Origin of the sequence: Streptomyces sp. NPDC046805, from assembly GCF_040645355.1 — a bacterium.
GTDB lineage: Bacteria > Actinomycetota > Actinomycetes > Streptomycetales > Streptomycetaceae > Streptomyces.
The window spans coordinates 55125-98847 of the sequence record NZ_JBEYYC010000033.1 but is presented as its reverse complement, the minus strand read 5'-3'; the positions used below and the strand labels follow the sequence as shown (position 1 = coordinate 98847).

The following is a 43723-nucleotide window of genomic DNA, read 5'->3' as shown; positions in this document are numbered from 1 at the left end:
GCGGGGGCGCCCAGCTGAGCCCACCGAAGTCGCAGAACACCAGGTCGAAGCTGTCGGCGGCGAAGGGGAGTTGTTCGGCGGCGCCTTGCACCAGCGGGTAGCGGGCCGCTCCCATCGCGCGGGCCGCTGCGGCGAGTTGGGCTTCGGACAGGTCGAGCCCGACCACGGTGGCGCCCTCGGCGGCGAGCGCCCTGGACCACTGGCCGGCGCCGCAGCCGAGTTCGAGGACGCGCTTGCCGGTGACGTCGCCCAGGGCGTGCAGGTGCGCGTCGGGGATGGAGTACATACCCCACAGCCGGGGTGTGGCGCCGATCTGCGGGTCGTGCTTGTGCTGGTAGGCGCTGCTGATCTGGTTCCAGAGCCGCCGGTTGGCGGGGATGCTGTCCACGTGCCGACTCCAGCACTGCCTGCCGGGGACGGTCAACACGATTAGGGCCCTGGCCGGCCCTCGCCTCGGCCCTGGCCCGGCCCATCATCCGCCGGACGAGCCCTCGGCCTGGCCTAGTCGCGCACCGGCCTGCGCGCGGTGCGGGGGCGGTACTCGACGATGGTCAGCGCCAACGACACATACCGTTCGACCAGTTCATCGAGGGAGACCTCACCCTCGGGCCGGTACCACTGGGCGATGGCGTTGCACATGGCGATGACCGCGCGCCGGGCGTCGTCCGGGTACGGGGTCAGGAACACCCCTTCGGCCACACCCCGCTCGATGATCTCACGGAACTGCTGTGTGCCCCGCTCCTCGTTCTTGCGGTAGCGCGCGAGGTGCTCGGGCTCCAGACTGCGCCCCTCGGTCAGCACGATGTTGCTCTTCACCGGATGCTCGGTGCGGAACCTGACCGTGGCGGCGACCAGCGCCTCCAACTGCTCGCCGGGATCGCCGCCCGCCTCGGTGAGCGCGGCGTCACAGGCGCCGAAGTAGGCGTCGAGCCCGTCCTCGAGGATCGCGACGAGGAGATCCTGCTTGCCCTTGTAGTAGTAGTACAGGGCGGACAGGCTGACCCCGGCGCGCTTGGCGATTTCACGGATGGACGTCCCGCTGTAGCCCTGCTCGGAGAACTCCTGCCGGGCAGCCTCGATGATGGCCTTGTAGCCCGCTGGTCGAGTGGTCACGACCCTCCGATCTCCTGCTCCCGCCCGGTTCGCACGACACTGAACATCCGTACAGCCGGCCGCGACCTCGTCATGCTACCGCCGCACTCGATCACCGCCGGCATCCGCGCCGCCTTCCAGGTTCTTCGAGCCGGCGCGCCACGCGTCACATCGCGGACCTGTAGCGGGGCCGGATCCACCCCTGCTAACTTAACGATCGTTCGATCGTACTACGCCCGGAACCGCGCGGATAGAGAAACGGGAGCCGTGTATGGCGTTCTTCACCGAGGAGCTGGCCGAGTGGGCCGCGCGCCTGGAACCGTCCTCGCAGGATCTGCGGCTGGCCGGCCACGCGCTCGAGGACACGCTCGCCGTGTCGCTGGCCGCCCGCGGCCATCGCATGGCACGGCTGGCCGGCGGGCTTCCCGAGGCGGCGCGCTGGGCCGCCGTCGGGCATGTGCTGGACTTCGACGATCTGCATCTGCCGTCGACGGCACACATCTCCGTGGTGTGCGTACCCGCTGTCCTCGCGGCCGGCGGCGGTGCCCGTGAGTACCTGGCGGCCGCGGGGGTGATGGCCAGGCTCGGCACCGCGCTGGGCTGGCGGCACTACCGGGCGGGCTGGCACGCGACCTGCGCGGCGGGGGCGCCCGCGGCCGCCGTCGGCGCCGGGCTCGCGCTCGGCCTGGACTCCGGGGGGCTGGCCCGCGCCATCTGCCTGGCGCTGCCCGCGGCGGGCGGGGTGCAGCGCGCGTTCGGCACGGACACCAAGTCGCTCCAGGTCGGCTTCGCCGCCGAGGCCGGCGTACGGGCGGCCCGGCTTGCCGCCGCCGGGGCGGGCTCGGACCTGTCGGCGCTGGACGCCTGGCTGCCGCTGGTCGGCGGGGACCGCGCCAACCTGGACGAGGACACCTTCGGTCCCGATGCCCCGGCCGTGCCCGGGGGCCTCGCCACGAAGATCTTCCCCTGCTGCTACGCCATGCAGCGGCCCATCGGGGCGGTGCGGGCCCTGACGGCAAAGCGGGCGATCGCGGCGGCGGACATCGCGCGGATCACCGTGCGCACCCCCGCGGCGGCCGTCCACCCCCTGATCCACTCCCGGCCGCGCACCGGCCTGGAGGGCAAGTTCAGCCTGGAGTACGCGGTGGCGGCGGCCCTGCTGGACCGGCACCCGGGCTTCGCCTCGTTCACCGACGAGCAGGTGACACGCGCCGAAGCGGAACGCCTGGTCGGACTGGTCGAGGTGGTCAGGACACAGGACGGGGAGGGCCTGCTCACGGGCGAGACGGTCATCGAGGTGACCACGGCCGACGGCACCGTACACGGGTCGACCCTCGCCCTGCCGCCGGGGTCTCCCGAACTGCCCGCCACCGAGGCGGAGTTCGCGGCGAAGCTCGCCGACTGCGGCACCGACGTACCCGGTCTGGTCGCCGGCATCGACTGGAAGAGCGCCGCCGAACTGATGCGGGCCTCCTTCCCGGCCACCGACGCGCCTACCCAGGGGATCCATCATGAGTGAAGTTCCGTACGAGCAGATCACGTACACGGTCGCCGACCGCATCGCCACCGTCGAGCTGAACCGGCCCGACGCCCGCAACGGCTACACCCGGCAGATGGCCTACGAGATCGCCGACGCCCTGCGCGGCGCCGACACCGATCACGCGGTGCGGGCGGTCGTCCTGACCGGCGCGGGACGGGACTTCTGCGTCGGCGCCGACCTCGCGGCGGGCGGCGGAAAGGAACAGGGTTTCGCGACGAAGGCGGACGAGGAGACCGTCGCCCAGGTCGAGGCGGGCACGTACCAGGAGCCTGCGGGCGTGGTCACCCGTGTCCTGTACGCGATGAACAAGCCGGTGATCGCGGCCGTACGCGGGGCCGCCGTCGGGGTCGGCTCGACGATGCTGCTGCCGGCCGACTACCGGCTCGCCGCGCGGGACGCCCGGTTCGGCTTTCCGTTCACCCGCCGCGGCATCGTGCCGGAGGGCGCGTCGGCGTGGTTCCTGCCTCGGCTGGTGGGCCTGGGCCGGGCGATGGACTGGCTGATCTCCGGCCGTATCGTGCGGGCGGAGGAGGCGTTGGCCGCCGGCCTGGTGACCAGTCTGCACGAGGCGGACGAGGTGCTGAACGCCGCCTACGCGCTGGCCCGGGAGCTCGCCGCGAAGACGGCCCCGGTGTCGGTGGCCGTGACCCGTCAGCTCGTGTACCGCATGGCCTGGGCAGACACCCCCGAGGAGGTGCACCGCCTCGATTCGCGGCTGGTGTTCGACACCGTACGCGGCGCGGACGCGAAGGAAGGCGTCGCCTCGTTCTTCGAACGCCGTGACCCGGACTTCCCCGGCCGGGTGCCCGAGGGACTGCCGGGCTATCTGCCGTGGCGGGCCGACTCCGCGTAGCCCGCGACGACTGGCGGACAGAACGGACGGGCGGTGCGTGGGTTACACGCACCGGCCGTCCGTTCTGTGGCTCGCGCCCGTCAGGCCCCTGGCTCCGGGCGGCCGAGTTCCTGGCGCAGGACGCGCTTGAGGATCTTCCCGCTGGAATTGCGCGGCAGCTCGTCGACGAAGTGCACGATGCGTGGCTTCTTGTACGAGGCGATGCGTTCGCGGGTGAAGGCGACGAGCTCGTCGACGGTGACCGGACCGGCCTCCGGGCGCAGCACGACGGCCGCGGTGACGGCCTCGCCCCATCTCTCGTCAGGGGTGCCGAAGACGGCGACGTCGAGGACGGCGGGGTGGTCGGCCAGCACGGATTCCACCTCGACGGGGTACACGTTCTCGCCGCCGGTGATCACCATGTCCTTCATCCGGTCGGTGATGAACAGGTAGCCGTCCTCGTCGAGGTAGCCGGCGTCACCGGTGCGGAGCCAGCCGTCGGCGGTGAACAGGGCCTCGGTCTCCTGCGGGCGCTTCCAGTAGCCGGGAGTGAGATGGTGGGAGCGCGTGAAGATCTCCCCCACCACGCCCGGCGCGACCGGCTTGCCGGTGACGGGGTCCGCGACGGCGACCTCGACGTCGGGGCACGGGGACCCCGCGGAGCGCAGCAGCCTGGAACGCGGCCCGTCCGCGACATGGTCCCCGGGCAGCAGCCGGGTGCCGGAACCGACCGTCTCGGTCTGGCCGTACTTCTGGTAGAAGCCGCAGCCGAAGATCTCCATGGAGCGGCGCAGAAGGGCCGGAGTGACGGGCGACGCGCCGTAGACGATCAGCCGCAGAGCGGAGAAGTCGTGGTCCCGGATTCCGGGCATCGCGGTCAGCACATGCAGTACGGCGGGCACGAAGAAGGCATGCGTGACCTGGTGACGAGCCATCAGTTCGACGGCGCGCTGCGGCACCAGGTCGGGCAGCATCACCGACTCCGCTCCGGCAGTCAGAGCGGTGATCAGCCAGCCGGTGCCGCCGATGTGGAAGATCGGCATGGCGTTCAGGGCCACCGAGGTCTCGGCCCAGCCCATTTCGGTCAGTTGGTAATCGCCGGGGCTGACATTGCGCAGGGTGAGCTGGACGCCCTTGGGCAGGCCTGTCGTGCCCGAGGTGTAGAGCTGGAGGAAGACCCGGTTTTCGGTGCCACCGCCGGGGTCGGCGGCACTCGCGACGTTCAGCCAGGTCTCGTAGGCGAACTCGGCCTGGCCCGCCTCGTTCTCGGTCTCGACCTCGATGTCCGCGACCAGCGCGATACCGGTCAGCGCGGCGCGGACCGCGCGGGCACCGGGCAGGAACTCCGTTTGTGTCAGGACGATTCCGAGCTCGGCGTCCTGGGCGACCGCGACCAACTCGGGCTGGGCGAGGCGCCAGTTGAGCGGGGTGGCGACGAGCCCCGCCTTGGCGCAGGCGAGAAGGATCTCCGCCGCCATGAGGCCGGGCCGGACGAGGTAGCCGACATGGCTGCCCGTGGGAAGGCCGGCGTCGAGCAGAGCCCGGGCGATCCGGTTGCTGCGTCGGTCGAGTTCCCGGTAGGTGAGTGTGCGTGGTCCTTCCGTGACGGCCGCGGCGTCGGGCCGACACGCGGCGTGGTGTCGTACGGCATCGGGCAGAAACGGACCCATGCGGATGTCTCCTCGATCGGCGTCGGCATCGGCGGCGAGGCCGGGGGCGGGTTTGCGGTGCGGGTGCTCTCGGTATGCGTGTTCTCAGTGTGGGAGGGGCTCCGAATGCAAGGGCGTGGCTCAGGTCCTCGGGCCGCCCGCCACGTACAGGACCTGGCCGGAGACGAATCCGGCGGCCTCGCTCGCGAAGAAGGAGACGGCGTTGGCGATGTCGTCGGGCGCGCCGACCCGTGCCACGGGGATCTTGGCGGCGGCACTGGCCTTGAAGTCGTCGAAGGACATGCCGAGGCGTTCGGCGGTCTTGGCGGTCATCTCGGTCGCGATGAAACCGGGGGCGATCGCGTTGGCGGTCACGCCGAACTTGCCCAGTTCGATCGCGAGTGTCTTGGTGAAGCCCTGCAGACCGGCCTTGGCGGCCGAGTAGTTGACCTGCCCGCGGTTGCCGAGGGCGGCCGTGGACGACAGGTTGACGATACGGCCCCAGCCGGCGGCGGTCATATGGCTCTGGCAGGCCTTCGACATCAGGAACGCACCGCGCAGGTGCACTCCCATCACGGCGTCCCAGTCCTGTTCGCTCATCTTGAACAGCAGGTTGTCGCGGGTGATACCGGCGTTGTTGACGAGCACCGACGGCGCACCGAGCTCGGTGGCCACGCGCTCGACGGCGGTCTGCACCTGCTCGGCGTCCGAGACGTCCGCGCCGACGGCGAGGGCACGGCCGCCCACCTCGGTGATGGTGGCCACGGTGTCGACGCAGGAGGCCTCGCGGAGGTCGAGGGCCGCGACGGCGTAGCCGTCCTGGGCCAGGCGCAGCGCGGTGGCGCCGCCGATGCCACGGGCGGCGCCGGTGACGATCGCGACCTTCTGAGTGGTCTGGGACACGTTGAGCTCCTGGTGAGTCGAGTAGGGGCAACGGATGGTGACGGGGCGTCAGGAGTAGACGCGTACGACCGTCTCGGCGACCGCGGCGGGTTTCTCGGCGCCCTCGATCTCGATGGTGACCTTGTTGACGACCTGGCGACCGCCACCGGGGACCTCGTCGGCGGAGAGCACGTCCACGGAGGCGCGCGTCTCGCGCGCGAGGCGCCCGCTCATTCCAGCGTCCGCGCCGTGCCGAGGAGGGCGGTCACCTGGCTGGAGAGCACTCCGCCGTTGCCGTTGACGAGGGCGATGTTCGTGTTCGGCTGCTGGCGTGCACCGCACTCCCCGCGCAGCTGCCGTACGGCCTCGATGATCAGGAAGATGCCGTACATGCCCGGGTGGCAGTACGACAGCCCGCCGCCGTTGGTGTTCACGGGCAGCTCGCCACCAGGGGCGATGCGGCCGCCGGAGACGAAGGCGCCGCCCTCGCCCTTGCCGCAGAAGCCCAGGTCCTCGAGGAAGAGGAGGGTGTTGATGGTGAACGCGTCGTACAGCTGCACGACATCCACGTCGGACGGCTTCAGGCCGGCCATGGCGAACGCGCGCCGGCCGGAGTCGACGGCCGCGGTCGTCGTCAGGTCGGGCATCTGGGACATCGAGCGGTGCCAGGTGGCCTCGCCGCCGCCGAGGAAGTAGGCGGGGACGACGTCCAGGTCGCGGGCCCGTTCGGCGCTGGTGACGATGACCGCGCCACCGCCGTCCGTGACCAGGCAGCAGTCCTTCGAGGTCAGCGGGTGGCTGATCATCTGCGAGGACAGCACGTCCTGGACGGTGAGCGGCCCACGCCCGTAGGTGAACGCCTTCGGGTTGAGCTGGGCCCAGTCCCGCGCGGCGACGGCGACCTCGGCGAGTTGCTCGCGTGTGGTGCCGTACTCGTACATGTGCCGTGAGGCGGCGAGGGCGTACATCGACACGGGGTAGCGCGGTTTGTACACCTCTTCCCATGGGAGCAGCTTGGTCGGGGAGACCAGGCGGCCGCCGTCGGAGCGCTGGGTGGAGCCGTAGGCGATGAGCGCCGTGGTGCACAGGCCGGCCTCGATGGCGGCCGCCGCGTGCAGCAGGTGGGCGACGAAAGAGCTGCCGCCGATGTTGGTGGAGTCCGCGTACACGGGCCGGATGCCCAGGTACTCGGCGACGTCCAGGGTCGGGAACGGCAGGTAGGAGGAGGCGCAGAAGAACCCGTCGATGTCGGACTTCCGCAGCCCCGCGTCCTTCAGGGCGCGGGCCGTAGCCTGCCCCATCAGGTCGAAGTGGGTGAGACCGGGGGCGACCTGGCCCAGGTCGGACTCGGCGACGCCGACGACGGCGACCCTGCCTCGCAGATCGGTGCTCATGCCTGTGCTTCCTCCAGCGGCCGGAAGACGGCCAGCGGCGCGTCCTGCCCGGCCTCCTCGGACTCCTCCGTGACGACTGCGACGCGGACGCGGGTGCCGACGGCGACGTCCTCCTCGGGGGAGAGGCCCTCGACCCGGCTCATCATGCGGAACCCGTCGTCGAGGTCGACGAGCACCACGTTGTACGGGGCGGCACCGCGCTTGTGCACCACGGTGGCCGCGTAGACGGTGCCCACTCCGGCGCTGACCTGCCAGTCGAGCGACTCGCCGCCGCAGTGCGGACAGAGCAGGCGCGGGTAGAACACTGCCTGCTCGCAGTCGGCACAGCGCTGGAAGCACAGTTCGCCCGCGGCGAGACCGTCGGCGTACCCCTGGGCGGGCGCAGTGTCGGCGGGGGTCACTTCACACCGTCCTGGGAGGCGTTCTTCACCAGCGCGCGGCCGATGATCAGCTTCTGGATCTCGCTGGTGCCCTCGTAGATCCGGAACAGCCGGGCGTCCCGGAAGCAGCGCTCGACGACGGTTCCGCGCATGTAGCCCATGCCGCCGTGGATCTGCACGGCCAGGTCGGCCGCCTTCGACACCATCTCGGAGCAGTACAGCTTGGCGGCCGACGGGCGGATCTTCCGGTCCTCGCCGGAGTCGTACTTCTCCGCCGCGTCGAGCACCATCGCGCGCCCGGCGAGCACCCCGGTCTGGATCTCGGCGAGCATGGCCTGCACGAGCTGGAACTCGCCGATGGGCCGGCCGCCCTGCTTGCTGGAGGCGGCGTAGGCGACGGACTCCTCGAGGATGCGCTCGGCCATGCCGACGCACAGCGCCGCGATGTGGACGCGGCCACGGACCAGGGACTTCATGGCCGCGCCGAAGCCCGCGCCCTCCTGGCCGCCGATCAGGGCCGAGGCATCGACGCGCACATCGTCGAAGAAGACCTCTGCCGTCCACGCACCGGACTGGCCGGTCTTGTGGTCCTTGGGCCCGACGGTGACACCGGGCAGCCCTGACTCGACGAGGAAGACCGAGATGCCCTTGGTGCCATAAGTCTCTTCACCAGTGCGGGCGAACACGATGAACAAGTCGGCGAGGGGGGCGTTGGTGATGAACCGCTTGGACCCGTTGATCACATACCCGTCGGCGTCCTTGACGGCGCGGGTGGTCAGCCCCGAGGGGTCGGATCCGGCCTCGGCCTCGGTCAGCGCGAACGACGCGACCGCGCCCTCGGCGAGCCGGGGCAGCCAGTGCCGCTGCTGCTCCTCGGTGCCGGCGTTGACGAGCACCTTGCCCGCGATGCCGTTGTTCGTGCCGAACATGGACCGGAAGGCGGGGGTGGTGTAGCCGAACTCGAAGGCCATCTGGACGTCTTCGTGGAGCGAGGCGCCGAGGCCGCCGTGCTCCTCGGGCAGGGTGTAGCCGAAGAGGCCCATGCCGACGGCCTTGCGCCGGATGTCCTCCGGGATGGCGTCGGTCTCCTCTATCTCCTCCTCGCGCGGGACGACGTCCTCACGCACGAGACGGCGGACCGCGTCCCGTACCGCTTTGAACTCGGCGGCGTCCATGTTCTGGGCTCCCTTCTCTCCGTGTCGGTGGGCTGATCAGAGCAGTTCGAGGACGGTGGCGTTGGCCATGCCGCCGCCCTCGCACATGGACTGCAGGCCGTAGCGGATGCCGTTGTCCTTCATGTGGTGCACGAGCGTGGTCATCAGCCGGGCGCCGGAGCCGCCCAGCGGGTGGCCGAGGGCGATGGCGCCGCCGTTGGGGTTCATGCGCGCGTAGTCGGCGCCGGTCTGCCGCTGCCAGCCGAGGGAGACCGAGGCGAACGCCTCGTTGATCTCGTAGGCGCCGATCTCGTCGAGGGACAGCCCCGCGCGCTGGAGCACCTTGGCCGTGGCCGGGATCGGGCCCTTGAGCATGGTGATCGGGTCGACGCCGATGACGACGCCGGTGTGGAAGCGGGCGAGGGGCGTCCAGCCGTTGCGCTCGGCGATCTCCGAGGTCGTGATCAGCAGCGCGGCGGCGCCGTCGGAGATCTGCGAGGCGTTGCCCGCGGAGATGACGCCGTCCTCCTTGAACGGGGTCTTCAGCTCGGCCAGCTTCCCGGCCGTGCTGCCACGGCGGACCCCTTCGTCGGTGTCGAAGAGGCAGGTGCCGCCCTCGTCGTCCGTGACGGTGACCGGCGTGATCTGGCTCTTGAAGCGGCCTTCGTCGATGGCGCGTGCGGCCCGCTCGTGCGAGTCCACGGCGTGCTGGTCGAGTTCCCCGCGGCTGAGCCCGAACTCCTCGGCGATCATCTCGGCGCCGATGCCCTGGTTGAAGCGGTGGCCGTCGTAGCGCTCACCGACCAGAGGGCCGTACGGCGCTCCGACCCGGCCGTCCGCGCGGGTCGACCCCATCGGGACCCGGGACATGGACTCGACGCCACCGGCGACGGCGATGTCGTACTGTCCGGCGATGACGCCGGCGGCGGCCTGGTGCACGGCCTGCTGCGAGGAGCCGCACTGACGGTCGACCGTCAGACCGGGCACGGACTCCGGCCAACCCGCGGCGAGCACCGAGTACCGGCCCACACCGCCGGCCTGCTCGCCGACCTGGGAGACACAACCCCAGATCACGTCGTCGACGGTGACCGGGTCCAGCCCGGTGCGCTCGGCGAGAGCCTTCAGGACGTGCGCGGACAGGTCCACGGGGTGGATGCCGGAGAGGGCCCCGCCCGGCTTGCCCTTGCCTATGGGGGTGCGTACGGCGTCGACGATGACTGCGTCACGCATGGAAGCTCCTTGACGTGCGGGTGAGGATGAGGGGCGGGCGCGGCTGCGGTGCCGGTCTAGCGGGGGGCCATGCGGATCGCGCCGTCGAGGCGGATCGTCTCCCCGTTGAGCATCGGGTTGGTGATGATCGCCTCCGCCAACTGGGCGTACTCGGCGGGCTGTCCGAGGCGGCCGGGGTGCGGCACCTGGGCGCCGAGCGAGTCCCGGGCCTCCTGCGGGAGGCGGCCGAGCAGCGGGGTCTCGAAGAGGCCGGGCGCGATGGTCATGACCCGGATGCCGGTCTTGGCGAGGTCACGGGCGATCGGCAGCGTCATACCGACGATGCCGCCCTTGGACGCGGAGTACGCGCACTGGCCGATCTGGCCGTCGAAGGCGGCGACGGACGCCGTGTTGACGACGACGCCGCGGTCGCCGTCGAGCGGCTCGTTGCCGCCCATGGCCTGAGCGGCCAGGCGGATGACGTTGAACGTGCCGATGAGGTTGACCTCGACGACCTGGCGGAACCTGGCCAGGTCGTACGGGCCGTCCTTGCCGACCGTGCGTCCCGCACCGCCGATGCCCGCGCAGTTCACGGTGATGCGCAGCGGCGCGAGAGCCGTGGCGGCTGCGATCGCGGCGGTCACGTCGGCCTCGCTGGTGACATCGCCGGCGACGAAGGTGGCGCCGATCTCCTTGGCCACCGCCTCTCCGTCGGATGTGGGCAGGTCGAACACGACGACATGTGCACCCAGCTCGGCCAGGCGCTGGGCGGTGGCCCGGCCGAGGCCGGAGGCGCCCCCGGTGACGAGGGCGGACGAGGAGGAGTCGATCTGCATGCGGGGTCCTCTCCTGGTGTGCCGGCTCAGAGACCGAGCGACTTGGCGATGATGGTCTTCATGACTTCGCTGGTGCCGCCGTAGATACGGGAGACGCGGGTGTCCGCGTACAGACGGGCGATGGGGTACTCGGTGACGTAGCCGTAACCACCGTGCAGCTGAAGGCACTTGTCGATGACACGGCCCGCGGCCTCGGTGCAGAACAGCTTGGCCTTCGCGGCGTCGGCGACCGTCAGCTCCCCCTCGTCGTGGAGTTCGAGCGCCCGGTCGGCCATGAGCTGCGCGGCCTCGACGTCGGTGGCGCACTCGGCGAGCACGAACTTGGTGTTCTGGAAGTGTGCGACGGGCTTGCCGAAGACCGTGCGGTCCTTGACGTAGTCCGTGGCGAAACGCAGGGCCGCCGTGGCCGTGGCGGCGGCGCCGATTGCGATCGTGAGGCGTTCCTGCGCGAGGTTGTGGGAGAGGTAGGCGAAGCCCTGGCCCTCCTCACCGAGGATGTTCGCGACCGGGACCCGCACGTCCGTGAAGGACAGCTCGGCGGTGTCGGACGCCTTGAGGCCGATCTTCTGGAGCTTGCGGCCGACGGCGAAGCCCTCGCTCGCCGACTCCACGCACAGGATGGACAGTCCGGCCCTGCGGTTCTCCGGGTCGTACGGCGTGGTCCGCGCGACGACCAGCACCAGGTCGGCGAGGGCGCCGCCGGTGATGAACGTCTTGGCGCCGTTGAGGATGTAGTGCGTGCCGTCCGCGGAGAGCTCGGCCTTCGTCTGGATGTTGGCGAGGTCGGAGCCCGTGCCCGGCTCGGTCATCGCGATGGCTGTCATGAGGTCGCCACTGGCGAAGCCCGGCAGCCAGCGCTCCTTCTGCTCCGGCGTCGCGTACGTCAGGAGGTAGGGCAGGATCAGGTTCGCGTGCACCGAGGAGTTCCCGAACGAGACGCCCGCGCGGGACGTCTCCTCCGCCACGACCGCCGCGTACCCGAAACTTCTCTCGCCCGCGCCGCCGAACTCCTCCGGCACCTGGATGCCCAGGACACCCAGCTCACCAAGCCTGCGGTAGAAGTCGCGCGGCGGATGGCCGGCCTCCTCCCACTCGTGGTGGACGGGCACGACCTCCTTCTCGATGAAGTCCCGCAGCGTCCGGCGGAACGCTTCGTGATCCTCGTTGAACACCGTACGGCGCACGGCAGCCTCTTCTCACGCTGGGTGTGTCCGCGGTTCGGTCGATGTGGCCTGTATCGCAGACTCCTAGTCGAACGATCGTTAAGTTATGCCTCTAGGGTGACGCCTGTCCAGGTGCCCTGCTTCACGATCGCCCGCAGACCCATGGAGAGGACCCCCTATGAACCCGCTCATGACCTCGGCCACGCCCCCGCCCACCGCTGAACGCCCGCCTCTGGCCGGACGCACGCTGCTGATGTCCGGCGGCAGCCGCGGCATCGGTCTGGCCATCGCGCTGCGGGCGGCCCGCGACGGCGCCAACATCGTCCTGCTGGCCAAGACCGACAGCCCGGACCCGCGGCTACCCGGAACCGTCCACACCGCGGCCGCCGCCATCGAGGAGGCGGGCGGCACAGCTCTCCCGGTAGTCGGGGACGTACGGCAGGAGGAGGACGTACGGCGTACGGTCGAGGCCGCCGTGAACAAGTTCGCCGGTATCGACATCGTGGTGAACAACGCCTCGGCGATCAGTCTGCACAACCCCGGCGAGCTACCGCTCAAGCGGTACGACCTGATGGTGACTCCTCCCCCTCATGAATGAGGGGGCTTCTCGCTATACCGGTGCGGCTTCGCGACGGACCAGCCCGGCCCGTAGGACGTTGACAGCGCCCACCGTGTCCGCGTGCGCGTTGTGGCCGCAGGCGACGCAGTGGAACTTCTCCTGTGCGGGCCGGTTCTCCCTGGCAGTGTGCCCGCATTGCGGGCACCGCTGGGAGGTGTTGCGGGGGTCCACGGCCATCACTTCCCGTCCGGCGCACTCTGCCTTGGCGGTGAGGATCTGGAGGAACACCCCCCACCCGGCATCGTTGATCGATCGGTTCAACCCGGCCTTCGCAGCGGCCCCGTTGGGCAGGAAGCTGCCAGCCCGGTCGGGGTCCGGCTTCGGAGCCTGGGCCCTGCTCATGTTGCGGATCTTGAGGTCTTCGTGCGCGATGAAGTCGTATTCGCGTACGAGGTCAAGCGCCAGCTTGTGCGCGTGGTCCAGGCGCTGTCGGTGAACCTTGCGGTGAAGCCGGGCCACCTTCTCCATGGCCTTGTGACGGCGCTTCGAGCCGCGCTTGCACCGGCTGAGCGCTTACTGTGCGGCTTTGAGCTGTGCGGCGGCCCTTCGACCGGGCCGGGGGTTGTGAGCTGCTACTGCATAACAGCGCTCAAGTGTGTTGTCGCGAGCATGAGTGAGTGCTCACGACTCGGGTGGACGCTTCTGGTTGGAGAGGGAACTGGAATTCGTCCGTCGAGTGAGTGACCTTTTCGGGTGGTGGTCGTTGGGTGTGGTGGCGGGTTTCTTCGGGCCGGGAGGGTGATCGGGGTGGGCGGGCTGCGGGAGATGTCGGCGCCGTTCGTGGTGCCCGGCCCCGCCGGTGTCGCGGTCCGTGACCGGCTCAAATGCCTGAGCCCGGGGGACGAGATGGTGCTGCGGCTGGTCGGTGACCATCTCGGTTCGCTTGCCTCCCGTGATCTGAAGACGCGCTGTGCGGCCGGGCTGGACCACGACGGCGACGCGTGGGCGGAGCGCAAGTGCCTGCTCACCGCCCGGTCGTCGTCCCGCTGGGCCGGGTCGATCACGAAGGCCACGCACGATCAGTGGGCTCTGGCCCGGCGCGCTCAACTCGCGCACATCCAGGGCCAAAACCGTTCGGGGCACACGACCGAGCACGAGTCCTGGCAGCAGGACTCACTCCCGCTCAGTCTCTAGGACCGGTTCCCTCCTGGTCCGACGACGGTGGTCAGAGGCGGCTCGTGGCGGACGCGTCACGGCGACGCAGCTCGGTCTTGAGGACCTTGCCGGCCGCTGAGACGGGCAGTTCCGCCAGGAACTCCACCCGCCGCACCCGCTGGTAGGGGGCGACCCGACCGGCCACGAACTCCATCAGTTCCGCGGCCAGTTCGGGCCCCTCGACCTGTCCCGCACGCAGCACGACGTACGCCACCGGGATCTCGCCCGCATCGGGGTGCGGCGCGCCCACGACACTGGCCTGCGCGACGGCGGGGTGCCGGTGGAGGATCTCCTCCAGCGGCGTGGGATACACGTTGTAGCCCTTGTATATGAGCATGTCCTTGGTCCGCCCCACGAGGAACAGCCAGCCGCCCTCGTCGAACCTGCCCAGATCGCCGGTGTGCAGCCAGCCGTCGCGGAACTGCTCGGCGGTCAGCTCCGGCCGGCCGTGGTAGCCCTCGGCGATCTGCGGGCCGCGCGCCCATACCTCGCCGGTCTCCCCCACGGGCAGGGCGGAGCCGCCGCCGACGGCGCGGATCTCGATCTCGGTGTCGAAAACGGGCGCTCCGACGCTCCCCCGCGGTACAGGGTTGTCGCGTCGCACGGGGTGAGTGGTGAGCGCCATGGTCGCCTCGGTGAGGCCGTAGCCCTCGACCACGGCGGCCTGCGGGAAGAGATCGTGCAGCCGGCGCAGGGTGTGCGAATCGATCGGCGCGGCACCGGAGTTGACGACCCGCACCGACGACAGGTCGGCCCGCTCGATGCCGGGTACGCCGAGCAGCGCATGGAAGAGCGTGGGGGAACCCGGCACGGAGGTGACCTGGTGCTCCTCGATCGTGCGCACGTACCGCCGGGCGTCGAACCGCCCGAACACGATGACGCTGGTGCCCATCAGCGTGTTGACGTTCTGGCTGACCAGTCCCATGGCGTGGAACATCGGCGCGACGGCGATGGACGTGGACTCGCCGAGCACGAAGGTGTGCGGTGTGGCGGCGGCGGGACACGGCTCCAGGGTCAGACCGCCCGCGCCGTCGAGAGCGGGCAGGGCCGCACCGCGCCAGCACGCCACCTGGAGGGCGTTGACGACGACGTTGCGGTGCAGCACGCGCACGGCCTTGGAGCGGCCCGTGGTGCCTCCGGTGAAGGACAGGTGCGCGAGGTCGTCGCCGGTGACGGCGGTCGCCGGTTCGGGCCGTGCCGTGAGCAGGTCCTCCAGCCTCAGGTCGCCGCGCGGGACGGTGTCCGGGGCGGGTGCCGCCGTCGTGGGCGGCGTCTCGACCACGAGCCGCAGTCCGGGAACGCGGGCGTGTTCCAGCGCCGGGCGGGTCGACGGATGAGTGAACGCGGCGACGGCGCCCACTTCCCGCAGCTGCTCGCGCACCGCGGCCGACGGCAACGACGGGTTGACCGGTGTCACGACGGCGCCGGCGAGCAGCACGCCGTAGTACGTCACCGTGAACCAGGCGGAGTTGGGCTGGTGGAGCGCCACCGGGTCGCCTTCGCGTACGCCGCGCTCGCGCAGCCCCTGGGCGACCCGTAGGGCGAGGTCGTAGGTCTCGGCGAAGGTGAGGGTGAGCTCGCCGTCCCGCAGGGCGACGCGGCCTGGGTGGCGGCGGGCCGCGCCGGCGAGGATGTCGCCGACGGAGCGGTCGGGGTAGTGGAGACGGGCCGGCATTCCGGTCGGCAGGTAGTGCTTCACCCGATGACCCCCTTCTCGCGCAGTGTGGTGATGTGCTGGTCGTCGAATCCGGCGCGACGCAGTACTTCGTCGGTGTGTGCGCCGACCAGGGGGGCCGGTGCCGGATCGCCCGTCGGTGTGGTGGTGAAGCGGGGTGCCGCCGCGGGCTCGTGGCCGCCGTGCGGGCCTCGGCGGTAGGTGGCGCGGGCGGTGTTGTGCGGGTGTTCGGCGGCTTCCGTGAGCGAGAGGACGGGGGTGACGCACGCGCTCCGCCCCTCGAAGACCGCCGCCCACTCGTCCCGGGTCCTGGTCGCGAAGACCTCGGTGAGGCGGGTTCTCATCGAGGGCCAGGCGGCACGGTCGCGCTGGCGGGCGAAGTGGGGGTCGTCGCGCAGTTCGAGTATCGCCAGCAGCGTGGAGTAGAAGTCCGGTTCCAGGGCGCCGACGGCGACATGGCCGCCGTCGGCGCACCGGTAGACGCCGTAGAAGGGCGCCCCGCCGTCGAGCGTGTTCACGCCCCGCTCGTCCTTCCATGTGCCCTGGGCGAGGAAGCCGTACGTCATGGCCAGCAGCAGCGCGCTGCCGTCCGTCATCGCGGCGTCCACGAACTGGCCTTGTCCGGTGGTCCGGGCGTGCAGCAGCGCGCTCACCAGGCCGAGGGCCAGCAGCATGCCTCCGCCGCCGAAGTCGCCGACCAGGTTCACGGGGATCACCGGATCCCCGCCTGCGGGCCCGATCGCGTGCAGCGCGCCGGACAGGGCGATGTAATTGATGTCGTGGCCCGGTTCCTGGGCGAGCGGCCCGTCCTGGCCCCATCCCGTCATCCGGCCGTAGACGAGTGCGGGCCGGGCGGCCAGGCATACGTCGGGTCCCAGACCGAGACGCTCCATGACCCCGGGCCGGAAGCCTTCGATGACGGCGTCCGCGTCGCCGATCAGCGTCCGTATCGCGAGGGCACCCTCCGGATGCTTGAGGTCGAGGGCGATGGAGCGCCTGCCGCGGTGCAGGACCGGGAACCTGGGGGGGTTTCCGCGCTCCGCGGGCCGGTCGACGCGGATGACGTCGGCGCCGAGGTCGGCGAGCAGCATGCCGCAGAACGGGCCGGGCCCGAGCCCGCCCAGTTCCACGACGCGGACCCCGGCGAGCGGCCCGGCGCTCACCGTCCGGTCCAGCGGGGAGTGCGCTTCTCCGCGAAGGCCCGGGCACCTTCCCGCGCGTCGTCGGACGCGAAGACCGGGGCGGTGATCTCGCGCATCCGCGCCCATTCCTCGTCGGCGGCCCAGCTCGCCGACCGGGTGATGATCTCCTTGGTGGCCCGCACCGCGAGCGGTCCGCCCGCGGCGACCGACCCGGCCAGCAGCAGCGCTTCCGCCAGCGCCCCACCAGGTGGGGTGAGTCGGTTGACCAGGCCGTAGGCGTGAGCGCGGTCGGCGGTCAGGAAGTCGCCGGTGAGGGCGACCTCCATCGCCACGTGGTGGGGGATGCGCCGGGGCAACCGCAGCAGTCCGCCGGCCGCGGCGATCAGTCCCCTCTTCACCTCGGGGATACCGAAGCGGGCGTCGTCGGCGGCCACGACCAGGTCACAGGCCAGGACGATCTCGCAGCCGCCGGCCAGGGCGTATCCCTCCACGGCGGCGATCATCGGCTTGCGCGGGGGCGCTTCGGTGATTCCGGCGAGGCCGCGTCCCTCGACCACGGGCCGCTCCCCGGCCAGGAACGCCTTGAGGTCCATTCCGGAACAGAACGTGCCCCCCGCGCCGGTGATGACGCCGACGGCCTGGTCGTCCCGGCGGTCCAGTTCGTCGAGTGCCGCGGCGATCTTCTCGGCCACCTCCCGGTTGACCGCGTTGCGGGCCTCCGGGCGGTTGAGAGTGATGACCGTGATGCCGTCGTCACGGAATTCGGCGAGTACTGCGTCGGACATACGCGACTCCCAGCTGTGGATCCGGGTGGATCCAGAAAGTTGATCCGGACCGAAGAAGTGGACTGAGGAAGGGCCCGAAGGCTCACCACCCACGCTATCGGTCGAACATTCGTTAAGCTAGGCCGGAGAGGCGCAGAGCGACAAGTGTGAAGAGCAGCCGCTCCGTACGCGGGTCCCAGCCCGAGGCCTCGTGCCAGCGCTCAAGTCGATAGGCCACCGAGTTGGGGTGCAGGCCGAGGGCCCGGCCGGCGGCGACCGCATCGCCGCCGGCTCCAGAGCGGCGAGTCGGCCGCTGAACTCCTCGGCAAGGATGCCGGCCTCGGCAAGGGCTTCGTCGACCATGGCCTCGAGCGAGGAGAGCGAGCCGCGGCCGAGGAGGCAACTCCCGTACCACGGCGGGATATCAGTGAGGCCGGAAGGCCCGGGAGGACTGGCAAGGCCGGCAGGGCCAGAAGGAACGGACAACGTAATCCGGGCGTCGCGTGCAGCACTGTCGCCGGACAAAACCGCTCGTACTGGCCCCGCTGGGAACCAAGATCGGGAAGGACACCGGTGGTCCAGGCGTCGTCGAGGGCGCGGTGGTCGTGTCGCGCTTCGCGGTGACGGGGGTGGCGATGAAGTCGACGAGGGCGTCCAGGCGGCGGGCCACGGCGTCGCTGCCCTTGAGCCCTTGGGCGCCGTACTTTCTGCGACGGCCCGCTTCTGGGCCGTGCTCTGGACGGATATACCGCCGCGCCTTACGACGGTGCGGAACTCGTCTCCCGTCAAGCAACCTTGGCCCTGCCTGTACGGTCAGGGCATGGATGCCAGCGGCCAGTCGGCTCTTGAGGAGATCGAAGATCGCTTCGTTGGGCTTGTCGCGGGTCGGCTGCCCCGGGATGAGGCCGACCGCTGGGCAGCGAAGTGGATGATGGAGGAGGGGATCGTCTGGGACGACCTCTCCTGGTGGGGCGCTGAACCGCCTCTACGGAATCGATCTCCCCGCGGGCGAGAGCGGCGGCTACCTGCACGACGATGAACAGGTACGGGCATGGCTCGCCGAGCTGAGGAAACGCCGCGCGATGTAAAGCAGCCGCGGCGCCGGCCACAAGAACGCCAGCGTGCAGGAGATCGCCGCCCAGCTCCGCGGCTGGACCATCACCAGCTGATCGGACGGCGTGCCTGTCGCCATCGACAGCCTCACTGATGTAGAGCAGGTCGGCGATCTACCTGGTTGCTGCACAGCGGGTCCGTGCACCCGGCGGCTCCACATCGCCGGTGCTTGTGGCGGCCCTGACGACGGCGCGGGGTTGATGTTCGGACCCTGGAGCCCCGGCGGTTCACGGCCGGGGGCTCGGCTGTCCTACGGAGCCGGGCTGATGTCGCCGTTGGTGTCCATGTCGAAGATGCCCTGGGTCTTGCCGTCGACCTTCAGGTGCTTGAGCCAGTGCTTCGAGAGGTTGTGCAGGTTCTTGTGCTGCATCTCCCACACCACCGAATGCCCGGCGCAGTCCAGCTTGACCATCAGCTTGTGGTCGCCCGCGATGGCGTTGTAGAGCGTGGGGACCGAGAAGTTGAGTTCCGGATCTTCGCTGGACGTGTTTGCCTGCTTGTCGTGCTCCCCGTACGCGATGAGGACCGGCACGCTGCCGCCAAGGATGCCGCCCTGCGCCGCGGTGGTCTTGTTCCAGCCCCACCGGACGAAGTTTCTGATGCGGTTGAGCCCTTCACCTTCCTTCCCCCACGTGCTGCCAACCGGGTCGCTTTGCATGATCGCGTCCCACACCTCGTGCTCCATCGCGGGTTCGCGCTGGCCCTCGCAGAGCACCTCATTGCCCCACCCGTTCCAGGTTCCCGATTTCGTGCTCACGAACATCGGGAAGCCGGGCCGCGGCAGCGGGTGGGGGGCGTTCGACGTGCCGTCGGGCGGGAAGATCGGCGCCAGCAGGAACAGGCTCGACACCTTGCCGGGGTTCTTGACGGCGTACGGCCCCATCGTGAACGCGGCCGCAGACCAGCCGATGAAGGCGACCTTCTTCACCTTGCGCTCGCGGATGATCCACTCCACGACGGTGTTCAGCTCGTCCCGGTCGCTGTTCGAGTTGGTCAGCTGGAACGGATAGTTCGGCGGGCCGGGCGTGAAACCTGGAGGTCTCGGCTTCAGAAGGTTCTGCTGGGCGGGGTTGACGTTGCGAGGGTCGTCCATCTTCGGCCGCGGCGACAGCCCCGAGCCCTGGAGGTCCATCATGAAGACGTCGTAGCCGGCCTTCGCCAGCGCCTTGGCCCAGCTGTACGACTTGTAGTCGAGATCAAAGCCCGGGAGCACCGGAATGCTCCGGCCGTGGAGCATCAGGACGGCCGTGCGCTCGTCGAGGTGGCCGAGGGACGTGCCGTCGTGCTCCCGCACGAAGAGCTTGACCTGATCCCCCTCGTTCGCGGGGACGGTGGACTTGTGGGGTATTGCGTGGTCGTGCGATTCGACGGGCATGAGGATCCGTTCTGTGAGTTCGGCCGGGGCGTCGTTGCCCTGCCCAGACCACCCTGGAGGCGCGGGACCGTACGCGCCACAACAGGGGGGCCAGCCGTGTGACGTGCACTTTCTCCGTGCCGGCGGCGGCCTGCTCCTGTAGTCGTCGTCCTCGAACGGCGACAGCGACAGCGCCACCCCGTCGGCGGTCGGCTCGCCCGCCAGCTCCGCCAGCCCGGCGTGCAGCGTGGCCACCTCCCGCACCATCCGCCTCGGCGTGTTCTCCGCGCCACCCGACGAACGCAGGAGCCGTCTCAGTGGCACGGGGGAATCCACCTGTGCCGCCCCTGCCTCTGACCCCAGGTGCAAAGGAGCGGTCAAGGCTGCGTGATCTTGGTGCTCCTCGGTTGGCAGGCACAGTCTTGGCCTTGGTCGAGGTACCCGAACAGACTCACGGCCACCTGCCCGACATCGCCCCGGCGTACTCGGTCAGGAACGACAGCGCTTCGGCGGACAGGCATGTAATTGCCCCGAGCGACCGGCGGATCGCCGCGAGGCGCCTGACTCGGTGAGGCCAAGGCCGAGGCCGGACGCAACGCGGACTAGACCGTGGGCGCGGGCCGCCTCGGCGGTCCGGCGAAGGCAGCCCACGCACCTGATCCCCCGGCTTGCGGCCCGCCCAGCGGGAGACGCCGCGGCGCTTCCATCATCGGGTTCCGACGGGCATGCGTCAGGCGGGTGAATTCCGCTTCGCTCTGCCGTCGCCGCGCCCGCTCAGCGGAATCAGGGTCTCCAGATGGGCGCCCTTGCCCCAGGAACCCAGCAGATCCCGGTGCAGAGCCACGATGTCCTGCCGCAGTGCCAGACCCTGCGCGGCCTTCGTGAACGTACGGCAGGTGGTGACGAACAGCGCGACGTCCGCGCCGTGCTCGAGGCGGGCGGTGCCAACGAACTTCTGCATGTCCTGCGAGGACACGCTGCGCTCGGGCGCATACTTCTTGCACTGGACGACCAGTTTGCGGCCGTCCGGGAGGAAGCCGACGACGTCGGCGCCCAGGTCGCCGCTCCTGCCGCTGACGACAACCTTCGTGCAGCCGTCCCTGCGGCACAAGTCAGCGACGTAGTGCTCGAAGTCCTGCCAGGACAGTCCGTCGACCTCCGTCATCGACAGCTCTCGTGCTTTCGCTTCCTCCTGCGCCCGCCACTTTCGGTCCTGGCCTACCGCGTCGCGGTGCGCGCGCCACAGCCCCCAGCCAGCCCCGGCCACCACGATCGCGATGAGCGCGGCCACAAGGGTCGGCCACACCGTCGCCCAGTTCCCCGCCAGCCACACCACGACGACTACCGCCGTGACAACTCCCCAGCCCTGCAGTTGTCGGCGTGTACGCTTCCTCAACCGCCGGCGCCGTCGTCGTGTTGCCATCGCTCCCCCACTCCCCCGCCCGTGATCCGCAGTGTGAAAGCCCCGCCCCGCCGCGGCAAGAGGGCCCGGCCCTCGCTGACGGATGCTGCCGTGTCCGTCAGCGGCCGAACCGAATCGGGTACGACACCGTCGACCGCGGGGCGGGCTTCGGGTTCTCCCAACCCTCGAAGTGCACCGGATACACGGCCGTAGATGCCGGCCGCGGCTGCGGCCCCGTTCCATCACGGCTGCCAGGCTTCCCGCCATAGCCCACGACCGCGATGCCCAGTACCGCCAGGACCGCCACGTCCCGTCGCGCTCCCGGCGCCCACCGGAAGTACCGGCGCACCTTTGTGCCGCCGCGTTCGTGCTCCTCCACCCAGGGCATGACCTGCTCCTCTCGGCGCTCAACTCGGCTGCACGGATGGACCGTTGAGGCGATCACACCACCCGGCACTGACAGTCAGTCACCTCGGACCTCTCGATACCGCCGAAAACAAGACGCACGAGCGGCAGCTACGCTCTCGCCGGGAGCCGGCGAGCAGGCGGTTCGGATGCCGGAGCGAGCGGAACCAGCCGACTTCCGCAGACCGACCGACCTCGGGCGGGCCCGCAGCGTGCCGCTTCGAGCTGCCGAGGATCCCCGCAGATGTTGTTGAGGCCGTGTTGCCGCCGTACCAACGCGCGGGCAGCCTGGAGGACACCGGGAACAGGCAGTGGAGGCGCAGCGGTGGACTTCCTGTTCACATGCGGATGGTGCGGCGAGGAGAACGTGCTCTACGGCGAGCGGACGGGCTTCTGGAACAACCGCTTCTGGCTACCGGACACGTTCGACTGCTGGAACTGTGGCGGCAACAGCACCGTGCCGGCCCCGCCCTGGACGACGGCCGACTGACCGTGCTGCGAGCGCGGAGATCACCTGGACCGTTGGCTACCCCAGCCGTCACTCCCCGTCACGGCGGCCACTCGGGCCGCTTGTAGGGGGACGGGCCTGCGGACGCGGCCGCACCAGATGGAAGGCCTCGCCGGCGCGGCAGTTCGTCGAACCCAGTGGGCTGCCCCAACCGGGGCAGGAAGGTTTGGGTGCACCGGCCGGGGAGCTTCCAGGTTCCGTCGAGGCGGTCGAGGGCGTGGAGCGCCGTGGCACAGACGAGGCTGTGTCCGACCACGGCGGTGCGGCCGTTGGGCTCGCCAGGTACCTTCGCCGCCGCCGTGATCCAAACCTCGGGCTCGGGAGCAGTCGAGTTCGGCAGCGCCGAGATCTCGACCTCGACGCCCTCGCGGGTCAGTTCGTCATGGAGCCACTCGAACCGGTGGCTGGTCGGGGATGCCATGTAGCCATGCAGGATGATGACGCGCTCAACGCTCGCGACGCATGCCATCGCCTCGTCGAGCAGTCGACATTCCTGCCATCGCTGTGATGCCCGATTCGTTGCTTCGTCCCGGGCGAGCGGGCAGGTCGCGGCGGCGTGCTCTGGCCGCAGCTGCCGGTCACACCACGGCGCCGGCCCTCCGGTGCTGGGCGGTCCGAACCCGGCCGGCGGTTCCAATCCTCCCTCCAGCAGGTGAGGTCGGGCACGCTTCAGTCACGGAAGTGGGTGGGCTTGGTGCCAGGGGGCGGGCTGCCGGGTTCGAGTCGGACCACGATCCCTTTGGAGGTGGGTTGGTTGCTGATCTCGGCAACGCTGTTGAGCGGTACCAGCGGTTGCACTTCCGGGTAGTAGGCGGCCGCGCACCCTCGGGTGGTGGGGTAGGGGATGACCTCGAAGCCGTTCACCCGGCGCTCCACGTCATCGTCCCAGACGCCGACGATGTCGACGAACTGCCCCCTGGCCAGATCGAGGTCGGCCATGTCCTCGGGGTTGATCATGATGATGTTGCGGCGCCCGTGAATGCCGCGGTAGCGGTCGTTGTCCGTGTACGGGATGGTGTTCCACTGGTCGTGCGAGCGCATGCTCTGCAGCACTAGGTGGCCGGGGGGTGCCGCGGACATGTCCCACTCGTTGCGGGTGAACATGGCCTTGCCGGTGGCCGTGGCGTAGACGCCCTCGTTGACGGGGTTCGGGAGCTTGATGCCGCCCGGCCGGGCGACTCGCCGGTTGAAGTCGAAGAACCCCGGAATGATGCGGGACACCCGGTCGCGGATGTTGCTGTAGTCGGCCTCGAAGTCCCGCCAGGGGATGTTCACCTTGCCGTCGAGCGTGCGCTGGGCGAGCCGGCACAGGATGGCGACCTCGCTGAGCAGCAGCCGGGACGCGGGGCGGAGCTTACCGAAGGAGGTGTGCACCTCGCTGGAGGTGTTCTCCACGGTGACGAACTGCACGCCGCCCGCCTGGATGTCGATCTCGGTACGGCCCAGGCAGGGCAGGATGAGCGCAGTCTCGCCGGTGACGGTGTGTGCCTTGCTGAGCTTGGTGGAGATCTGCGCGGTGAGGCGGCAGCGGCGCATGGCCTCGTCGGTGATGCGGGTGTCGGGGGCGGCGCGTACGAAGTTCCCCGCGAGGGACAGGAACACCTTGACCTTGCCCTCGCCCATGGCCTTGATGGCCTTCACGGAGTCCAGGCCGTGGTGGCGGGGCGGGTCGAAGCCGAACTCGGTCTGGAGGGCGTCCAGGAAGTCGTCGGGCATCTGTTCCCACACGCCCATGGTGCGGTCGCCCTGGACGTTGCTGTGCCCGCGCACCGGGCTGGCACCGCAGCCGACGCGGCCGAGATTGCCGCGCAGCATCAGGAAGTTGACGATCTCCCGGACGGTCGGCACTCCATGGCGCTGCTGGGTGACGCCCATGGCCCAGCAGACGATGACGCGCTTGGCGCGCAGGACGTAGTCGCGGACCTCCTCGATCTGCTCCCTGGTGAGCTGAGTGGCTGTGAGGATGTCGTCCCAGGACACGGTGCGGGCGTGCTGGGCGAACTCCTCAAAACCGGAGCTGTGCTCGGCGATGAAGTCGTGGTCGAGCACCGTGCCTGGCGCCGCGTCCTCGGCCTCCAGCAGAAGCCGATTCACCCCCTGGAACAGGGCGAGATCGCCACCGCTGCGGATGTGCAGGAACAGGTCGGAGATCTTGACGCCGTTGCCGATGATCCCCCGGATCTGCTGCGGGTTCTTGAACCGGAACAGTCCCGCTTCCGGCAGTGTGTTCACCGAGATGATCTTGCCGCCGTTGTCCTTGCACTTCTCCAGCGCGGACAGCTGGCGCGGGTGGTTGGTCGCCGGGTTTTGGCCCACCAGGAAGACCAGGTCGGCCTGGTAGAAGTCGTCCAGAGCGACGGTGCCCTTGCCGGTGCCCAGCGTCTCGTGCAGGGCGAAGCCGCTGGTCTCGTGGCACATGTTGCTGCAGTCGGGCAGGTTGTTCGTGCCGAAGGCGCGGGCGAAGAGCTGGAGCACGAACGCCGACTCGTTGCTGGCCCGTCCGGAGGTGTAGAAAACGGCCTCGTCCGGGGTGTCCAGCGTCTTCAGCTCGTCGGCGACCAGGCCCAGGGCGTCGTGCCAGCTGATCGGCTCGTAGTAGTCGGAGCCGGGCCGTTTGATCATGGGCTCGGTGAGGCGGCCCTGCTGGTTCAGCCACAGGTCCGTCTGCTCGTTCAGCCAGGAGACGGGGTGCACGCGGAAGAAGTCGCTGGTGATGCGGCGCCCGGTGGCCTCGTCGTTGATGTGCTTGGCGCCGTTCTCGCAGTACTCGTTCATGTGGCGATGGCCCGGTGCCGGGTCGGCCCAGGCACAGCCCGGACAGTCGATGCCGCCGACCTGGTTCATGGTCAGCAGCGTCGTCGCGGTAGTGCGCAGCGTCGCCTCGTCGAGGGAGTACTCCAGCGCATGCGTGACCGCGGGTATGCCCGCCGCCCACTTCTTGGGCGGGGTCACGGTCAGCGGCTCGTCGGGTTCGTGCTTCGGCGCCTTCTTCATGGGAAATGCCTCTCGCTCTGTCCTGCGGATCGTCGGCGGTTCCTCCGGTCTCATGCGTCGCCGTGCGAGGTCAGCCGACGGGCCACTTGGGGACCCGGCTCCTGGGCGGGTTCGGCTCCGAGGGCGTCACGCGGCCGTTGTGGATGGAGCCGCGCCAGGCGCCGCTCGCGTCTCCCAGCCCCTCGATGAACTCTTTGAAGTCGTCGAGCCCTTCGCGGACGGCGCGGCGCACCGTGTTCGCCGGGTCCGGCAGTCGTCCGATCAACCCCCGCGGCTCGACGTGCATGTTCACCTTGATGACCGTCCGGTCGGGGCCGGCCGGGCGGAAGGACACCTCGCCCCACTGCCAGGGGTTGCGCTCGGCGCTGCGCCAGGCGATCAGAGAGTCCGGTTGCTGTTCCACGATCTCGGCCATGTACTCCTTGCGGAACAGCCCCACCCGCACTTTCCACCGGGTCATCGCCGGCCCTACCTGGTCGACTCGCTGCACCGGATTCATGATCCGGGGAAAGCTCTTGAACTGCGTCCACTGGTCGTATGCCGTACGCACCGGCACCTTGACCTCGACCGACTCTTCGATGGCACTCATGATCCACCCGCTTCCAGGCACGGTTGATCCCAGTTTCCTCGGGCCTCCCAGACGTTGCCACAGGGGCAGCTGAGACAAGTCAAGACGCATCTGCAAGCTTTACGGCGATGAGCTGAGGTCGTCCCATGAACGAACGAAACCTTGTCGCGAAGGGATGTCTGGGGTGGTGGCAGGCATTGGCCGACGTCTGACTCTGCTGACCGACGCGAGGCAGGGGGCTCGCAAAAGCGAGGCGATGAAGCTGGGGTGCACTTCCAAGAAACTGGCACGCGATAGTGGCCACACGGATCTCGTGCAACGAGCACGCTGTAGACGAGTGTCACGGCTCCAGCGCGGTGCTCGCAGAATTCATCCAGCGGTGCTCAGGAAGGCCGCGCAGGGTCGACAGCAGCCTGGCAGGACAGGGAGGCCAGCGGCCGCAAGTCCTGATCCGAGAACGCGGTGCCGAGCGGCTCGTCGCTCACGCCCTCAGCTTGCTCCCTGCCAAGCGCCCGGGCCATTCGGAGTAAGGCCCTCCGGGCTCCAGGACTGGGCCGCGATCGCCCGTTTACTCACTGCGGAGAATGGAATGAATGAGTCTCCCGCCGTGCCCGCGGAGGGCAGCGGCGGGGCTGTGCCCTCGGACGTACTTCACCCCTCCGGTCCGAGGGCACACGCCGAGCGACCCCGCTCTGGCGAGATCGCCGGCTTCGCGTATAACGAGAGCCCGTGGCGCGTGCCCGGCCAGCCCCTTCACCAGGGCTTGAGGACCGTCTTGATCATGCCGTCGCGCTTGGCCTGGAACATCTCGTACGCCTCGGGGCCCCGCTCCAGCGGCATGGTGTGGGTCGCGAAGGACTCGACGTCGAGGGGATCCTCGTCGGTCAGCAGCGGCAGGATGGCGTCCACCCAGCGGCGGACGTTGGCCTGCCCCATGCGGAGCTGGATCTGTTTGTCGAACAGCGTCAGCAGCGGCAGCGGGTCCGCCATGCCCCCGTACACGCCGGAGATCGAGATCGTGCCGCCGCGGCGGACCGTGTCGATCGCGGTGCGCAGGGCGCCGAGCCGGTCGAGGCCCGCCTGCTCCATGAGGCGCTGGGCGAGGGCATTGGGAAGCATGCCCGTGACGCGCTGCACCGCCTCGACGACCGGGGCGCCGTGCGCCTCCATGCCGACGGCGTCGATGACGGCGTCGGGTCCGCGGCCGTCGGTCAGGTCGCGGATCGCGTCGGGAAGATCGTCCCCGTACTCGCGCAGATCGAGGGTCGTCGCCCCGTGCTCGGCTGCCCGGGCGAGGCGCTCGGGGACGAGGTCGACGCCGATCACCTGGCCGGCCCCGCGGTGCCGGGCGATGCGGCAGGCCATCTCGCCGATGGGACCGAGGCCGAGGACCACCACCGAACCGCCGTCGGGCACGTCGGCGTACTCGACGGCCTGCCAGGCCGTGGGCAGGACGTCGGACAGGTACACGAAGCGCTCGTCGGGCGGGCCCTCGGGCACCTTGACCGGGAGCCGGTCGCCGAAGGGCACCCGGACGTACTGGGCCTGGCCGCCGGGGACCTGGCCGTACAGCTTGGTGTAGCCGAACAGCGAGGCACCCATGCCGCGTTCCCGCACCTGGGTGGTCTCGCACTGCGAGTGCAGGCCCTGACCGCACATGTAGCACGTACCACAGGACATGTTGAACGGAATCACCACCCGGTCCCCTGGCCCGATCTCGGACACCTCGGGGCCCGTCTCCTCGACGACGCCCATGGCCTCGTGTCCGAGGATGTCCCCGGCCTCGAGGAACGGACCCAGGACTTCGTACAGATGCAGGTCGGAACCACAGATTCCGGTAGTCGTCACCCGGACGATCACATCGGTCGGATCCCGCAGCCCGGGATCGGGGACCGTGTCCACCCGGACATCCCTCCTGCCCTGCCAGGTGAGCGCGCGCATGGCCGCCTCCTCAGGTTGTCGGTGTAGCGGCTCGCCCCCTCATCACCGAGTACCCGACAGCCCCGGGTTCACCAGCCGTACGGCCGCATGCGGGCCCGTGCTCCGGGTACTCGCCCACCGAGGGGGCCTCCATGGAAGGCGGCTGCCATGAACAGCACGGCACGGCATGAAGCAGAAAGAGGCGCCGACGGCCTCCGGGTCGTGGTCGTCGGGGCGACCGGCAACGTCGGCACAAGCGTGGTGGAGGCACTGAGCCGCCACCCCGGGGTGGCGTCGGTCGTCGGCGTGGCCCGCAGGACTCCCGAATGGCGACCGGAGAAGACGACTTGGGTCGCGGCGGACATCGACCCGGACGGCGCCGACCTCGTCCCGCACTTCCGGGGCGCCGACGCGGTCGTCCATCTGGCCTGGAAGTTCCAGCCCACCCACGACCCCGTGACGACCTGGCGGACCAATGTGCTGGGCAGCATCCGGGTCTTCGAGGCCGCCGCGGCCGCCAAGGTCCCCGCACTGGTCCACGCCTCGTCCGTCGGCACCTACACGCCGGGCCCCAAGGACCGCGCGGTCGACGAATCCTGGCCGACCCATGGCTGGCCCCAGGCGGCGTACTGCCGCGAAAAGGCATACCTGGAACGCTACTTGGACGCGTACGAACTGAAGCACCCGGAGATGCGGGTCGTGCGCATGCGCCCGGGCTTCCTGTTCAAACGGGAGTCGGCGTCGGAGCAGCGCAGGATCTTCGCCGGGTCGCTGATCCCGCCTCAGCTGATGCGGCCGCCGTTCGTGCCGATGGTGCCGGATCTGCCGGGGCTGGTGTTCCAGGCACTGCACACCGACGATGCCGCCGCCGCGTACGTCGCGGCCGTCACGCGCCCGGTGCGCGGCGCGTTCAACCTCGCCGCCGAGCCGGTCCTGGACCCGGCCCGGCTCTCCGAGATCCTCGAAGCACGCCAAGTGCGCGTTCCCTTGCCGCCGGTGCGGGCCGCCCTCTCGGCGGCGTGGCGGCTGCGGCTGGTGCCCGCCTCGCCGGATCTGTTCGACGCCGTGCTGCGGCTGCCGCTGATGGACTCCTCGCGTGCCCGTGACGAACTGGGCTGGCAGCCACGGCACTCGGCGGTCGAGGCGCTCCAGGACTTCCTCGACGGACTCCGCGAGCACGCGGGCATGGACACCGCGCCGCTCGCCGCGTAGGCCGTACGCCGACGAGTGGTGCGGGAGGCGGTCGTGCCGGAGTTGCCCGACGTCGAGGGATTTCGCGGGGTGCTGGAGTCCTGCGGGCGCGGCCGGTGCGTACGGCGCGTCGACGTGCGCGACGCGGGTGTCCTGCGCGGGGTCACCGCGCGGCGGCTGCGGCGGGAGGTGGAGGGGCGGCGGCTCGGCCGACCACGCCGCCACGGCAAGCTGCTGATCGCCGCGATCGGCGATCAGCCGTTCCTGGTCTGGCACTTCGGCATGACCGGTGAGCTGCTGTGCGCCGGCGCGGACGACTCCTTCCACGCCCTGTCCGTGCTGCGGTCGGCGGAGCGGGATTCCGCGGCCTCAGGTGGAAAGGACCTGAGGACTGGCCTCCTTGAGTTTCCCGTCGGCCCATTGGATGATCCGTTGGGTCTCCTTTCCGCAGCTCTGCGCGGCGTCCAAAAGCGCCGGGTCTCGGAGGGCCTGGGCCGCCTGTCCGACCATCTCCCAGTCCAGCCGTACGCCCGTGGCGTCCGTGCAGACCTGGCGCAGGTCGTACAGAAGGCGCAGTCCGGTGTCATCATCGGCCCGCTCCGCGAGCCGGCCGGACAACGCATGCGCCTCGGGTGTCGCCGACGAGGGCGCGCTCCGAGGTTCGGTTTCGAGGGCGCTCCGGTCGAGCCCGTGCGGGCGGCCCACCTCGGCGAGCGTGGCCGCGTGGCCCCGGCACCAGTTCGACAGGTCGCGGGCGACGTGGTGGACCTCGTGGTCGGCGCGGTGGCGCTGTGCGATGTCCGCGAGGTGTCGTGCGAGCCCGCACTCGCGCTCATGGAGGTCTCCCAGCACGACGGTAAGTCTCATCGGCCGACCTCCCGGCTCTCATGGGCATACGCTTGCGGGCCACCGCGGGTGGGGGCCACCTCCGAGTCCAGCGGGGCGGCGGCCCCGGTCGTGGGCGCCGGCGACGGCCCGTCCCGGTGCTCGACGAGCCGGATCCGTGCCGCCGCCGCCTTGAAGAGCGGCTGTTTGGACGCGGGGTCCCAGTCGGTGAGCGTCAGTTCGTTCGCGGCTCGGTCGGCGCGACTGGCCCCGTCCGCGGTGTCCGCCCTGTCCCAGTAGCCGTAGTGGAACGGCAGGAACACCACTCCCGGGCGTACGGCGGTGAGGCGCGCCCGGGCGCGGACGGTGCCGCGGGGCGTGGTGATCTCGACGAGGTCGCCTTCGCCGATGTGCTCACCGGCGGCGTCGGTCGGCGCCAGCTCGACCCATACTTCGGGGGCGGCGCGCTGCAGTTGAGGCGCGCGGGCTGTCTTGGTGCGCGTGTGGAAGTGGTAGAGGGTCCGGCCGGTGATCAGCCGGAGCGGGAAGGTGTCACTGACCGGCTCGTGCGGCGGGAGGTAGTCGGCGGCCTTGACGATCGCCTTGCCGTGGGGGTTCATCGCCCGGTACTGCGTGGAGCTGACCGGTGCGCCGGTGACTAGGTCGCGGCCGTAGTTCTCACAGTGGTCGGGGGAGCTGAAGAACTCGCCGTCGGTGTAGAGGCGTTCGGTGCCGTGGGGGTGGGCTTCGTCGCACGGCCACTGGATTCCGCCGTGCTCGCGCAGCTTCGCGTAGCTGAGGCCGCTGTAGTCGCACAGCCGCCCGCGGCTGCACGCCTTCCACGCCTCGAAGCAGCTCTCCGCATCGTGCCAGGTGACCAGTGGTGCGCCGTCCTTGTCGCGCAGGCTGAGCCGGTCGGCGTAATCCAGGAAGATGTCCAGGTCCGGTCGGGCCTGTCCGGGCGGCTTCACAGCCTTCTCGGAGAGGTGGACAGTGCGGTCGGCGTTGGTGAATGTGCCGGTCTTCTCGCCCCAGCCGGCGGCTGGCAGAACGACGTCTGCCATGGCTGCCGTCTCGGTGAGAAAGAGGTCCTGTACGACGAGGAAGAGCCGCTCCTGGTCGAGCAGGGCCCGGACGCGGCCGAGGTCGGGGAGCGAGACCGCGGGGTTCGTCCCAGATACCCAGAGAAACGGAATGGAGCCCCCCGCGACGTAGCGCATCATCTGCATGGCGTGGGTGGGCGGACCGTAGTGCGGTATACGCTCGGGCTCGACGTTCCACAGGCGGGCGAGGTCGCGGACGTGGTCCTCGTTGGCCCAGTTCCGGAATCCGGGCAGGTCGCCGTCGGCTCCGCACTCCCGGGTGTTCTCGGCCGTGGGCTGGCCGTTCATCTGCAGGACACCACAGCCGGGTCTGCCGAGCATCCCGCGGATCAGATGCAGGTTGTTGACCTGCACGGCCGCGGCGGTGGCCTGGTGCGCCTGGTAGAAGCCCTGCAGCACGGTGGAGAGCAGCCGCCGGGCGTCCCCCAGCAGGCGCGCCGCCTGCCTGATGCGCTCCGCAGGGACGTCGCAGAGCGCGGCGGCCCGCTCGGCCGGGTAGGCGCGGACGGTCCGCTCCAGCTCGTCGAAGCCCACGACGTGCGCGTCGAGGTACTCCCGGTCGATACGTCCTGCGGCAATGACCTCGTACAGCAGGCTGTTCATGAGCGCGACGTTGGTTCCGGGCAGCGGCGCGAGGTGTACGTCGGCCTCCTCGGCCACCGGGGTGGGCCGCGGGTCGACGCAAAACAGCGCGGGCGGATCGGGCCCGGCGCGGCGGTCCAGGATGCGGCTCCACAGCACCGACTGAGCCTCGGCCGGATTGTGCCCGAACAGGGCGATGACGTCGGAGTGGTCGATGTCGGCGTACGAGCCCGGCTGTCCGTCGCAGGCGAAGGACTCCTTCAGGGCCTCCGCCGCGGTGGCGGTGCACAGGCGGGTGTTGCCGTCCAGATGGTTGGTGCCGATGCCACCGCGGGCGATGAGCGCCAGCGTGTAGTACTCCTCCAGGAAAAGCTGGCCGGTGGTGTAGAAGCCAATGGCCGAGGGCCCCTGCTCGTCGAGGAGCTCACGGGTCCGGCGCACGATCCGGTCCATCGCCGTGTCCCAGTCGCTCTCCACGAGCTCGCCGTTCTCCCTGACAAGGGGGCGGATGAGCCGGTCAGGCGCGGCGTTCGCCTGCCATCCGAACAGATCGGTGGGCCCGAGACGGCCCCGGTTAACCCTGTCATCGGGCCGCCCCCGAACGCCGACGATCCGCTCGTCCCGTACCGCGATGTCCATGGCATCGCCATTCGAGTGAAGCACGGACGCCGATGGCACCCACCGCTCCACATCGTCCTCCGAGACGCCCTCTGCCAAGAACGCATCGACGCGCACGGGCCAGGGGCATCCCGGCCCGTACGGAGTGCGGCGGCCCCAGGGGGCTGCGATGCGGTCCTGGACTCGGCTCCGGTCCACGGGTCCCGCCTCCTCATACCGACATCCGGCCCGGACTACAGCCATGCGGGTACCCGGAAGTCGACCCGCCGCATCCGCCGATGCGTGCCTGCCCCCGACACGGGCGGATCGCGCTCGTCGTACCGGACGGCGGCGGGCCAATTACCGGATGGCAGCCCGAGGAGGCGGAGATGAACGCGACCCCGACCACGCGCGGCGCCGACGACTCGTCCGGTGCGGGAACACCGCCGGCCGGCGGGGCGCACGATGCTCATGAGCCCAGCGCCGTGGTGCATCTGCGTCCTCTGGGCAGTCCGCTTCCGCTTGGCTTCCTCGGTCTGGCGGGCGGCACGCTCGTGACAGCGGGACTCCAGCTGGGATGGGTCCCGACCCTTCAGGGCTACACGGTGAGCCTGATCTTGTTCACCTTCGTCTTCCCCACCCAGTTCGTGGCCGCGCTTCTGGGGTTCTGGTGCCGTGACACCGGCGTGGGGACGGCTATGGGGATCCTGTCGTGCACCTGGCTGGCCATCGCAGCGGTCACGGCTCTCAGCCCGCCCGGCGCCACCAGCGCGGCCCTCGGGCTGCTGCTGATCGTGGCGGGGGCGGCGCTGCTCGTTCCCGTCGCGGCCGCCGGCCGCGGCAAGCTCGCCGCCTCGGCGGTCCTGACTTTTGCGGCCGTACGTTTCCTGCTCATCGCCGTCTACCAGCTGTCCGCCTGGGAGGAGTGGGAGACGGCGGCGGGGGCCCTCGGCCTCGCCCTCACTGGCCTCGCCGTGTACGCCGCGGCCGCCTTCGCTCTGGAGGACGTCCGGAAGAGCCCGGTGATTCCCGTGGGACGCGCGAGGGCTACGCCCAGCACAGACGACGAACGCTTCTCCACTGCGGCCGACGAGCCCGGCGTTCGGCCCCTCCTGTGAAGGTTGTCTGGCTGTGAGCGCACGGCCCTTGGCGCCGTCGCAAGAGCATCTCGTGCTACCGCCAACAGAGCAGAGCGAGCCTCCCGGACCCGCTTCCTCGCCATCGCCGCCCGCGGGCCGGCTGCCGCGACGCACCATGCGGGAAAGGCACGCGAGCATCTGGCCCCATGGGGTACTCGGAAGGCCAAGCCTCGCGGGGCGGCAACCGCGGGGCCCAACCCGGAAGGCGGAACAGCCATGGGCACGGTGAAGGAATCGGTCGAGGTCGACGTCCCGGTTCGGGCCGCCTACAACCAGTGGACACAGTTCGAGGACTTTCCGCAGTTCATGGAGGGCGTGGAAGCGGTGGAACAGCTCGACGACACCCACAACCACTGGACCACGAAGTTGGGTGGCATGCGGCGCGACTTCGACACGGAGATCGTCGACCAGCTTCCCGACGAGCGGATCACCTGGCGCACGATCAGTGGTGACACCCGACAGCGCGGCAGCGTTCGCTTCCTGAGCCTGGGTGATGACCGTACCCGCGTGGCAATCGTCATGGACATTGAGCCCACCGGTCCGGTCGAGACGGTTGGCGACTGGCTGGGAGCGGCCGATCGACGGGTCAAGGGCGACATGCGGCGCTTCAAGGAGTTCATTGAGGCGCGCGGCGGCGAGACCGGTTCGTGGCGCGGCCGCGTCACCCCCGGCTGAGAGAGCTCTCCCTCGCTCCGGCACTCTGCGCTGCATCCGGCGGAGGACGCGCCTTAGCCGCGGCGAGAACCAGCGGGCGGCTACGGCGCAGGGCGGCAGTCGGCGCAACCAAGCGTGAGAGACAATCAGGAGATCCATGACGCCGGAAACTTCAGGGCCGGCTCGGTCAACGCTTCTGCTGACGCCGCCGGGCGTATACGCCCCCCAAAGCGACACAGCGCTGTTGGCGCGAGCCCTGCAGCAGGAAGACATCGGACCCACGACCGACGTTCTGGATCTCGGCACCGGCAGTGGTGTGCTCGCCATACAGGCGGCGCGATCAGGCGCCCGGGTCACGGCCGTGGACGTCTCGTGGTCGGCCGTGCTGACCGCCCGCTTCAACGCGCTGCTGGCCGGCTGCCAGGTACTGGTCCGCCATGGAGATCTCCTTGCGGCTATCGCAGGTCACACCTATGACCTAGTAGTGAGTAACCCGCCGTACGTTCCCTCACCGACCTCTCGATTGCCGAGGTACGGCCGGGCCCGCGCCTGGGAGGGCGGACTGGACGGGCGGGCGTTCGTGAACCGAATCTGCGCTTCCGCATCAGCGCTTCTCCGCCCACGTGGAGTTCTCCTGATCGTGCATTCGACCCTGTGCGGCACGGAAGCCACGCTGCGGCAACTCGTGCGAACCGGGCTTCAGGCATCGGTTACCGAGCGCGCACAGGTGCCTTATGGGCCTGTGCTGCGCTCCCGGCGCGCATGGCTGGTTCGGCAAGGATTGTGCGGCTGCGCGGGCCGAGAAGAACTCGTGGTCATCCGTGCGGAGAGACCCTGAGGCGCGCACACCGTGTCATGATCACCCGCGATACTCCTGTCTGCGCACGAAGTAGGGGTCAGCAAGTTCGTTGGCGTCGACCGCACGTGGCCAGCCTCGCGACGCCGTTCCTCGGCCGTTCGGGGCGAAGCCGGTAAGCGGCTCGCATGAAGCGCGCAAGTCGTTCGCGTCGACCGCGATCGGTGTCACGTTCGGGTCCTGGCTCGCAGACATCGATCCGAAATTTCTGGTACCCGGTCGCCGTATCGCGGAGCGTGCGGAAGAAGAGGACCTTCGCCACCGCGTTACCGCATTAGGACCATGCGTGATAGCTCAGCGGAGTGTGTCGCCCTCCACCATCCCCAGGCTCAACGGTACTTGACGGTGCGCGGATCGGTCCTCCAGAGCTTGGAAATACGCGTCGCCGTTGCCCCCTCTCGCGTCCCGCCCGACCGGTCAGGCCGGTTCTACGGCATGCGGGAACCCTTCACAAGCACAGCTGCCAACCGAGCCGAACCAGCACTCCGTGCCGTCGGCAGACCGACAAGGCCTCGGTCGGCCCGAGGCCCGGTCGATCAGGCATCCCTGACGACTCGTACGAAGCGAAGGCTCGGGTCGGTGGCATCGGGGATGTTCATCCCGGCCTCGACGCCCGTGCGCAGATAGCGCAGGACACCGGAGTTGAGACACTCGCCGGGCAGCACCGCGGGAATGCCCGGTGGATACGGCGTCATCAGCTCGGCGGCGATCCGCCCTTCCGCATGGGCCACCGCAACGTCCTCGGTAGGACCGAAGAACGCGTCACGTGGCAGCACGGCCTGCGTCAGCCGCAGTTCGTCGGGCGCGGGAACGTCGGGGCACGGCGCAGGCGGCTGCTCGGCTGCCGCGCGGACGTAGGCCCGGAGCGCATCGAGCAGCCGACTCGCGGTCTCATGGTCGTCGGCGTGCGTGAGCTGGGTGCCGAGGCGACGGTGATCGGCGAGATGGGCGTCCACACTCCGGTTATCGCGCAGCCAGTCGGCCGCGTGATAACCGGTCGCGCCCAGGCCGCTCAGGTCGATGACGACAGGCAGCGGATCGAAATCGGCGGCCAGGTCCGGACCGCAGAAATCGGCGCGGTCGTTGACGTGCAGCCCGTCGACCTCCTCGATGGCCTCCCGTACACCGGCGGCGACATCCAGGGCGTGTTGCATGAGGGACTTGCCGCGCAGGACCATCTGGCGGCGCCAGCCGTCGAGACCGGCGTAGATCAGCACCGACGGGCTGGTGGTGCCGAACAGGTCCGCGCAGGCCCCCAGCACGTCCACGTCGATCAGCTCGCCCTGAAGATGGAAGACCGACCCTTGTTCGAGACCACTGCCCATCTTGTGGATCGTCGGCACCGGCGTCCATCGCCCACGAGGGCAGATCAGGGTGGAACGGCAGATGCGCGCCCCACGCCTCGTCCACGATCAGCGGTACGGACCGGGCGTGGCAGACATCGGCGATACCACGCAGGTCCGTGCAACTCCCGTACGGGGTGGGGCTGGTGACGAGTGCGCCACGGGCGTCAGGGTGTGCGGCGAAGACGCTGTCGAAAGTCCTCGGCCGACGGCGGGTGCGCGAGATGCCGTTCGGTGTCCCAGCGGGGGTCGCCCCACACCGGGCGGATCCCGGACAGGATCAGACCCGCGACGACCGACTTATGCGCATCGCGTCCGATCAGGAGTTCCTCGTGCGGTCCGGCGGTGGCGAGCATCGCCGCCTTGACCGACAGGGAACTGCCGCAGGTCGAGAAGAAGGTGTGTGAGGCATGCACCGCGTCGGCCATCAGTTCCTCGGCCCGCTCCAGGACCCGCCCCCGCGTGCGCCGGTCGTCGAGTCCCCCGCTGGCGAGCACGTCCCCGTGGAAGACGGCGTCCCCCAGAACCTCGCGCACCGCCGGGTCAGCGCCCCGCGCCTGCTTGTGACCGGGTGGGGAGAACGCCAGTTGGTCCGTTCGCCGGTAATCGGCCAGTGCGTCGAGCACGGGAGCCTGGGAATGGTCGAGAGCCATGGCCGTCGGGTTCCCGAGATCCGCGAGGCCAACCGGGGCGTCCGTCGCGCGATTTCCGTACCGCCCTGGGCGCGCAGAGCGCGGCGGCCCGGGCTGCCGCGCGCCTCAGGGAAGGACCCACTGCCGGTGGCGAGATCTGACGCGGCCGCGCCACGAAAACACGAGCGCCGACTGGAACATCGTCAGGGGGCGAGCATTGGTCACGCCGCTGCGCACGCTACGGCCGCTGGCACACCGTCTTCCGTATCGCTTCCGTGCGGGTACCGCCCTATGGCTGACCGTCTGTCCTGCGGGCTACGGCAACGGCTGTAGTGAGCTGCCTCTGGACCGGATCCGGCAGGGCCATGCCCTGGACCGTCGTCACCACGTCCCTGGCCAGGTGGTGGAGTTTGGTGTTGGTGTTCTGGGAGGTGGTGACCAGCACCTCCCACGCCGCGTCGGGGTTCAGGCCGAACGTGGCCATGAGGATCCCGCGCGCCAGATCGATGTCCGGGCGGGTGCGCAGCGCACGACGGAGCTGGACCACCTCCGTCTGGAGGAGCCCGTCGTCCGTACCTTCGCCCGGCGACTCGGGTTCGGATTTCCCCGCGGGTGGATCGAGATCCTCGGACTTGGCGGAAAAGAGGGCGTAGGTGTCCGTGAAGGTCAGGAGCCGTTCCACGGCGGGGCTGACGGCGGTGATGGTGATCGTCTTCCCCGCCGCAACCGCCTGGCCGCGAACGGCCAGCAGCACGTTGAGCGCGCTGCAGTCCGTGAAGGCCAAGGTGCCGAGATCCAGGTCCACTCCCTCGACGGACCTCGCAAGGGCATCGCGCAGGGTGTGCTGGAGCTGCTGGCTGTCGTCGAGGCAGAACTCCCCGCTCACGGCGACGGTCACGCGGTCCCCGTCAAGGCCGGCCTGTGCCATCAGGCTCGTGGTGGTCGGCCGTGGCCGACGGTCGCCGCCTCCCCCGCTCGCGAACGGCACCTCGTCCCACGGTTCCAGCATGATCGCCTCCTCCACCTGTCCATCTCGCGCGTCATACGCCCTGCACGACACGTCAAGATATACATGAAAGCTCCTTCGTGTTTTGCCAGACGTACGATTTGGGCCATGGTGGCATTCGACGGATTTCCCGAGCCGCACACCGGCTGGACGTTCCTGACCAATCACGCGCGCGTCCTGGCCAGCATCGCTGACAACCACCACGCGCGGATCCGTGACATCGCGGTGCGGTGCCGGCTCACCGAGCGTGCGGTCCAGAAGATCATCTCGGACCTGGAGCAGGACGGTTACCTCTCCCACACCCGCAACGGCCGCTCCAACCAGTACAGCATCGACCCGAGCAAGGTCCTGCGTCATCCGGCCGAGTCGGGGCTGACGGTGGCCTCCCTGCTGTCGATACTGGTCAAGGACGAAGCGGAACGCCAAGGCGCGGTCGTGCAGCCCCGGGCCGACTCGTGAGGGCTTGCCTCATGGCCGCGACCCGCCGGCGCTGCGACGCCTTCGACCAACCGCAGGTTGCCCAGTAGCCACGCGTGAGGGCACGCGCCTCGCGCGGGGACCCCGAAGCCTTGCTTCGCGGAGACCTGTAATCACGATCAGGTACGTCTGCCGGAAGGACAGTACCGAAGCGAGTCGAGGCATCCATGCCGGGCACTTTGGATGGATGGGTGCTCTACTCTCCCTGGCCTCAGCGGTCTGTTACGGCGTCGTCGACTTCGCCGGCGGGTTGCTGTCCCGCCAGGCGCACTACACCGTAGTCACCTTCCTCGGGCAGATCGGTGGGCTGCTGCTCGCGCTGGCGGCCGCAACCTTGGTGCCCGCCGAGGCAGTCCGCCGCCCGGACGTCTGGTGGGGAGCGCTGTCCGGAGCCGGAAGCGGAGCCGCCATGCACTTCCTCAACCGGGGCGTGGCCCGCGGGGCCATGAGCGTCGCGGTGCCGATCAGCGCCGTCACCGGAGTCGCCCTGTCCGTACTGTGCGGAGTGTTGCTCCTGGGCGACCGGCCCACCCTGTCGGCCTGGCTGGGCATCTGCCTCACCGTGCCCGCTCTGTGGATCGTCTCCGGCGGCGCCGATCCCGGCGGGGAGCGGCGGAGCTTGACGGACGGCCTGCTCGCCAGCTCAGGGGTTGCCCTGCAGTACATCGGCCTCGCCCAGGCGGAGCCAGCGAGCGGCTTGTAGCCCGTGGCCACCGGCCGTCTGGCCGCCGTACTCCTCCTGCTGCCGAGCGCGCTGCGGCAGGTCCCCCGCTTCCGGCAGCCTCCCGGACCCCTGGCCGCAGCGGTCGTGATCGGAGCGGGCGCGGCCTTCGCGCTCATCCTCTATCTGCGAGCCGCGCAACAGCAGATGCTGGCCATCGCCGTCGTACTGGCATCCCTGTACCCGGCGATCCCCACCGTCCTCGGTGTTGCGGCACTGCGCGAGAAGCTCACCCGGGCACAGGTGACCGGCCTGACGAGTGCGGCCGCCGCCATCGTTCTGCTGACCCTGGGCTGAGGCCGCGGGGGACACTGGGGGCATGAGCCGTGCAGTCGGGAGTAACGACGATCATTCGGCCCAATCCGGGCATTCTCGTCTGGGACCGTCTGCGGTGGTCAAGTACGAATGGCACGGAGCCCAGGTGTTCGTCGCACACGGGGCATACGACCCGGCCTCGACCACACCGCTGGCCTCGGACTGCCAGTTCCGCAGCGTGCGGTTCCAGAAGTCGGCCGAGCCCCGGTACTGCTGCCAGGAAACAGGTGCCTGGAGCTGGCGCAGATGCTGCACGTTGTAGGCGGCCGCGTCGGTGAGGGACTGGGCCAGCCACGACCACAGGAAAATCGCGGGCTTGACGGATGCCTCGGGCAGTCCTGCGGGCACTGCCCGGTCGCCGAGGTAGGCGACCAGGCTGATGAACCGGCCGGCCTAGGCTGCGCTCCCGGCTGGTGTCGATGGCCGCCGAACTCGTCGTCCCCCTCGTCGCGGTCGACCCCGCCTACACGTCCCGGTGGGGCGCCGAGCACTGGCAGAAACCCCTCAGCAGCAAGAACAGCAAACCCACCCGTCACGATGCCGCGAGCATCGCGATCGGCAGACGCGCCCTCGGGCACCCGATCCGGCGACCGTCGGCACCGCCCCGCGACGACCGGAGTGATCGTCGCGGGCATCGGACCGCCCAGACCGGACCAGGCACCCCAGGGCGTGAGGAAACCCGCCCCCGCCTTCCCGGACCACGGACACGATCCGCTGGGACCGGACGCGGAGCGAACGCGGGAGACCAGCGTACCCAACACCGTTCGGGGCACACGACCGAGCACGAGTCCTGGCAGCAGGACTCACTCCCGCTCAGTCTCTAGGAACGGTTCTCCGATGGATTTCGCCCTGTGAACGCACGAAGATCGGGCAGCTGAGGGCACGAGTGCCTGGCGGGCGCCGCGCAGCGACCGCTCTCCTACGCTGAAAGGCACCGCTGAACTGTGATTTCGGTGCATCTGTCGACGGTGTGTCGACGTCCGAGCCCTCAGCCTGCCGCTCCCCTCAGTGAGGTCGACCGACCTTTGCCTCCGACTGCAGACGACACCCGCCCAAGCCCCTTCTCAAGGATGACCAACGGTGGCGGGCCGCCAACGCACCCCACTTCGTCGCCCTCGTTTCCTTCGAAGCGATCCGGCTGGAGGGGGATGGCTACAGCGTCAGCGTGGTCGATACGCCGCTCGTCCCTGGCACCCCACAAACTGACGACAGTGACGGTCACCGTCCTGGTCAATGCCTGGTTCGACGACGCACACAGGCGCTAAAAAATTTACCCAAAATCTATTGACTTGGGACATTTCTCATGAAGGCTGATTACTAGACCACAACACCGGAAGAGCCGCAAAGTCGATGAGGACGTCTAGCCGGCGGAGTGACTTGGACAGGATGCGGTTTAGGCCCCCGGCAAGCCGGCGCGATACCGAGGCAACAGTGACGACTGAAGCCTCAGGACACGCGCAGCACTACCGGGGACTGTTTTTGCCCGCCGGAGCCATCTTGCGCGCCTGACCGCGTGCGAAGGCTTCAGTCGATCTGCGTCCACGCCGGGCTGGATCTCCACGGTGAAGGCCGCTTCCTCAAAGCCGTCGCCTTCCTTGCCCTCGCAGACGATCACGCGCACGTGCCTCTGCCCGGTGCCGCGCACCTCCCACTCGGTCACCAGGTCGGTGACGACGAGGGCGGTGACGTACTCGGCGTCCTCTTCGGTATCGTCGGCGGTGACGGCTCCCCACCAGCGCTCGGGATGGCCGTCGTAGGGGCGCCAGCCTTGCGAGCCGTGCGGCTCGTCGACCCGCTACACCCAGCCCTTCTCGGTGTCCATGGCACCGATCCGTCCACTCAAAGAACCCCACGCGCCGCATCGGATCGACGACTTCGCCCCGGACGGCCGGATCCTCCAGGGTCCAGCCGTGAAGCCGCTGGAGGAGCGAGACCTGTGGGTCGACTCGTGGTTTCCCGGGCCGTCTGCACCTCAAGGAAGCCGACCCGCACGCCTGGGTCATCCCGCGGCTGCGCGGGCGCGCCAAGGCGGCCATGGTCGCCGTCGAGTACGACGAGTTCGGCGCCGGGCGCCCCGACGAGATCCACGCGGAACTCTTCGCCGCCCTCATGGCGGACCTCCGCCTGGACACGGCGTACGGCCGGTACGTCGACGGCGCACCGGCCGAAGCGCTCGCCACCGTCAACCTGATCTCCCTGCTCGGTCTGCACCGCTCGCTGCGCGGCGCACTCGTCGGGCACTTCGCCGCCATGGAAGTGACCTCGTCCCCGGCCTCGCGCCGACTTGCCGAAGCGATGCACCGCACCGGCGCGGGCCCCGCGGCCGTACGGTTCTACACCGAGCACGTCGAGGCGGACGCCGTGCACGCACAGGTCGTACGCAACGACGTCGTAGGCAGGCTCCTGGAGAGCGCGCCGCACCTGGACACCGACGTGGTGTTCGGAATCCGCGCGAGCACGAGCCTGGAGGACCGCCTGGCCGCCAGGCTCCTCACCGCCCGGCGCGAGGGAGCCACGGCGCTGCGCGGGCAGGCGCCGTGACTCCCTCGCAGGTACCTCGCTTCACCGCCCGAGGGCGTTCTCCAACTGCTTCTTCGTCATCGACGAGCGGCCCCCGATGTTGCGCTTCTTGGCCTCTTCGTACAGCTGGTCCTTGGTCGGTCCTCCCGCGCCGCTGTGCGAGCGCTGCCCTCCGCGCTGGGACGCCGACTTCGGGTCGCGGGTCGAGGTCCTGCTCGCGGTCTTCGACTCGCCCGACCTGGCCCGCTCCTTGTTGACCGTGCGTGCCGCGATCTCCTTGGCCCGCTTCGTCGACTCACCACGGTCCTGGGCGCTCTCCTTGATGTGTTCGTACTGGCGCTCTCGCTTGGAGCTCGATCCAGCCGGCATGGCGCCGCTCCTCTCTCGTACGGGCCCGGTCACAGATGCTCGGGTGCTCATCCCGCCCGACGAGTTCCCCCGAGGACCCGGCAGAAGCACGATCTCAGGTGTTTCCGCAGTCCGCGCGGCATACGGCAGGGGTAACCGGGGCGCATGGTCCCGAACCACGCAGAACGACGCACGCGTCCGCCGGCACGAAGGTCCGGCCCGCGTGCCTGCTTGTGCCCCGGCGAGAACCCCAGTTCATCGGCATCGTGAAGCACGGTGCCACACCGCCGTCACCTGACGGGCCGGCAGTCACGGCAACCGGATACCGCCCAGCACGTCGGCCCGCTTCGCGGCACGGGCCATGATCGAGGTGGGCGGCGACGCCTTCGACTACGCCGTCAGCGGCACCACGCTGCATCTGTCCGTCTTCGACGCCATGGGACACGACACCACCGCCGGAATGACCGCCACCCTGGCCGTCGCGGCCTCTCACAACGCTCGCCGCCAGGGCGCATCGCTCGTCGAGACCGGCCGGCCATCGAGGACCTGCTGACCTCCCACTTCGGCGCCGCCCGCTACGTCACCGGCATCCTCGCCGACCTCCATCTCGACACAGGAACGCTGACCTGGGTCAACCGCGGGCATCACCTGCCGCTCGTGATCCGCGACGACCGCTGGACCATCGAGCGCACCTGCCCGCCCGCCGCCCCGATGGGCACCGGGCTCGACCTGCCTGGCGAGACGCGCCACCACCAGCTTCAGCCCGCCGACCGGCTCCTCCTCTACACCGACGGCATCGTCGAGGCCCGGGACGTGGAGGGCCGCGACTTCGGCCGGGAGCGCTTCGTCGACTTCATCGTCCGCCACCACTCCGCCATCAGATGCTCCACGAGGCCCTGCGTCGGCTGATGCACGCGGTCGTCGAACACCACGCGGCTGATCTCGACGATGACGCGACCGTCCTTCTCTCGGTGTGGCGCGCAGGCCACCAGGACAGGCTCAGGCCATAACGCGCGGCGCGCCCCGCCGGACCCGAACCGGGTTTCACGCCGGGCCCGTTGGACACTCGGGACGAGAAGAGCAACCGGGGGCAGGACGGACGAACCAGACCTCAACAGGCCGGAGCCAGAAGGAAGATGAGCCGCCGTGACCACGGAAGCCAGTAACCCGATCGTCGTTCGCCGACCCGAAACGGGTTGGGCGAGGGCGCGTCGCCTGCGCGGGCAAGGCATACGCACCTGTATGCGCGCGACGCTCGACAACAACGCGGGACGGCTGCGGCAGGGGGACGGCTGGAACGTCGTACGGGGCGAGGACTGACCGCCGTCGTACGCACGGTCGCGGGCCGGTTCGTGCGTCCCTTCCGGAATGACGGAGGCACCCGACCGGGTGGACATCGCCCGGTGCGGCGCCGGGTCCGTTCGAATGGGGAATCACTGTCAGCTGGGCGGGACCGACCCGGCCCAGGTATGACCAGCGAGAGGCGGACAGACGATGGGGCATGGCGGAGACGCGATCGCGGAACTGATGACTGACCACCGGGAGGTCGAGGAGATGTTCGCCCGGATCCAGGGGATGCCGGGCGGCGGACAGGAACTCCGGGACGTCGTGGACGAGGTCACCATCGAACTGGTACGGCACTCGGTCGCCGAGGAGGAGTACCT

At 69.8% G+C, this 43723-nt stretch carries 42 protein-coding genes and 7 pseudogenes (1 of these 49 running past the window's edge); 19 read left to right on the top strand and 30 right to left on the bottom strand.

Annotated features, from left to right (window positions below):
• A partial coding sequence (locus tag ABZ910_RS29800) for a class I SAM-dependent methyltransferase (protein WP_361370842.1) occupies positions 1-388 on the bottom strand: 388 nt, incomplete at its 3' end.
• 113 nt (positions 389-501) lie between these two features.
• On the bottom strand, positions 502-1113 hold the full coding sequence (locus ABZ910_RS29795; protein WP_361370839.1) for a TetR/AcrR family transcriptional regulator: 612 nt from the start codon (positions 1111-1113) through the stop codon (positions 502-504).
• Between the two features lie 250 nt (positions 1114-1363).
• Between ABZ910_RS29795 and ABZ910_RS29790 the strand changes: the two genes are divergently transcribed.
• Positions 1364-2611 (top strand): MmgE/PrpD family protein, encoded by a 1248-nt coding sequence (locus tag ABZ910_RS29790; protein WP_361370836.1) that lies wholly within the window; start codon positions 1364-1366, stop codon positions 2609-2611.
• Complete coding sequence (locus ABZ910_RS29785) at positions 2604-3485, top strand: enoyl-CoA hydratase-related protein (protein ID WP_361370833.1); 882 nt, start codon at positions 2604-2606, stop codon at positions 3483-3485. Before ABZ910_RS29790 ends, ABZ910_RS29785 begins: the two co-directional genes overlap by 8 nt.
• 80 nt (positions 3486-3565) lie before the next feature.
• Here the strand turns inward: ABZ910_RS29785 and ABZ910_RS29780 are convergent, their stop codons facing one another.
• The 9 genes from ABZ910_RS29780 to ABZ910_RS29740 all read right to left on the bottom strand — a co-directional run bounded on the left by ABZ910_RS29780 (position 3566) and on the right by ABZ910_RS29740 (position 12152).
• Positions 3566-5134, bottom strand: coding sequence for a long-chain-fatty-acid--CoA ligase (locus ABZ910_RS29780; protein WP_361370830.1), 1569 nt, complete (start codon positions 5132-5134; stop codon positions 3566-3568).
• 120 nt (positions 5135-5254) lie between these two features.
• On the bottom strand, positions 5255-6016 hold the full coding sequence (gene fabG, locus ABZ910_RS29775; RefSeq protein ID WP_361370827.1) for a 3-oxoacyl-ACP reductase FabG: 762 nt from the start codon (positions 6014-6016) through the stop codon (positions 5255-5257).
• 48 nt (positions 6017-6064) lie between these two features.
• Positions 6065-6229 (bottom strand): hypothetical protein, encoded by a 165-nt coding sequence (locus ABZ910_RS29770; RefSeq protein ID WP_361370824.1) that lies wholly within the window; start codon positions 6227-6229, stop codon positions 6065-6067.
• Entirely contained in the window at positions 6226-7389 is a 1164-nt protein-coding gene (locus ABZ910_RS29765; protein ID WP_361370821.1) for a thiolase, read from the bottom strand. Before ABZ910_RS29765 ends, ABZ910_RS29770 begins: the two co-directional genes overlap by 4 nt.
• The gene (locus ABZ910_RS29760; protein ID WP_361370818.1) at positions 7386-7790 is read right to left on the bottom strand and encodes an OB-fold domain-containing protein; all 405 of its coding nucleotides are present in this window, start codon (positions 7788-7790) and stop codon (positions 7386-7388) included. Before ABZ910_RS29760 ends, ABZ910_RS29765 begins: the two co-directional genes overlap by 4 nt.
• Entirely contained in the window at positions 7787-8944 is a 1158-nt protein-coding gene (locus ABZ910_RS29755; RefSeq protein WP_361370815.1) for an acyl-CoA dehydrogenase family protein, read from the bottom strand. The genes ABZ910_RS29760 and ABZ910_RS29755 overlap by 4 nt, the downstream gene beginning before the upstream one ends.
• Before the next feature lie 36 nt (positions 8945-8980).
• Positions 8981-10153, bottom strand: coding sequence for a thiolase family protein (locus ABZ910_RS29750; RefSeq protein ID WP_361370812.1), 1173 nt, complete (start codon positions 10151-10153; stop codon positions 8981-8983).
• A 56-nt stretch (positions 10154-10209) separates the two neighbouring features.
• Positions 10210-10968, bottom strand: coding sequence for a 3-hydroxyacyl-CoA dehydrogenase (locus ABZ910_RS29745; RefSeq protein WP_361370810.1), 759 nt, complete (start codon positions 10966-10968; stop codon positions 10210-10212).
• 26 nt (positions 10969-10994) lie between these two features.
• Complete coding sequence (locus ABZ910_RS29740) at positions 10995-12152, bottom strand: acyl-CoA dehydrogenase family protein (protein ID WP_361370807.1); 1158 nt, start codon at positions 12150-12152, stop codon at positions 10995-10997.
• 157 nt (positions 12153-12309) lie between these two features.
• Between ABZ910_RS29740 and ABZ910_RS29735 the strand changes: the two genes are divergently transcribed.
• Complete coding sequence (locus tag ABZ910_RS29735; RefSeq protein ID WP_361370805.1) at positions 12310-12729, top strand: SDR family NAD(P)-dependent oxidoreductase; 420 nt, start codon at positions 12310-12312, stop codon at positions 12727-12729.
• A gap of 12 nt (positions 12730-12741) precedes the next feature.
• On the opposite strand, the pseudogene ABZ910_RS29730 reads toward ABZ910_RS29735, so the two are convergent.
• Positions 12742-13314 (bottom strand): annotated as a pseudogene (locus tag ABZ910_RS29730) (transposase); the annotation flags it as partial.
• A 183-nt stretch (positions 13315-13497) separates the two neighbouring features.
• Between ABZ910_RS29730 and ABZ910_RS29725 the strand changes: the two are divergent.
• A pseudogene (locus tag ABZ910_RS29725) lies at positions 13498-13815 on the top strand (IS200/IS605 family accessory protein TnpB-related protein); the annotation flags it as partial.
• A gap of 100 nt (positions 13816-13915) precedes the next feature.
• On the opposite strand, the gene ABZ910_RS29720 reads toward ABZ910_RS29725, so the two are convergent.
• The 6 genes from ABZ910_RS29720 to ABZ910_RS29695 all read right to left on the bottom strand — a co-directional run bounded on the left by ABZ910_RS29720 (position 13916) and on the right by ABZ910_RS29695 (position 21376).
• Positions 13916-15604 carry an AMP-binding protein gene (locus ABZ910_RS29720; RefSeq protein ID WP_361370802.1) on the bottom strand — a complete coding sequence of 563 codons (1689 nt, stop codon included), beginning with the start codon at positions 15602-15604 and terminating at the stop codon, positions 13916-13918.
• On the bottom strand, positions 15601-16743 hold the full coding sequence (locus tag ABZ910_RS29715) for a CaiB/BaiF CoA-transferase family protein (protein ID WP_361370799.1): 1143 nt from the start codon (positions 16741-16743) through the stop codon (positions 15601-15603). Before ABZ910_RS29715 ends, ABZ910_RS29720 begins: the two co-directional genes overlap by 4 nt.
• A complete protein-coding gene (locus ABZ910_RS29710; protein ID WP_361370796.1) occupies positions 16740-17507 on the bottom strand; it encodes a crotonase/enoyl-CoA hydratase family protein in 768 nt (255 codons plus the stop codon). Before ABZ910_RS29710 ends, ABZ910_RS29715 begins: the two co-directional genes overlap by 4 nt.
• Before the next feature lie 112 nt (positions 17508-17619).
• The gene (locus ABZ910_RS29705; RefSeq protein ID WP_361370794.1) at positions 17620-17901 is read right to left on the bottom strand and encodes a helix-turn-helix domain-containing protein; all 282 of its coding nucleotides are present in this window, start codon (positions 17899-17901) and stop codon (positions 17620-17622) included.
• Between the two features lie 948 nt (positions 17902-18849).
• A complete protein-coding gene (locus tag ABZ910_RS29700; protein ID WP_361370853.1) occupies positions 18850-19893 on the bottom strand; it encodes an alpha/beta fold hydrolase in 1044 nt (347 codons plus the stop codon).
• A 790-nt stretch (positions 19894-20683) separates the two neighbouring features.
• Positions 20684-21376 carry a restriction endonuclease gene (locus ABZ910_RS29695; RefSeq protein WP_361370791.1) on the bottom strand — a complete coding sequence of 231 codons (693 nt, stop codon included), beginning with the start codon at positions 21374-21376 and terminating at the stop codon, positions 20684-20686.
• Positions 21377-22085: 709 nt separating this feature from the next.
• Here ABZ910_RS29695 and ABZ910_RS29690 point away from each other — a divergent pair.
• Entirely contained in the window at positions 22086-22250 is a 165-nt protein-coding gene (locus ABZ910_RS29690; RefSeq protein WP_361370788.1) for a hypothetical protein, read from the top strand.
• Between the two features lie 58 nt (positions 22251-22308).
• On the opposite strand, the gene ABZ910_RS29685 is transcribed toward ABZ910_RS29690, so the two are convergent.
• The 4 genes from ABZ910_RS29685 to ABZ910_RS29670 form a co-directional block, all read right to left on the bottom strand.
• Complete coding sequence (locus ABZ910_RS29685) at positions 22309-22737, bottom strand: alpha/beta hydrolase (RefSeq protein WP_361370785.1); 429 nt, start codon at positions 22735-22737, stop codon at positions 22309-22311.
• Between the two features lie 200 nt (positions 22738-22937).
• On the bottom strand, positions 22938-25262 hold the full coding sequence (locus tag ABZ910_RS29680; protein ID WP_361370782.1) for an FdhF/YdeP family oxidoreductase: 2325 nt from the start codon (positions 25260-25262) through the stop codon (positions 22938-22940).
• Between the two features lie 70 nt (positions 25263-25332).
• Positions 25333-25851, bottom strand: a complete 519-nt coding sequence (locus ABZ910_RS29675; RefSeq protein ID WP_361370779.1) for an SRPBCC family protein — start codon at positions 25849-25851, stop codon at positions 25333-25335.
• A 732-nt stretch (positions 25852-26583) separates the two neighbouring features.
• Positions 26584-27771: a zinc-dependent alcohol dehydrogenase gene (locus ABZ910_RS29670; RefSeq protein ID WP_361370776.1), complete on the bottom strand. Its 1188-nt coding sequence runs from the start codon at positions 27769-27771 to the stop codon at positions 26584-26586.
• A 147-nt stretch (positions 27772-27918) separates the two neighbouring features.
• Here ABZ910_RS29670 and ABZ910_RS29665 point away from each other — a divergent pair, with 147 nt between their 5' ends.
• Together ABZ910_RS29665 and ABZ910_RS29660 are read left to right on the top strand one after the other, a co-directional pair.
• The gene (locus ABZ910_RS29665) at positions 27919-28962 is read left to right on the top strand and encodes an NAD-dependent epimerase/dehydratase family protein (protein WP_361370773.1); all 1044 of its coding nucleotides are present in this window, start codon (positions 27919-27921) and stop codon (positions 28960-28962) included.
• A 33-nt stretch (positions 28963-28995) separates the two neighbouring features.
• Positions 28996-29259, top strand: a pseudogene (locus ABZ910_RS29660) (DNA-formamidopyrimidine glycosylase family protein); the annotation flags it as partial.
• 51 nt (positions 29260-29310) lie between these two features.
• Here the strand turns inward: ABZ910_RS29660 and ABZ910_RS29655 are convergent.
• Positions 29311-29808, bottom strand: a complete 498-nt coding sequence (locus ABZ910_RS29655) for a hypothetical protein (RefSeq protein ID WP_361370859.1) — start codon at positions 29806-29808, stop codon at positions 29311-29313.
• Positions 29805-32114, bottom strand: coding sequence for a nitrate reductase (locus ABZ910_RS29650; RefSeq protein WP_361370770.1), 2310 nt, complete (start codon positions 32112-32114; stop codon positions 29805-29807). The genes ABZ910_RS29655 and ABZ910_RS29650 overlap by 4 nt, the downstream gene beginning before the upstream one ends.
• A gap of 323 nt (positions 32115-32437) precedes the next feature.
• On the opposite strand from ABZ910_RS29650, the gene ABZ910_RS29645 reads away from it, so the two are divergent.
• The 3 genes from ABZ910_RS29645 (at position 32438) to ABZ910_RS29635 (ending at position 34679) form a co-directional block, all read left to right on the top strand.
• Positions 32438-33166: a hypothetical protein gene (locus tag ABZ910_RS29645; RefSeq protein ID WP_361370767.1), complete on the top strand. Its 729-nt coding sequence runs from the start codon at positions 32438-32440 to the stop codon at positions 33164-33166.
• A 237-nt stretch (positions 33167-33403) separates the two neighbouring features.
• The gene (locus ABZ910_RS29640) at positions 33404-33862 is read left to right on the top strand and encodes an SRPBCC family protein (RefSeq protein ID WP_361370764.1); all 459 of its coding nucleotides are present in this window, start codon (positions 33404-33406) and stop codon (positions 33860-33862) included.
• A 136-nt stretch (positions 33863-33998) separates the two neighbouring features.
• Complete coding sequence (locus tag ABZ910_RS29635) at positions 33999-34679, top strand: HemK2/MTQ2 family protein methyltransferase (protein ID WP_361370762.1); 681 nt, start codon at positions 33999-34001, stop codon at positions 34677-34679.
• A 295-nt stretch (positions 34680-34974) separates the two neighbouring features.
• Here ABZ910_RS29635 and ABZ910_RS29630 read toward each other — a convergent pair.
• From ABZ910_RS29630 to ABZ910_RS29615, 4 genes and pseudogenes are all read right to left on the bottom strand, one after another.
• Positions 34975-35096 (bottom strand): annotated as a pseudogene (locus ABZ910_RS29630) (aromatic ring-hydroxylating dioxygenase subunit alpha); the annotation flags it as partial.
• A gap of 137 nt (positions 35097-35233) precedes the next feature.
• Positions 35234-35392 carry a hypothetical protein gene (locus tag ABZ910_RS29625; RefSeq protein ID WP_361370850.1) on the bottom strand — a complete coding sequence of 53 codons (159 nt, stop codon included), beginning with the start codon at positions 35390-35392 and terminating at the stop codon, positions 35234-35236.
• A 462-nt stretch (positions 35393-35854) separates the two neighbouring features.
• Positions 35855-36693 (bottom strand): annotated as a pseudogene (locus ABZ910_RS29620) (ornithine decarboxylase); the annotation flags it as partial.
• Between the two features lie 268 nt (positions 36694-36961).
• Positions 36962-37681, bottom strand: coding sequence for an ANTAR domain-containing protein (locus tag ABZ910_RS29615; RefSeq protein ID WP_361370759.1), 720 nt, complete (start codon positions 37679-37681; stop codon positions 36962-36964).
• Positions 37682-37786: 105 nt separating this feature from the next.
• Between ABZ910_RS29615 and ABZ910_RS29610 the strand changes: the two genes are divergently transcribed.
• The 3 genes from ABZ910_RS29610 to ABZ910_RS29600 all read left to right on the top strand — a co-directional run bounded on the left by ABZ910_RS29610 (position 37787) and on the right by ABZ910_RS29600 (position 39173).
• A complete protein-coding gene (locus ABZ910_RS29610) occupies positions 37787-38137 on the top strand; it encodes a helix-turn-helix domain-containing protein (protein ID WP_361370756.1) in 351 nt (116 codons plus the stop codon).
• Positions 38138-38342: 205 nt separating this feature from the next.
• Positions 38343-38858, top strand: a complete 516-nt coding sequence (locus tag ABZ910_RS29605; protein ID WP_361370753.1) for an EamA family transporter — start codon at positions 38343-38345, stop codon at positions 38856-38858.
• Positions 38859-38861: 3 nt separating this feature from the next.
• Positions 38862-39173, top strand: coding sequence for an EamA family transporter (locus ABZ910_RS29600; RefSeq protein WP_361370750.1), 312 nt, complete (start codon positions 38862-38864; stop codon positions 39171-39173).
• Between the two features lie 51 nt (positions 39174-39224).
• Here ABZ910_RS29600 and ABZ910_RS29595 read toward each other — a convergent pair whose 3' ends face one another.
• Positions 39225-39539 (bottom strand): DUF6766 family protein, encoded by a 315-nt coding sequence (locus ABZ910_RS29595; protein ID WP_361370747.1) that lies wholly within the window; start codon positions 39537-39539, stop codon positions 39225-39227.
• Between the two features lie 35 nt (positions 39540-39574).
• Here ABZ910_RS29595 and ABZ910_RS29590 point away from each other — a divergent pair.
• A pseudogene (locus ABZ910_RS29590) lies at positions 39575-40015 on the top strand (hypothetical protein); the annotation flags it as partial.
• Between the two features lie 1144 nt (positions 40016-41159).
• A pseudogene (locus ABZ910_RS29585) lies at positions 41160-41732 on the top strand (iron-containing redox enzyme family protein); the annotation flags it as partial.
• A gap of 21 nt (positions 41733-41753) precedes the next feature.
• Here ABZ910_RS29585 and ABZ910_RS29580 read toward each other — a convergent pair.
• On the bottom strand, positions 41754-42080 hold the full coding sequence (locus ABZ910_RS29580; protein ID WP_361370744.1) for a plasmid stabilization protein: 327 nt from the start codon (positions 42078-42080) through the stop codon (positions 41754-41756).
• Between the two features lie 340 nt (positions 42081-42420).
• Here ABZ910_RS29580 and ABZ910_RS29575 point away from each other — a divergent pair, with 340 nt between their 5' ends.
• From ABZ910_RS29575 to ABZ910_RS29560, 4 genes are all read left to right on the top strand, one after another.
• Complete coding sequence (locus tag ABZ910_RS29575; RefSeq protein WP_361370856.1) at positions 42421-42612, top strand: hypothetical protein; 192 nt, start codon at positions 42421-42423, stop codon at positions 42610-42612.
• The gene (locus tag ABZ910_RS29570; protein WP_361370848.1) at positions 42573-42968 is read left to right on the top strand and encodes a PP2C family protein-serine/threonine phosphatase; all 396 of its coding nucleotides are present in this window, start codon (positions 42573-42575) and stop codon (positions 42966-42968) included. Before ABZ910_RS29575 ends, ABZ910_RS29570 begins: the two co-directional genes overlap by 40 nt.
• Positions 42969-43205: 237 nt before the next feature.
• Entirely contained in the window at positions 43206-43379 is a 174-nt protein-coding gene (locus ABZ910_RS29565) for a hypothetical protein (RefSeq protein ID WP_361370742.1), read from the top strand.
• A gap of 174 nt (positions 43380-43553) precedes the next feature.
• On the top strand, positions 43554-43723 hold the 5' end (the start) of the coding sequence (locus tag ABZ910_RS29560) for a hemerythrin domain-containing protein (protein WP_361370739.1). The gene runs 391 nt beyond the window's last position; 170 of the gene's 561 nt are visible here — the first part of the coding sequence; the start codon lies at positions 43554-43556; its stop codon lies beyond the right edge, outside the window.

Bases quoted from the DNA above. Each gene is read 5' to 3' on its own strand.
- ABZ910_RS29790 (WP_361370836.1), top strand. From the start codon at position 1,364: ATGGCGTTCTTCACCGAGGAGCTGGCCGAGTGGGCCGCGCGCCTGGAA.
- ABZ910_RS29785 (WP_361370833.1), top strand. From the start codon at position 2,604: ATGAGTGAAGTTCCGTACGAGCAGATCACGTACACGGTCGCCGACCGC.
- ABZ910_RS29780 (WP_361370830.1), bottom strand. From the start codon at position 5,134: ATGGGTCCGTTTCTGCCCGATGCCGTACGACACCACGCCGCGTGTCGG.
- ABZ910_RS29770 (WP_361370824.1), bottom strand. From the start codon at position 6,229: ATGAGCGGGCGCCTCGCGCGCGAGACGCGCGCCTCCGTGGACGTGCTC.
- ABZ910_RS29765 (WP_361370821.1), bottom strand. From the start codon at position 7,389: ATGAGCACCGATCTGCGAGGCAGGGTCGCCGTCGTCGGCGTCGCCGAG.
- ABZ910_RS29755 (WP_361370815.1), bottom strand. From the start codon at position 8,944: ATGGACGCCGCCGAGTTCAAAGCGGTACGGGACGCGGTCCGCCGTCTC.
- ABZ910_RS29750 (WP_361370812.1), bottom strand. From the start codon at position 10,153: ATGCGTGACGCAGTCATCGTCGACGCCGTACGCACCCCCATAGGCAAG.
- ABZ910_RS29745 (WP_361370810.1), bottom strand. From the start codon at position 10,968: ATGCAGATCGACTCCTCCTCGTCCGCCCTCGTCACCGGGGGCGCCTCC.
- ABZ910_RS29735 (WP_361370805.1), top strand. From the start codon at position 12,310: ATGAACCCGCTCATGACCTCGGCCACGCCCCCGCCCACCGCTGAACGC.
- ABZ910_RS29710 (WP_361370796.1), bottom strand. From the start codon at position 17,507: ATGTCCGACGCAGTACTCGCCGAATTCCGTGACGACGGCATCACGGTC.
- ABZ910_RS29695 (WP_361370791.1), bottom strand. From the start codon at position 21,376: ATGGCAACACGACGACGGCGCCGGCGGTTGAGGAAGCGTACACGCCGA.
- ABZ910_RS29685 (WP_361370785.1), bottom strand. From the start codon at position 22,737: ATGGCATGCGTCGCGAGCGTTGAGCGCGTCATCATCCTGCATGGCTAC.
- ABZ910_RS29680 (WP_361370782.1), bottom strand. From the start codon at position 25,262: ATGAAGAAGGCGCCGAAGCACGAACCCGACGAGCCGCTGACCGTGACC.
- ABZ910_RS29675 (WP_361370779.1), bottom strand. From the start codon at position 25,851: ATGAGTGCCATCGAAGAGTCGGTCGAGGTCAAGGTGCCGGTGCGTACG.
- ABZ910_RS29670 (WP_361370776.1), bottom strand. From the start codon at position 27,771: ATGCGCGCGCTCACCTGGCAGGGCAGGAGGGATGTCCGGGTGGACACG.
- ABZ910_RS29665 (WP_361370773.1), top strand. From the start codon at position 27,919: ATGAACAGCACGGCACGGCATGAAGCAGAAAGAGGCGCCGACGGCCTC.
- ABZ910_RS29655 (WP_361370859.1), bottom strand. From the start codon at position 29,808: ATGAGACTTACCGTCGTGCTGGGAGACCTCCATGAGCGCGAGTGCGGG.
- ABZ910_RS29645 (WP_361370767.1), top strand. From the start codon at position 32,438: ATGAACGCGACCCCGACCACGCGCGGCGCCGACGACTCGTCCGGTGCG.
- ABZ910_RS29640 (WP_361370764.1), top strand. From the start codon at position 33,404: ATGGGCACGGTGAAGGAATCGGTCGAGGTCGACGTCCCGGTTCGGGCC.
- ABZ910_RS29635 (WP_361370762.1), top strand. From the start codon at position 33,999: ATGACGCCGGAAACTTCAGGGCCGGCTCGGTCAACGCTTCTGCTGACG.
- ABZ910_RS29625 (WP_361370850.1), bottom strand. From the start codon at position 35,392: ATGACGCCGTATCCACCGGGCATTCCCGCGGTGCTGCCCGGCGAGTGT.
- ABZ910_RS29615 (WP_361370759.1), bottom strand. From the start codon at position 37,681: ATGCTGGAACCGTGGGACGAGGTGCCGTTCGCGAGCGGGGGAGGCGGC.
- ABZ910_RS29610 (WP_361370756.1), top strand. From the start codon at position 37,787: ATGGTGGCATTCGACGGATTTCCCGAGCCGCACACCGGCTGGACGTTC.
- ABZ910_RS29605 (WP_361370753.1), top strand. From the start codon at position 38,343: ATGGGTGCTCTACTCTCCCTGGCCTCAGCGGTCTGTTACGGCGTCGTC.
- ABZ910_RS29580 (WP_361370744.1), bottom strand. From the start codon at position 42,080: ATGCCGGCTGGATCGAGCTCCAAGCGAGAGCGCCAGTACGAACACATC.
- ABZ910_RS29575 (WP_361370856.1), top strand. From the start codon at position 42,421: ATGATCGAGGTGGGCGGCGACGCCTTCGACTACGCCGTCAGCGGCACC.